The organism is Kitasatospora sp. NPDC023120, assembly GCF_055560835.1.
Genome location: NZ_JBVHHY010000006.1, coordinates 166,281 through 223,050, shown reverse-complemented (window position 1 = coordinate 223,050; position 56,770 = coordinate 166,281). Strand labels below are relative to the sequence as shown.

At 72.5% G+C, this 56,770-nt stretch carries 47 protein-coding genes, 2 tRNA genes and 2 pseudogenes (2 of these 51 only partly in view); 24 read left to right on the top strand and 27 right to left on the bottom strand.

The features are described from left to right. Positions 1–1,180, top strand: partial view of a M64 family metallopeptidase gene (locus ACZ3TI_RS11490; RefSeq protein ID WP_465725863.1) — the 3' portion only. The gene continues 53 nt to the left of window position 1, outside the view; only the last 1,180 of its 1,233 coding nucleotides appear in the window; the start codon falls outside the window, past its left edge; it ends in the stop codon at positions 1,178–1,180. A 212-nt stretch (positions 1,181–1,392) separates the two neighbouring features. After that, the gene (locus tag ACZ3TI_RS11485; RefSeq protein WP_465726052.1) at positions 1,393–2,706 is read left to right on the top strand and encodes an MFS transporter; all 1,314 of its coding nucleotides are present in this window, start codon (positions 1,393–1,395) and stop codon (positions 2,704–2,706) included. A 60-nt stretch (positions 2,707–2,766) separates the two neighbouring features. Here the strand turns inward: ACZ3TI_RS11485 and ACZ3TI_RS11480 are convergent, their stop codons facing one another. Continuing rightward, positions 2,767–3,588, bottom strand: coding sequence for a BRO-N domain-containing protein (locus ACZ3TI_RS11480; RefSeq protein ID WP_465725861.1), 822 nt, complete (start codon positions 3,586–3,588; stop codon positions 2,767–2,769). Between the two features lie 159 nt (positions 3,589–3,747). After that, on the bottom strand, positions 3,748–4,569 hold the full coding sequence (locus ACZ3TI_RS11475) for a maleylpyruvate isomerase family mycothiol-dependent enzyme (protein WP_465725859.1): 822 nt from the start codon (positions 4,567–4,569) through the stop codon (positions 3,748–3,750). A gap of 173 nt (positions 4,570–4,742) precedes the next feature. On the opposite strand from ACZ3TI_RS11475, the gene ACZ3TI_RS11470 reads away from it, so the two are divergent. From ACZ3TI_RS11470 to ACZ3TI_RS11460, 3 genes are all read left to right on the top strand, one after another. Then, entirely contained in the window at positions 4,743–5,540 is a 798-nt protein-coding gene (locus ACZ3TI_RS11470; protein ID WP_465725857.1) for a carbon-nitrogen family hydrolase, read from the top strand. Between the two features lie 137 nt (positions 5,541–5,677). Beyond that, the gene (locus ACZ3TI_RS11465; RefSeq protein WP_465725856.1) at positions 5,678–6,751 is read left to right on the top strand and encodes a GntR family transcriptional regulator; all 1,074 of its coding nucleotides are present in this window, start codon (positions 5,678–5,680) and stop codon (positions 6,749–6,751) included. A 115-nt stretch (positions 6,752–6,866) separates the two neighbouring features. Next, positions 6,867–7,514, top strand: coding sequence for a hypothetical protein (locus tag ACZ3TI_RS11460; protein ID WP_465725854.1), 648 nt, complete (start codon positions 6,867–6,869; stop codon positions 7,512–7,514). Positions 7,515–7,565: 51 nt separating this feature from the next. On the opposite strand, the gene ACZ3TI_RS11455 is transcribed toward ACZ3TI_RS11460, so the two are convergent. Continuing rightward, positions 7,566–8,351 carry an SLATT domain-containing protein gene (locus ACZ3TI_RS11455; protein ID WP_465725852.1) on the bottom strand — a complete coding sequence of 262 codons (786 nt, stop codon included), beginning with the start codon at positions 8,349–8,351 and terminating at the stop codon, positions 7,566–7,568. 368 nt (positions 8,352–8,719) lie between these two features. Between ACZ3TI_RS11455 and purD the strand changes: the two genes are divergently transcribed. The 4 genes from purD to ACZ3TI_RS11435 all read left to right on the top strand — a co-directional run bounded on the left by purD (position 8,720) and on the right by ACZ3TI_RS11435 (position 14,891). Beyond that, positions 8,720–9,967, top strand: coding sequence for a phosphoribosylamine--glycine ligase (purD, locus tag ACZ3TI_RS11450; RefSeq protein WP_465725850.1), 1,248 nt, complete (start codon positions 8,720–8,722; stop codon positions 9,965–9,967). A gap of 546 nt (positions 9,968–10,513) precedes the next feature. Further along, positions 10,514–12,112: a hypothetical protein gene (locus ACZ3TI_RS11445; RefSeq protein ID WP_465725848.1), complete on the top strand. Its 1,599-nt coding sequence runs from the start codon at positions 10,514–10,516 to the stop codon at positions 12,110–12,112. Between the two features lie 217 nt (positions 12,113–12,329). Further along, positions 12,330–13,868, top strand: a complete 1,539-nt coding sequence (locus ACZ3TI_RS11440; RefSeq protein WP_465725846.1) for a N,N-dimethylformamidase beta subunit family domain-containing protein — start codon at positions 12,330–12,332, stop codon at positions 13,866–13,868. A gap of 123 nt (positions 13,869–13,991) precedes the next feature. Further along, on the top strand, positions 13,992–14,891 hold the full coding sequence (locus ACZ3TI_RS11435; RefSeq protein WP_465725844.1) for a phosphoribosylaminoimidazolesuccinocarboxamide synthase: 900 nt from the start codon (positions 13,992–13,994) through the stop codon (positions 14,889–14,891). Between the two features lie 45 nt (positions 14,892–14,936). Here ACZ3TI_RS11435 and ACZ3TI_RS11430 read toward each other — a convergent pair. The 7 genes and pseudogenes from ACZ3TI_RS11430 to ACZ3TI_RS11400 all read right to left on the bottom strand — a co-directional run bounded on the left by ACZ3TI_RS11430 (position 14,937) and on the right by ACZ3TI_RS11400 (position 19,574). Next, a pseudogene (locus ACZ3TI_RS11430) lies at positions 14,937–15,559 on the bottom strand (response regulator). Continuing rightward, positions 15,556–16,803, bottom strand: a complete 1,248-nt coding sequence (locus tag ACZ3TI_RS11425) for a sensor histidine kinase (protein WP_465725842.1) — start codon at positions 16,801–16,803, stop codon at positions 15,556–15,558. Before ACZ3TI_RS11425 ends, ACZ3TI_RS11430 begins: the two are co-directional and overlap by 4 nt. 87 nt (positions 16,804–16,890) lie before the next feature. After that, on the bottom strand, positions 16,891–17,733 hold the full coding sequence (locus ACZ3TI_RS11420) for an ABC transporter permease (protein ID WP_465725841.1): 843 nt from the start codon (positions 17,731–17,733) through the stop codon (positions 16,891–16,893). Next, positions 17,730–18,746, bottom strand: a complete 1,017-nt coding sequence (locus ACZ3TI_RS11415) for an ABC transporter ATP-binding protein (RefSeq protein WP_465725839.1) — start codon at positions 18,744–18,746, stop codon at positions 17,730–17,732. Before ACZ3TI_RS11415 ends, ACZ3TI_RS11420 begins: the two co-directional genes overlap by 4 nt. A gap of 175 nt (positions 18,747–18,921) precedes the next feature. After that, a tRNA-Gly gene (locus ACZ3TI_RS11410) sits at positions 18,922–18,994 on the bottom strand. Between the two features lie 39 nt (positions 18,995–19,033). Continuing rightward, a tRNA-Gly gene (locus tag ACZ3TI_RS11405) sits at positions 19,034–19,106 on the bottom strand. Between the two features lie 150 nt (positions 19,107–19,256). Next, entirely contained in the window at positions 19,257–19,574 is a 318-nt protein-coding gene (locus ACZ3TI_RS11400) for a histone-like nucleoid-structuring protein Lsr2 (RefSeq protein WP_030056585.1), read from the bottom strand. A gap of 468 nt (positions 19,575–20,042) precedes the next feature. Here ACZ3TI_RS11400 and purS point away from each other — a divergent pair, with 468 nt between their 5' ends. From purS to ACZ3TI_RS11380, 4 genes are all read left to right on the top strand, one after another. After that, positions 20,043–20,297, top strand: coding sequence for a phosphoribosylformylglycinamidine synthase subunit PurS (gene purS, locus ACZ3TI_RS11395; RefSeq protein ID WP_030056586.1), 255 nt, complete (start codon positions 20,043–20,045; stop codon positions 20,295–20,297). Next, positions 20,294–20,971 carry a phosphoribosylformylglycinamidine synthase subunit PurQ gene (purQ, locus tag ACZ3TI_RS11390; protein WP_393023521.1) on the top strand — a complete coding sequence of 226 codons (678 nt, stop codon included), beginning with the start codon at positions 20,294–20,296 and terminating at the stop codon, positions 20,969–20,971. Before purS ends, purQ begins: the two co-directional genes overlap by 4 nt. Then, the gene (gene purL, locus ACZ3TI_RS11385) at positions 20,971–23,226 is read left to right on the top strand and encodes a phosphoribosylformylglycinamidine synthase subunit PurL (RefSeq protein WP_465725836.1); all 2,256 of its coding nucleotides are present in this window, start codon (positions 20,971–20,973) and stop codon (positions 23,224–23,226) included. Before purQ ends, purL begins: the two co-directional genes overlap by 1 nt. A gap of 94 nt (positions 23,227–23,320) precedes the next feature. After that, a complete protein-coding gene (locus ACZ3TI_RS11380) occupies positions 23,321–24,133 on the top strand; it encodes a maleylpyruvate isomerase family mycothiol-dependent enzyme (RefSeq protein ID WP_465725834.1) in 813 nt (270 codons plus the stop codon). A gap of 25 nt (positions 24,134–24,158) precedes the next feature. Here ACZ3TI_RS11380 and ACZ3TI_RS11375 read toward each other — a convergent pair whose 3' ends face one another. Both ACZ3TI_RS11375 and ACZ3TI_RS11370 read right to left on the bottom strand, forming a co-directional pair. Then, a complete protein-coding gene (locus ACZ3TI_RS11375) occupies positions 24,159–24,953 on the bottom strand; it encodes a DUF3152 domain-containing protein (RefSeq protein WP_465725832.1) in 795 nt (264 codons plus the stop codon). A gap of 182 nt (positions 24,954–25,135) precedes the next feature. Next, complete coding sequence (locus tag ACZ3TI_RS11370) at positions 25,136–25,855, bottom strand: TetR/AcrR family transcriptional regulator (protein WP_465725830.1); 720 nt, start codon at positions 25,853–25,855, stop codon at positions 25,136–25,138. Positions 25,856–25,938: 83 nt separating this feature from the next. On the opposite strand from ACZ3TI_RS11370, the gene ACZ3TI_RS11365 reads away from it, so the two are divergent. After that, positions 25,939–26,943 carry a zinc-dependent alcohol dehydrogenase family protein gene (locus tag ACZ3TI_RS11365; protein WP_465725828.1) on the top strand — a complete coding sequence of 335 codons (1,005 nt, stop codon included), beginning with the start codon at positions 25,939–25,941 and terminating at the stop codon, positions 26,941–26,943. Positions 26,944–26,992: 49 nt separating this feature from the next. Beyond that, complete coding sequence (locus ACZ3TI_RS11360; RefSeq protein WP_224284780.1) at positions 26,993–27,412, top strand: DUF3151 domain-containing protein; 420 nt, start codon at positions 26,993–26,995, stop codon at positions 27,410–27,412. 97 nt (positions 27,413–27,509) lie between these two features. Here ACZ3TI_RS11360 and fbaA read toward each other — a convergent pair whose 3' ends face one another. Next, positions 27,510–28,532: a class II fructose-bisphosphate aldolase gene (gene fbaA, locus ACZ3TI_RS11355; RefSeq protein WP_465725825.1), complete on the bottom strand. Its 1,023-nt coding sequence runs from the start codon at positions 28,530–28,532 to the stop codon at positions 27,510–27,512. 355 nt (positions 28,533–28,887) lie between these two features. Between fbaA and ACZ3TI_RS11350 the strand changes: the two genes are divergently transcribed. Beyond that, complete coding sequence (locus tag ACZ3TI_RS11350) at positions 28,888–29,607, top strand: DedA family protein (RefSeq protein ID WP_465725823.1); 720 nt, start codon at positions 28,888–28,890, stop codon at positions 29,605–29,607. 122 nt (positions 29,608–29,729) lie between these two features. On the opposite strand, the gene pyrE is transcribed toward ACZ3TI_RS11350, so the two are convergent. The 6 genes from pyrE to ACZ3TI_RS11320 form a co-directional block, all read right to left on the bottom strand. Beyond that, complete coding sequence (gene pyrE, locus ACZ3TI_RS11345; RefSeq protein WP_449818963.1) at positions 29,730–30,266, bottom strand: orotate phosphoribosyltransferase; 537 nt, start codon at positions 30,264–30,266, stop codon at positions 29,730–29,732. A gap of 43 nt (positions 30,267–30,309) precedes the next feature. Further along, complete coding sequence (locus tag ACZ3TI_RS11340) at positions 30,310–31,335, bottom strand: SRPBCC family protein (protein ID WP_465725821.1); 1,026 nt, start codon at positions 31,333–31,335, stop codon at positions 30,310–30,312. A gap of 159 nt (positions 31,336–31,494) precedes the next feature. Then, positions 31,495–33,036 carry a spermine/spermidine synthase domain-containing protein gene (locus tag ACZ3TI_RS11335; RefSeq protein ID WP_465726050.1) on the bottom strand — a complete coding sequence of 514 codons (1,542 nt, stop codon included), beginning with the start codon at positions 33,034–33,036 and terminating at the stop codon, positions 31,495–31,497. Positions 33,037–33,343: 307 nt separating this feature from the next. Then, positions 33,344–33,874: a DUF2617 family protein gene (locus ACZ3TI_RS11330; protein ID WP_465725819.1), complete on the bottom strand. Its 531-nt coding sequence runs from the start codon at positions 33,872–33,874 to the stop codon at positions 33,344–33,346. A gap of 500 nt (positions 33,875–34,374) precedes the next feature. Then, positions 34,375–35,535 carry a pyridoxal phosphate-dependent aminotransferase gene (locus ACZ3TI_RS11325; RefSeq protein WP_465725817.1) on the bottom strand — a complete coding sequence of 387 codons (1,161 nt, stop codon included), beginning with the start codon at positions 35,533–35,535 and terminating at the stop codon, positions 34,375–34,377. A gap of 154 nt (positions 35,536–35,689) precedes the next feature. Next, positions 35,690–36,247 carry a type III secretion system chaperone family protein gene (locus tag ACZ3TI_RS11320; protein WP_465725815.1) on the bottom strand — a complete coding sequence of 186 codons (558 nt, stop codon included), beginning with the start codon at positions 36,245–36,247 and terminating at the stop codon, positions 35,690–35,692. 401 nt (positions 36,248–36,648) lie between these two features. On the opposite strand from ACZ3TI_RS11320, the gene ACZ3TI_RS11315 reads away from it, so the two are divergent. Then, on the top strand, positions 36,649–36,933 hold the full coding sequence (locus ACZ3TI_RS11315) for a helix-turn-helix domain-containing protein (protein ID WP_465725813.1): 285 nt from the start codon (positions 36,649–36,651) through the stop codon (positions 36,931–36,933). Between the two features lie 69 nt (positions 36,934–37,002). Here ACZ3TI_RS11315 and clpB read toward each other — a convergent pair whose 3' ends face one another. Both clpB and ACZ3TI_RS11305 read right to left on the bottom strand, forming a co-directional pair. Continuing rightward, positions 37,003–39,609: an ATP-dependent chaperone ClpB gene (gene clpB, locus ACZ3TI_RS11310; RefSeq protein ID WP_465725811.1), complete on the bottom strand. Its 2,607-nt coding sequence runs from the start codon at positions 39,607–39,609 to the stop codon at positions 37,003–37,005. A 69-nt stretch (positions 39,610–39,678) separates the two neighbouring features. After that, positions 39,679–40,677, bottom strand: coding sequence for a LysR family transcriptional regulator (locus ACZ3TI_RS11305; protein WP_465725809.1), 999 nt, complete (start codon positions 40,675–40,677; stop codon positions 39,679–39,681). A gap of 71 nt (positions 40,678–40,748) precedes the next feature. Between ACZ3TI_RS11305 and ACZ3TI_RS11300 the strand changes: the two genes are divergently transcribed. The 3 genes from ACZ3TI_RS11300 to ACZ3TI_RS11290 all read left to right on the top strand — a co-directional run bounded on the left by ACZ3TI_RS11300 (position 40,749) and on the right by ACZ3TI_RS11290 (position 43,586). Next, positions 40,749–41,858 (top strand): TDT family transporter, encoded by a 1,110-nt coding sequence (locus tag ACZ3TI_RS11300; protein ID WP_465725807.1) that lies wholly within the window; start codon positions 40,749–40,751, stop codon positions 41,856–41,858. 452 nt (positions 41,859–42,310) lie between these two features. Further along, a complete protein-coding gene (locus tag ACZ3TI_RS11295) occupies positions 42,311–42,502 on the top strand; it encodes a hypothetical protein (protein ID WP_465725805.1) in 192 nt (63 codons plus the stop codon). A gap of 88 nt (positions 42,503–42,590) precedes the next feature. Then, positions 42,591–43,586, top strand: coding sequence for a LuxR C-terminal-related transcriptional regulator (locus tag ACZ3TI_RS11290; protein WP_465725803.1), 996 nt, complete (start codon positions 42,591–42,593; stop codon positions 43,584–43,586). 517 nt (positions 43,587–44,103) lie between these two features. On the opposite strand, the gene ACZ3TI_RS11285 is transcribed toward ACZ3TI_RS11290, so the two are convergent. The 6 genes from ACZ3TI_RS11285 to dnaK all read right to left on the bottom strand — a co-directional run bounded on the left by ACZ3TI_RS11285 (position 44,104) and on the right by dnaK (position 50,856). Continuing rightward, on the bottom strand, positions 44,104–44,721 hold the full coding sequence (locus ACZ3TI_RS11285) for a TIR domain-containing protein (RefSeq protein ID WP_051709310.1): 618 nt from the start codon (positions 44,719–44,721) through the stop codon (positions 44,104–44,106). 629 nt (positions 44,722–45,350) lie between these two features. Further along, entirely contained in the window at positions 45,351–46,352 is a 1,002-nt protein-coding gene (locus ACZ3TI_RS11280; RefSeq protein WP_465725800.1) for a helix-turn-helix domain-containing protein, read from the bottom strand. A gap of 182 nt (positions 46,353–46,534) precedes the next feature. After that, positions 46,535–47,074 carry a heat shock protein transcriptional repressor HspR gene (locus tag ACZ3TI_RS11275; RefSeq protein ID WP_465725798.1) on the bottom strand — a complete coding sequence of 180 codons (540 nt, stop codon included), beginning with the start codon at positions 47,072–47,074 and terminating at the stop codon, positions 46,535–46,537. Between the two features lie 7 nt (positions 47,075–47,081). Continuing rightward, a complete protein-coding gene (gene dnaJ / locus ACZ3TI_RS11270) occupies positions 47,082–48,242 on the bottom strand; it encodes a molecular chaperone DnaJ (RefSeq protein WP_465725796.1) in 1,161 nt (386 codons plus the stop codon). Positions 48,243–48,388: 146 nt separating this feature from the next. Further along, a complete protein-coding gene (gene grpE / locus ACZ3TI_RS11265) occupies positions 48,389–49,012 on the bottom strand; it encodes a nucleotide exchange factor GrpE (protein WP_465725794.1) in 624 nt (207 codons plus the stop codon). Then, the gene (gene dnaK, locus ACZ3TI_RS11260; protein ID WP_465725792.1) at positions 49,009–50,856 is read right to left on the bottom strand and encodes a molecular chaperone DnaK; all 1,848 of its coding nucleotides are present in this window, start codon (positions 50,854–50,856) and stop codon (positions 49,009–49,011) included. The genes grpE and dnaK overlap by 4 nt, the downstream gene beginning before the upstream one ends. Before the next feature lie 333 nt (positions 50,857–51,189). Here dnaK and ACZ3TI_RS11255 point away from each other — a divergent pair, with 333 nt between their 5' ends. The 4 genes and pseudogenes from ACZ3TI_RS11255 to ACZ3TI_RS11240 all read left to right on the top strand — a co-directional run. Further along, positions 51,190–53,415: a (Fe-S)-binding protein gene (locus ACZ3TI_RS11255; RefSeq protein ID WP_465725790.1), complete on the top strand. Its 2,226-nt coding sequence runs from the start codon at positions 51,190–51,192 to the stop codon at positions 53,413–53,415. A gap of 346 nt (positions 53,416–53,761) precedes the next feature. Next, a pseudogene (gene manB, locus ACZ3TI_RS11250) lies at positions 53,762–54,835 on the top strand (mannose-1-phosphate guanylyltransferase); the annotation flags it as partial. Positions 54,836–55,045: 210 nt separating this feature from the next. After that, a complete protein-coding gene (locus tag ACZ3TI_RS11245) occupies positions 55,046–56,050 on the top strand; it encodes a Yip1 family protein (RefSeq protein ID WP_465725788.1) in 1,005 nt (334 codons plus the stop codon). A gap of 86 nt (positions 56,051–56,136) precedes the next feature. Beyond that, a protein-coding gene (locus ACZ3TI_RS11240; protein WP_465725786.1) for an alanyl-tRNA editing protein crosses the window boundary here: on the top strand, positions 56,137–56,770 show its 5' portion. 257 nt of this gene lie beyond the right edge of the window; 634 of the gene's 891 nt are visible here — the first part of the coding sequence; its start codon is at positions 56,137–56,139; its stop codon lies off the right edge, out of view.

Here is a 56,770-nt window from a genome sequence, read left to right as displayed (position 1 = left end):
GGTGTCCACCGCCCTGCTGCCCGCCGCCCTGGAACTGGCCGGCCCCTCGCCCTTCGGCGTGATCGGTCCGGGTGCCCCGGCCGACCGGGCGGTGCCCCCGCACACCGCGGTCCGCGCCGACCAGCGGATACCCGCCGCCGCCCCGACCGTCGACATACGCCGCACCGGGGACCCGGCCAACCGGATCACCCTGGTCCTGCTCGGCGACGGCTACACCGCCGACGAGCAGGACCAGTTCCGACAGCAGGCCGACAGGGCCTGGCACGCGCTGATGGACATCGAGCCCTTCCGCACCTACCAGGGCTTCTTCAACATAAGACGGGTCGAGGTGGTCTCCCCGGTCTCCGGGATAGCCGAGACCGAGAGCCGCGGCCGCAACCCGGCCACCCCGCTCGGCATGCACTTCTGGTGCGAGGGCACCGCCCGGCTGCTCTGCGCCGACGAGGCCGCCACCGCCCGCTACGCGGGCGACGGTGCCGGGCCGCAGTACCTGATCGCGCTGGCCAACTCCACGGAGTACGGCGGCGCCGGCGGCACCGGGGTGACCACCCTGGCGGGCGGCAGCCAGGACGCCGGGCGGATCATCCAGCACGAGATCGGACACACCGTGGGGGACCTCGGCGACGAGTACGACAGCGCCCCGGACGACGCCGACTACCCGAACCTCTCCACCCTCAACGCCGACGACATGCGCAAGAAGCAGACCAAGTGGTGGCGCTGGCTCGGCGCCGAGTCCCCGGACGGCGCGGGCGTCGTCGGGGCGTACCGCAGCACCAACGGCCTCTACCGGCCGACCCCCGACTCGGTCATGCGCACCCTGGGCAGCACGTACAACCTGCCCTCGCGCGAGGCGATCATCGAGGAGCTGTACCGCAAGGTCCGTCCGACCGACGCCCCGCTGCCGCCGCCCGGCGAGGTGACCGGGCGGCCCCGGCTCGACGTCCGGCCGCTGCCGCTGACCGGGCCGCGGCAGCTGAAGGTGGAGTGGAAGGTGGACGGCGTCCCGGTGGCGCCGCAGTCCGCCGACGGCGCCTGGCTGGACACCGCGCGGCTGGACCTGGCCCCGGGCCGGACGGCCACCGTGACCGCGACCGTCCGCGACACCACCGACTGGGTACGGGACGAGGCCTTCCGGGACCGGTACATGACCCGGTCGGTGTCCTGGACGCTGACCGGCTGAGGGTGTCCCGGGCCGGGTGGGGCCGCTGGGGCGGGCTGGGGCCGACTGGGGCTGCCTGGGGCGAGGGCCCGGGTAGCGCACCGGCGGATCCACCGGGCCGACGGGTCGCGGGTTCGCCCCCCGGAGGACCGAACCCCGCCCTGGGCCTCCCATCATGGGATGACTAACCTGGTCGCACTATGACCGTGGAGCCCGCCCCTTCCGCCGCGCCCCTGTCCGCCTCCGCTCCCGTCCCCGTAGCCGTACCCGCCCCCGGCCCCGCGCCCGGCTCCGCGCCGGTGCCGCCCGGTGGCCGCGCGGCCTGGCTGGCCTGGTCGGTCGGTGCCAGCGTCTACGTCCTGGCGGTCATCCACCGCACCAGCCTCGGTGTCGCCGGGCTGGATGCCGCCGACCGCTTCGGCATCGGCGCCTCGGCCCTCTCCACCTTCTCGATCCTCCAGGTGCTGGTCTACGCGGCCATGCAGATCCCGGTCGGCCTGCTGGTCGACCGGTTCGGGCCGCGCCGGGTACTGCTGCTCGGCATCCTGCTGCTCAGCACCGGCCAGCTGGCCTTCGCGTTCAGCTCCTCCTTCGCCCCCGCGCTCGCCTCCCGGGCGGTGCTCGGCTGCGGCGACGCGATGACCTTCATCAGCGTGCTGCGGATCGCCGCCCGCTGGTTCCCACCGGCCCGGAACCCGTTCGTGGCGCAGCTGACCGGCCTGGCCGGGATGGGCGGCAACCTGATCACCACCGTGGTGCTCGCCCAGGCGCTGCACAGCGAGGGCTGGACGCCCACCTTCGCGGCGACCGCCCTGCTCGGCGTGGCGGTGTTCGCGCTGGTCGCGCTCTTCCTCAAGGAGTCGCCGGCTGTCGAAGCCCCGGTGCGGCCGGTGGAACACCGGGAACGGCCCAAGGTCCGTCGGCAGGTCCTGGACTGCTGGCGGGAACCCGGCACCCGGCTCGGGCTCTGGATCCACTTCACCACCCAGTTCCCCGGCAACGCCTTCGGCCTGCTCTGGGGCCTGCCCTACCTGGTCCAGGCCCAGGGCATGACCCGGGCGGAGGCGGGCGGACTGCTGACCCTGCTGGTGCTCAGCAACATGGGCTTCGGCTTCCTGTTCGGCCGGCTGCTCTCCCGCACCGCGCGGGCCAGGATGCCGATCGTCCTCACCGTCATCGCCACCACCGGGCTCGGCTGGGCCCTGGTGCTCGCCTGGCCCGGCGGGCACCCACCGATGTGGCTGCTGGTCGGGATCATCCTGGTGATGGGCAGCAACGGCCCGGCCTCGCTCGTCGGCCTGGACTACGCGCGCTCACGGAACCCCGCGGAGCGGCTCGGCACCGCCTCCGGCATCGTCAACATGGGCGGCTTCATCGGCACGATGATCACCCTCTTCGGCGTCGGCGTCCTGCTGGACGCCCTCACCCCGGAAGGCGCCGACGGCTACCCGGCCGATGCCTTCCGCTGGGCGTTCTGCTGGCAGTACGTCCCGCTGGCGGTGGGGACGCTGATGATCCTCCGGCTGCGGCGGAGGGTCACCGCCTAGCGTTTCCGACCTGCGGAAACGCGCATACCCTCAGAATGTCTGAGGGTATGCGCAGGGAAATCAGCGGCCGTACTCGTGCATCAGGTCCGAGATCTGCCGGGCTGTCCCGTAGATCCGCGCGCCGTGCAGCTCCACGGTCAGCCGACCGTCACCGACGGGGACCGGGGCGGGCGCCACGACGAGCATGCGGACCAGATCCACGATCTTGACCTTCGAGCACCGCGGGATGGCCGTGCCACCCCTGATGCCGACGCGCTCGACACTCGGACAGGAGTAGTAGCCGCCGAAGGGCGGGCCGCTGTCGTCCTCGCGTGCCGGCACGCCGTAGAGCATCTCCCCGTGCTTGCAGTACACGGCCCCGTCGGAGCGCAGGTAGACCTGAGGCCAACCATCGCGATCGAGTTCGGCGATGATCTCCACCTGCTGCCCGATCGCCTCGGCCAGCGTCTCCGCCATCCGCCGCCGCTGGGCGGGGATGTCGGTGTCCCCTCGGCGGATGGAGGGGAGCAACTCTTCGGTGACCCAGTCCCGGAAAGGTTTGGAGGACGCCTTGTTGGACCGCATCAGCAGGGTGTAGAGACCTCCTTCGTTCATCACGCGCAGGTACGGATTCGCGTGGCTGTACAGTTTCCGACCTGCGGAAACGTCGTGACTATCACTTTTGGTGACAGTTACGGACCGCATGTCGACGGTGCGGTGCTGGTGACCCTCCAGCCCCTTCACGGCCTGCGCCGCGTTGCCGCGCCCCAGCACTCGGCACACATCCGCCGTGACGAACCACGGTTCCCCGTCGATCATCACGACCCTGATCGGCTGCCCCGTGACCGGGAAGCTCGACCGCACCAGCACCATCCGTTCCTGCTGTTCCTGTTCGTCGTCCATCGGGACGCCCCTCCTTCTTCCGGGTGATGGCAGGACTGCCCGGAACAACGAGGCCGAATAGGTGAGGTGGCTGGTGCGGTGTTGACGTATGGATGCGCGAGTGGTGCCGACCCGGCGTGCGTTGGTGCGTGTACGCCGGGTGGTGGGCGCCGGTGAGTCTCAGATGGTGACGGAGAAGTTGGCGAGCACCCGCTCGGCGAGCTCCTTGTCGCCCTCGACCGACACCGGGCCGGGGCGGCCGCGGCCGCAGGCGAGGCGGAGGTAGGTCTCCCAGTCCATGGTGAGCTGGACGTCGGGGGCCAGGCTGATGGACTCGTCCACGGTGCAGTGGCCGGTGGAGTCCACCCGGACGGTGCGCAGGAACTCCACCGGGCCGGTGACGTCCAGCACCAGGGTCGTGCCGGCCGGGGCGCCGGCCTTGTTGGCGACGGCCTTGGGCAGCAGCTCCAGCAGGAGGTCTCGGGCGATCAGCGCGGCCGGGGAGTCCAGGTTGCCGGGGGCGTCCAGGGCTCTGCGCAGGTCCTGCTCGTGGGCCCAGACGTCGAACGCCCGCATCCGCAGCAGCTCGTGGTACGGGACGTCCCTGGCGAGCGGGCCGGCCGGCCAGCGCACCGGCTCGTCGGGCGTCTGCTTGGCGTTCCGCAGCGCCCGGGAGCGGCGGATGATCGTGTACTCCAGCTCGCTGGTCATCTCCAGCGCGGTGTGGCAGCGGCGCTTGTCGACGGGCAGCTCGACGTAGCGGGCGAACTCGGTGGTCACGTGACGGAGGTCACGCGGCAGCGAGTGGATCGGACGGGGGTCGCCGAGCAGCTCGGACTCGACCGCGATGACGTGCGAGACGACGTCCCGGACGGACCAGCCGGGGCACTCGGTGGCCCGGTTCCAGGAGCCCTCGGGAAGGGGTGCGACCAGCTCCGATATGGACTCGATGCTCTGGGTCCACGCCTCGGTGTAAGCCTGCACGGTCTGGTTGTCCGTCACGGGAATCTCCGGCCCTCCGTCAGCTTCCTTGCCGCCTGTGCCCCGCTGTCACCGCCGGCCGGGTTGGTCCGGGTTCCGGGCGCACACGCTAACCGCACGTTACGCTGCCCGGAGACAGCTGGGCAGCGCTTTCGGGTGACGATCGTAGGTCTCTTGTCGTGGACGGTGGTACTGTGCGCGCTTCATTGATCCAACTCGCGGTTTCCGACGCCGAGCCGCCCGCCGAGCGGCGGGCCAGGGCGGCGGCACTGGTACGGGCCCAGCGGGGTGCCGACCTGGTGGTGCTGCCGGAGCTGTGGCCGCTCGGCGGTTTCGCGTACGACCTCTGGTCGGACGGCGCGGAGGGCCTGGACGGTCCCACCTCGGACGCGATGGCGACCGCGGCCCGGGCGGCCGGGGTCTGGCTGCACGCCGGTTCGATCGTCGAACGCGACCCGGACGGGCCGATCTACAACACCTCGCTGCTGTTCGCCCCGGACGGCGAGCTGGTGCACACCTACCGCAAGATCCACCGCTTCGGCTTCGACAGCGGCGAGGCGGTGGTGATGGGCGCCGGTCAGGAGATCGTCACCGCGCCCACCGACTTCGCCACGCTGGGCCTGGCCACCTGCTACGACCTGCGGTTCCCGGAGCTGTTCCGGGCCTTGCTGGACTCGGGCGCGCAGCTGCTGGTGGTCCCGGCGGCCTGGCCGGCCCGGCGGCGCGAGCACTGGACGCTGCTGGCCCGGGCGCGGGCGGTGGAGGAGCAGGCGTTCGTGCTGGCGTGCAACACCGCCGGGACGCACGCCGGGGTGGAGCAGGCCGGGCACAGCATCGTGGTGGACCCGTGGGGCCGGGTGCTGGCCGAGGCGGGGACGGACGAGGAGGTGCTCACGGTCGAGTTCGATCCGGCCGAGGTGGCCAAGGCACGCGAGGAGTTCCCGGTGCTGCGGGACCGCCTGCTGGGGATCCCGGCGCCGGTCCAGCGCTGAGGGGCGGCGGCGGGGCGGCGTCTTCCGGAGGGTTGGTTCGGACCTGGCCCGGGCGGGTTTGAGAAGATGAGCACTCGTCGTGTTCCCGCCGGTCCGTCGAAGGCCGGCACGGTAGGCCGCCCGAGGAGGTCGCGCCCATGGCTGGCAACCGCGCAGGCGACACCCCCCGCCCCGTCATCCACCGAAACAGCCTGCGCGAGCAGATCGCCGGCGCGCTGCGCGAGGAGATGATGGCCGGCCGCCTGGAGGCCGGCCGCAACTTCACCGTCAAGGAGATCGCCGAGCTGTACGGCGTCTCCGCGACCCCGGCCCGCGAGGCGCTGGTCGACCTCGGCGCGCAGGGGCTGCTGCGGGCCGAGCACCACCGCGGCTTCACGGTGCCCGAGCTGTGCTGGGAGGACTTCCTGGAGATCTTCGAGTCCAGGGTCCTGCTCACCGACAGCTTCCACCGCCAGTTCGCCACCCGCCGGGCCCTGCCCGACCTCAGCCGGCTGCCCTCGCTGCACCGCCGGGCCGACGCGGCCATCCGGGCCGCCCGGGCCGGGAACCTGGACGTCATGGTGGGCTGCGACCGCCGGTTCTGGCAGGAGGTCGCCGGGTTGCTCGGCAACCGCCGGATCGCCGAATACCTGGACTGGCTGCGGGTGCAGTCCTGGATGTTCGCCGCCCCCTACCTGCGGGAGCTGCCCAGCCTGGCCGGGCTCTGCTGGGACCGCCACGTGGACCTGGTCGGGGCGATCGAGGCGCACGACCTGGCCGGCGCGCACCGGATCATCTGCGAGTACAACCTGGACACCGCCCGGCTGCTGGCCGAGCTGGCCGGGCAGCCGCTGGAGTCGGTGACGGTCCTCGGGCTGCTCGCCGAGACCACCGGAGCGGAGCCGGCGTCCGCCCCCGTCGCGCGACCGGTCCCGGAGCCCTCGCCCGAGACCGGGCCCGGCACCGGCACCGCGACCGGGATCGCGCCCGCGACCGCGACCGCGCCCGAGACCGCGCCGGGCTCCGCCGCCGAGCCCGGCGCGGCCCGCGGCGGGCGTCCGCCGCGCGGCGACGAGGTCGGCCGGGAACTGGGCCGTGAGCTGGGGCTGGGCCTCGGACTGGTGCCGCAGCCCCGCTCGGTTCCGTACGGCCGGTTCGGCCGGCGGCTGCCCGCGGCGCCCCCCGAGGCCCCGCGGGGACGGCCCGACCCGCACGCCGCCCCGGGCCGGTAGGGTTGGCGGGCGTCGGACCGGGCGCCCGCGAAGGGCCGTCCGGATACCGACTCCGCCCCCGTCGTCGTCCCGCCCCGCGGGCGATCCCCCACCGCCCGGAGAGGAACTGCCGGCCATGGCCTGCGACCTCTGGCTCGTCCCGCTGGTGGACGTGCTGAGCCACAGCCCCGACAACCCCTTCCGGGACGATCTAGCCCTCTACAACGCGGTGTTGACCTCGCGCGGGCTGCCCGAGGTGCCGGTCTACGAGTACGTCCCGGGGATCAGCGGAGCGGTCGAGCCGATAGCCGCCTTCGACTACGACTCGCTGCACTTCCTGCGCCGCGCCTACCTGCTGGGCCTCACCGGACTGGAGATCACCCCGGTCGACGCGCTCGGCGGCGACTACGAGCAGCTGCTGGAGATGTTCGAGAGCAGCGCCGAACAGTCCCACCTGGTCTGGCACTTCGACCACGCGGGCGCGTACGTGCCGATCGACTTCGCGATGCCGCTGGTGGACGACACCCTGCTCGCCTCCGGCGGTCCGCTCGGCTCCAGCCACGGACTGCTGCGCGAACTGCAGGCCGTGGCGCCGGTGCTGGGCATCGACCCGCTCAACCCGCCGGACCCGACCAGGCCGCTCGGCCCGACCGGTCTGGAGCAGCCGTTCGGACCGCCCATCGACGACGTGCACCCCTTCGCCCGGGAGCGGCACGCCTGGTCGGGCCTGTACGCGGCGGCGACCAGGAGCGTCGCCCAGGGGTCGATGATCGTCTTCGCCTAGCCCGTAGCGGCCCCCGGCAGCTCCGGCAGCCCCGGCCGTACCGCCCGGCCGCTACCGCAGCGGACCCTCCGGCGGCCGCTGGCGCGGCATGGTGGGCCGGGTGCCCGGCGGCGGCAGCACCCGCACCTGGGCGCTCATCCCCGGCTCGGAGCGCCCGCCCCAGCTGCCGGGGGCCTGGGTGGGCAGCTGGGTCATCGAGGCGCGGAACTCCAGCATCCACTCCGAGGTCTCGGTGCGGACCATGTCCGAGACGTCCTCGCAGAACCGGCGCAGCACGCCCAGGCAGCGCTCGGCGGCCTCGCCGGCGGTGCCCTCGGTCGGGCCGAGCACCTCGCGCACGCACTCCGACGCCCAGTCGAACTGGAAGGCCTCCAGGCGGCGTTGCAGGGCCTGCCCGGTGGAGACGTCCCGCATCCAGCCGGAGGTGAGGCCGAAGGCCCGGTCGGCGCCGTAGCAGGCCGCGGAGAGCGCCAGGGCGACGTAGCCCCAGCTGGTGCCGTGCGCGAAGCTGCCGGCCAGGTCGACCAGCGGGGCGGTCACCCCGCCCACCGCGAAGCCGGCCGAGCCGAACCGCAGCAGGCGGGCCCAGCGGCGCTTCCAGACCCGGTCCCGGCGGTACCACTCGATCGCCTCGACCGCCCGTTCCTCGGACCAGCGGTAGAGCTCCTCCAGCCGCTCGGCCGGCTCGCCCCAGTCCCCGAGGGGGAACTGGCGGGTGCTCAGATCGGTGTGATGACGGGTGGAGGCCCGCCGGACCACGGCGGCGGCGGGCGGGTCCTCCTCGCCGATCTCCTTGCCCCAGGCACTCTCCTCGGGCTGCATTTCCGGCTGGCTCACCTGTGGGGCTCCCTGTGGCGGGCGGGCGGCTGGGTCTGTCGGCGCATCGGCTGACGTGGCGTCTGCCGGTGGTTGTCCAACAGCACTTCTTACCGCCAAATGGCTGACCGTGGGGGCGCTTCCCGGGTGATCGTTACCGGGTTGGGCCACCGGAACCCGAGGTGAGCGGGTTGCGGGGGGCGGCGGGATTTCACCCGTCCGAGCGAGGGCCCGGTGACCCTTGGTCGTGACCCGGACACCGACCGCCCACCGGCGCCCTCCGGACTTGGAGGATCCTCCGGCATCGTCGGCGTACGGATCTGTTCTCCTGGACGATCCGACGGGACCGGAGAGCGGCCGGAACGGGCCACCGACTACGCTTGCGAGGCGTGAAGGTCCTCGTCATCGGCGGCGGCGCCCGCGAACACGCCCTGTGCCGCTCTCTGTCCCAAGATCCCGCCGTGACCGAGCTGCACTGTGCCCCGGGCAACGCCGGGATCGCACAGGTGGCGACGGTCCACCCGGTCGACCAGCTCGACGGTGCCCAGGTCACCGCGCTGGCCGAGCGGCTCGGTGCCGCCCTGGTGGTGGTCGGCCCGGAGGCCCCGCTGGTCGCCGGCGTGTCCGACGCGGTGCGCGCGGCCGGCATCCCGGTCTTCGGCCCGTCCGGCGCCGCCGCGCAGCTGGAAGGCTCCAAGGCCTTCGCCAAGGACGTGATGGCCGCCGCCGGCGTCCCCACCGCCCGCTCCTACGTCTGCACCACCGCCGCCGAGGCCGCCGAGGCGCTGGACGCCTTCGGCGCCCCGTACGTGGTCAAGGACGACGGGCTGGCCGCCGGCAAGGGCGTCGTGGTCACCTCCGACCGCGAGGCCGCGCTGGCCCACGCCGCCTCCTGCGAGCGCGTGGTCATCGAGGAGTACCTGGACGGCCCCGAGGTCTCGCTCTTCGCGATCACCGACGGCACCACCGTCGTCCCGCTGCAGCCCGCGCAGGACTTCAAGCGCGCCCTGGACGGCGACGAGGGCCCCAACACCGGCGGCATGGGTGCCTACTCGCCGCTGCCGTGGGCACCCGCCGGGCTGGTCGAGGAGGTCCTGGAGACCGTCCTGCAGCCCACCGTGGACGAGCTGCGCCGCCGCGGCACCGAGTTCTCCGGCCTGCTGTACGCGGGCCTGGCGCTCACCTCGCGCGGCACCCGGGTGATCGAGTTCAACGCCCGCTTCGGCGACCCGGAGACCCAGGTCGTGCTGGCCCGGCTGCGTACCCCGCTGGCCGGCCTGCTGCTGGCCTCCGCCACCGGCACCCTGGACCAGCTGGAGCCGCTGCGCTGGGACGAGGGCGCGGCCGTCACCGTGGTCGTCGCCTCCGAGGGCTACCCGGCCGCACCGCGCACCGGCGACCCGATCGAGGGCCTGGCCGAGGCCGAGGCGGACGGCACCGCGTTCGTGCTGCACGCCGGGACGAAGTCGGGCGAGGACGGGCAGGTGCTGAGCGCCGGCGGCCGCGTCCTGTCGGTCACCGCGACCGGCGCCGACCTGGCCGAGGCGCGCGAGCGCGCGTACACCGCGGTGGACCGGATCTCCCTCAAGGGCGGCCAGCACCGCACCGACATCGCCCTGAAGGCGGCCACCGCGTAGGGAAGTTAGGCCGCTACGAGGCCGTACCGAGGCTGCTCCGAGGGCGCTGCGGACCGTGGGAATCAACCCCCATGGGCGCAGCGCCCTCGGCGTTTCACAGCCGGAGTGGCTCCGGGGGAGGACACACCGTTCGGTCGACGGATTCCAGCCCATCGGGTGACAGCACCCGCATCCGGCTGACGTAGCGGTGCGCCCGGCCTTATGGTGCGCTGGATCGCAGCGCGTGGGGCCCGCGCGCCGGGGTCGCCGCCGGGTAGCGGCGGTTCCGCGGGGGGATGCTGGACGGCGTCCGGCCGGGCGGTCACCGGGTGCTTCGCACCGGACCGGTCGCAGGCGTCCGGAATCCGGGCGGCGTCACCGGGACGAGTGGAAACCGGGGCGATCCGGAACGACCACCCGGACCGGGGCGTCGAAAATGTCAGTAGCGCCACGCAGCATGCACTACCGGGATCGGACGCCTCCGCTTCCCGGTCGGAACCGATCGTCTCGAGTCGGCTCAGGGCCCGTACCGGGCGCCCGAGGGCTCCGAAGGGGGTGCCGCACCGTATGGCCGCTGTCGACACCGCGCGCGCTCACGCCCACGCGGTCCTGCGGGTCCGAGGCCTCGCCCTGGCCGCCGGCGTCCTGCCCGCCGCCGTGGCGGTGGTCCTGCTCGCGGGCCGGTTCACCGGCCGGATCGGCGCGCCCGGGGCCGCCGACGCGGCCGGCTGGGACGCCGCCCGCTGGGTGGTCTGCGGCGTCGCCGCGCTGACCCTGCTGGTCGCCGGGCTGACCGCCCGCGCCCTGCGTCGGGCCGAGCCGCCCCGGACTCCCGCCGTCCCGCTGGACCGCGCCGAGGCCCCCGAGCTGTACCGACTGATCGGCGAGCTGGCGGACCGGCTGGACGTCCCCGCGCCCTCCGCGGTCGCCCTCACCCCGGACTGCGACAGCTGGCTGGAGGACGTCCCGCCGCCCCGCAGGACGCACCCGCTGCGCCCGCACCCGCTGCGCCCGCACCCCGAGCTGCCCGCCCCGGTGCTGGTGATCGGCTCGCCCTTCCTCTGGTGGATGCGGGCCGGCGAGCTGCGCGCCCTGCTCGCCCCCGTGGTGGCCGGCACCGCCGCCTCCGCCGATCCGGACATCGCCGCCGCCCGCCGCTTCCTGCGCAGCCTGGACGCCTGCCTGGACTCCGGGCGGGGCGCGGCCCCCGGCCTCGGCGGCGGCACCCTGGCCGCCCCGCCGCGACCGCCCCGGCGCGGCCCGGCCGCACTCGCCGACCGGGTCACCCGCCGGATCACCCGCCGGCTGCTCGGCGCCTGCCGCGGCCACTCCGCCGAACTGGAGCGCTCGGTCGCGAGCTGGGCCTCCGAGCAGGCCAGGACGGTCGACTACGGTCTGCGGATCGCCGCCCAGGAGCAGGTCGGACTCGCCTACGCCGGCTGGGACCGGCTGCTCACCCGGGTCGCGCTGCCCGCCTGGCGGCTCGGCCGCCACCCCGCCCACCTCAACGCCGGCGTGGTCGCCGCCCTCACCGAGCTGTCCCGCCGCGACCGGCTCGCCGAGGGCTACGGCAGCCGGCTCGGCGACCGCCCCGCCTGCGACCTGCTGGAGGAGCCCGGCACCGTCGACCAGGCGGTCTCCCGGCTCGCCGCCGAGCTGTTCTTCGGCCGCCCGGCGGCCGGTGCCTGGCACGAGCTGGAGTGGGCCGACTACCCGGCCGAGGTGGTGGACGCCGGGTGGCGGGCGGGTGCCGCCGCCCTGCAGTCCGCCCTGGACCGGCTCGCCCCGCAGTCCCGTCCCGGCGCCGCGACCCTCACCCGGCTGCTGGTCCGGCTCGCCGAGGGCGACGGCGAGCAGCTGGCCGCCGCGCTCGCCGCCCAGCTGGCCCGCACCACCGCCCCGGCCCCGCTGCTCGAACCCGACCGCACCGGCCGCGACCTGCTGGTCGACCACGTCACCGCGATGGTCTGCTGCGCGGCCGCGGACACCGCGGGCGCCGCCCCCGGCCTGGACTGGCTGGACGGCCCGGTGCTGCTGCTCGGCGGGGTCCGCCGCACCGACCTGGCCGGCCCGGTCGCCCAGGCGGTCGAGCAGGGCCAGGACGGCCCGCTGCGCGCCTGGCTGGACGCCGCCGACGTCCGATTGGAGAAACCCGTCCGGCTGTGACCGGTGGGACGGCGCTCGACACCCCCGCACGCGCCCCCGGACGGATCGGCCGCCGGTCGTCTCCGCAGGCCGGAGCCCCTCCCCGGCCGGGCGGCAAGATTCCCGGCACCAATTGGCACCGGAGGGTGACGGAGTGCCAGCACTCTGTGGTGTATTAGACCGCACGCACATCCGGGGGGCACGTGCCAACCGGGCGGAAGTGCACCTGGAGGGGCGCGTGGGCACCGAACTCAACCGCCGCTGGGAGTCCGGAACGCATGCCTACAGCGTCTCCGACCCCTTCGGCCAGGGCCCGCTGCCCTGGCTGCGCAGCCCGGACCAGTACCTGGCCGGCGCGGAGGGCGCCGTCCCCTGGTACGTCTCGGTGGACGCGCCCGGACAGCAGCCGCTGACCGCCGGCACCCGGCCCAAGCCGCCGGTCGGCACCCCGCAGAGCTCCAACGACGTGGACCAGCAGATCAAGGGCTTCGCCTCGGCGGGGGTGATCCGCCCCGGCGGCTCGGTCGACTTCCGGGTCACCGTCAACCCGCCCCGCGAGTTCACCGTGGACGTCTACCGGATCGGCCACTACGGCGGCGACGGCGCCCGTCACATCACCTCCAGCCCGCCGATCTCCGGCCTCGCCCAACCCGCCCCGCTGGTGGTCGACCGGACGGTCTCCTGCCACCACTGGTGGCACTCCTGGCGGCTGCAGGTCCCGGCGCACTGGAAGCCCGGCGCGTACGTCGCCGTGCTGACCACCGCGGACCTGCTGCACCGCAGCCACATCCCTTTCACCGTGCGGGACTTCGAGGAACAGGAGCGCACCGCCGAGCTGCTCCTGGTGCTCCCGGACGTGACCTGGCAGGCGTACAACCTGTTCCCCGAGGACGGTCGCACCGGCGCCAGCCTGTACCACGCCTGGGACGGCCGGGGCGGGCTGGTCGGCGAGCCGGAGGCGGCCGTCACGGTCTCCTTCGACCGCCCGCACGCCACCGCCGGGCTGCCGCTGCACGTCGGCCACGCGTACGACTTCATCCGCTGGGCCGAGCGCTACGGCTACGACCTCTCCTACGCCACCGCCACCGACCTGCACGCCGGCCTGGTCGACCCGTCCCGGCACCGGGCGCTGGTCTTCCCGGGGCACGACGAGTACTGGTCCGCGCCGATGCGCCGTGCCGCCGAGCGGGCCAGGGACGGCGGCACCTCGCTGGTGTTCCTCTCCGCCAACACCATGTACTGGCGGGTCGAGCTGACCGCCGCCGCCTCCGGGGAGCCCAACCGGCTGCTCAACTGCCGCAAGCGGCAGAAGGTCCCGCCCGGCAGCCCGGCCGCGGGCGTGTCCGGCGTGCCCAGCGCGCTGTGGCGGGACGCGGGGGAGCCCGAGCAGCACCTGCTCGGGGTGCAGTACTCGGGCCGGGTCGCCGCGCCCGTCCCGCTGGTCGCCCGGCACACCGCGCACTGGCTCTGGGACGGCACCGGCCTGCAGGAGGGCGACGAGCTGCCCGGACTGGTCGCGGGCGAGGCCGACCGGTACTACCCCAAGGTGGCGCTGCCCGAGCACGTCGAGCGGGTGCTGCTGGCGCACTCGCCGTACCGGGACCCGGCCGGACGCACCCGCTACCAGGAGACCTCGCTGTACCGGGCGCCGAGCGGCGCGTACGTCTTCGCGGCCGGCACCTTCGCCTGGTCGCCCGCACTGGGCCGCCCCGGACTGACCGACGAACGGATCCAGCGGGCCACCGCCAACCTGCTGGACCGACTCTGCAAGAACTAGGAGGCGCCCCCGGCTCCGGCGGCCGGGGAACCGGCATCCGGCGGTCGTGAAAGACTGCAGGGGCAGTGACCTCCCCTTTCGCGGTGCCCCACGCGCGCGAACGACCCCTGAGGACTGAACACCTTGAGCGGATTTGTCACCAAGCCCGAGCCGGTCCAGGTACCCGGCCTGGTCCACCTGCACACCGGCAAGGTGCGCGACCTCTACCGCACCGAGTCCGGTGAGCTGGTCATGGTCGCCAGCGACCGGACGTCCGCCCACGACTGGGTGCTGCCGAACGAGATCCCCGACAAGGGCCGCATCCTCACCCAGCTGTCGCTGTGGTGGTTCGAGCGGATCGCCGACATCGTCCCCAACCACGTGATCTCCACCGAGGTCCCGGCCGGCGCCCCCGCCGACTGGAAGGGCCGGACGCTGGTCTGCCGCAGCCTGGAGATGATCCCGGTCGAGGCGGTCGCCCGCGGCTACCTGGCGGGCTCCGGCCTGAGCGAGTACGAGGAGAGCCGCACGGTCTGCGGCATCGCCCTGCCGGAGGGCCTGGAGAACAGCTCCGAGCTGCCCGCCCCGATCTACACCCCGGCGCTCAAGGCCGAGGTCGGTGAGCACGACGAGAACGTCCCGTACGAGGAGACCGCCCGCCGGATCGGTGCCGAGCTGGCCTCCCAGCTGCGCCGCACCACCCTGGACGTCTACGCCCGAGCCCGGGACATCGCCCGCGAGCGCGGCATCATCCTGGCGGACACCAAGTTCGAGTTCGGCCTGCTGGACGGCGAGCTGCTGATCGGCGACGAGGTGCTCACCCCGGACTCCTCCCGCTACTGGCCGGCCGACGAGTACCAGCCGGGCCGCTCGCAGTCGTCCTTCGACAAGCAGCTGATCCGCGACTGGCTGACCTCTCCGGCCTCCGGCTGGGACCGCCACAGCGAGCAGCCGCCGCCCGCGCTGCCGACCGAGATCGTCGAGCAGACCAGGGCGAAGTACATCGAGGTCTACGAGCGGCTGACCGGCACCGCCTGGCAGTGACCTGGTGACGCCCGCGGGTGCGGCTCAGGGCGTGCCGGTCACGTCCTAGATCCAGCCGTGCTCGCGGGCCGTCCGCACCGCCGCGTGCCGGTTCTCCGCGCCCAGTTTGGTGGCCGCCGAGGACAGGTAGTTGCGGACGGTGCCCGGGGAGAGCGAGGCCCGCGCGGCGATCTCGGCGATCGAGGTGCCGTCGGCGGCGAGCTCCAGGACGTCCGTCTCGCGCGGGGTCAGCGGGGTCTCGCCCGCGCTGATCGCGTCCGCCGCCAGCTCCGGGTCCACGTACCGGCCGCCGGAGCGGACGGTGCGGATGATGCCCGCCAGATCCGCCGCCGAGACGGTCTTCGGCAGGAAGCCGCGCACCCCGACCTCCAGCGCCCGCTTCAGGTAGCCGGGCGGCCGTGGCCGGTGACGATCATGCAGCGGCAGTCCGGAAGCAGCCGGCGCAGCTCGGCGGCCACCTCGATGCCGTCCTTTCCCGGCATCTGCAGGTCCAGCACCGCGACGTCCGGCCGGTGCGCCTGCGCCATCGCCAGCGCCTCCGGCCCGGAGCCGGCCTGCGCGACCACGTCGAGGTCGTCCTCCAGCGAGAGCAGCGCGGCCAGCGCGCCCCGGATCAGGTGCTCGTCGTCGGCGAGCAGGACGCGGACGGGTGCGGTGGGGTCGGTCATCGCGGGGCCTCTCCGGGGTGCAGCGGGACGGTGGCGAGGAGCCGGAAGACGCCCCCCTGGGCGGGCGTGACGGTCAGCTCGCCGTCGTGGGCGGCGAGCCGCTCGCGCAGCCCGTTCAGCCCGGTGCCGCCGCCCTGGGAGGGGATCGGCACCGCGGGAATTCCGTCATTCTCCAGCTCCAGCACCGCGCGGCCGTCCTCCCGGCTCAGCCGGATCAGACAGCGGCCGGCCTCGCTGTGCCGGAGCACGTTGGTGGTGGCCTCGCGGATCACCCAGCCGAACACCGACTGGACGTGCGGCGGCAGTTCGTCGGCCTGCTCGCCGAGGTCGATCTCGCAGGCGACGTCGGCGGAGCGGAGCACCGCGCGGGCGCCGATCGCCTCGGCGTGCAGGTCGGCGGTGCGGTAACCGCGGATGACGTCGCGGACCTCGCGCTGCGACTCCTGGGCGATCTTCTGCACCTCGGCCATCTGCTCGGCGGCCTCCGGACGCCCGCGGCGGGCGAGCTGGACGGCGAGTTCGCTCTTCAGCGCGATGGTGGTGAGGTTGCGGCCCATCACGTCGTGCAGGTCGCGGGAGAAGCGCAGCCGCTCCTCGGCGACGGCCAGCCGGGACTGCGTCTCGCGGGCGCCGTCCAGCTCCCAGACGATGGCGGTCAGCCAGGCGAAGCTGCGGCAGCTGGCGCTCAGGACGACCGTGCCGATGATCGCGCCCACCAGCCATCCCGCCGTGGTGGCGGGATCGACTCCCGCCAGCAGCAGCGCGGGGGTGGTCAGGAGCAGCAGGCCGGGCCCGGCCGCCCAGACCCACGACAGCGGCAGGCCGACGCTCAGAGGGCCGACCGCGGCCCCTGCCAGGGCGGCGGCGATCACCGCGGTGAACGGCGGACCGTGGGGGTTCGCGGCTCCTCCGGAGGACGGGCCGAGCATCAGGAGGGCCCAGGATCCGCTCACCGTGAGCACCGCGTTGACGATCAGCCAGCGCCGGTGATCGGTGGGCCGCTTCAGGTAGTGGTCGAGCGAGGTGCGGTACGCCCGGAGGGTCACCAGGACCGAGGCCAGGGTGAGCACCAGGGCGACCCGGAGGACGGTCTCCGAACCCGGTTGGCTCGCGGAGGCGGCACTGGCCAGCAGGCTGATCGGCAGTGTGAAGAACGCCATCAGGTAGAGCGACCAGCGGAAGTACAGTTCGGCGCGCTGCGGCTTTCCGTAGCCCTTCCAGCGGCGGATCGGCCCCCGAACCATCGAATTGCCCCCGTTCGATCATGGTCGTGTCGCAGCCTTCATATCAGAGGTGGACAGCGGGGCAACTCCTTCGGATCCATCGGAGCGTCAGCGGCGGGGCTCCCAGCGGAAGTACCGCACCGCGCCCCAGACCGCCAGGCCCAGCCAGACCGCGCCGGTGACCAGGTGCGGGGCGGCGGTGCCCCAGGAGCCGGCGAAGCCGGTCGCGGCGGCGGAGCCGTCGGTGCCGAACCAGCCGACCCGGACCAGCTGGAACGCCGGGGTGGTGGGCAGCAGCCGAAAGGCGTCGGCCAGCCGCGCGGGCATCACCTCCAGCGGGATGAACAGACCGGAGCCGAACTGCATGATCAGCATGACCGGCAGGGTGGTGATGCCGGCGCTCTCCACGGTCTTGGTGAAGGCGCTGGACAGCGCGGCCAGGGCGATCATGGTGGCCAGCACCAGCACCAGGCCGACCAGCATCAGCAGCGGGTTGACCGGCACCGCCAGGTGCAGGCCGACGCTGCCGCCGACCCCGATCACGGCGGCCATCAGCAGCCCGAGCGCGAGCGAGGGGACGGCGGTGCCGAGCATGATCTCGATGTCCCGGGCCTCGCCGGTGCGCAGCCGCTTGAGGACCAGCTCGCCGCGCCGGGCGACGTATGCGGCGGTGAGGTTGTAGTAGACGACGAAGGCCAGGATCATCCCCACCGCGCCGTAGATCAGCAGCGAGTCGACGTCCAGGCCGGGGTTGGACTCGGCCTGCTGGGCGAGGACGCCCCGCAGGGAGAAGACCAGGAGCAGCGGCAGCACCAGCGCGGTGAACAGCGCCGTGCGGTTGCGCAGCAGCAGGGTGGCCTCGGCGCGGCCCAGGGCGAGCAGCCGGCGGGCGGTGGTGCTCTGCGGGCCGGTGGTGGTGCCGGGGGCGGCGGGGGCGGCGGTGGTGGTCATCGGGCGGATCCGATCAGGCGGCGGCGGGCGGGGCGGGCGGTGGGAGCGGCGGGGGTCTCCGCCGGCGGGGCCTGGTGGGCGGCCTCGGAGGCGATGGCGAGGAAGGCCTCCTCCAGCGAGGCGCTGCGGGCGTCCAGGGCACCGAGCGCGATGCCGTGCCGGTGGGCCCAGCCGAGCAGGTCGTAGAGGGTCTGCTGGAGGTCGGTGGTCTGCACGGTGACCTTGCGGCCGTCGGCGGTGACCTCCGCCCCGGCCAGCAGCGGGAGCGAGGCCCCGGTGAACTCGGGCAGCTCGAAGGTGATCCGGGACGGCCGTCCGGCGATCACCTCGGCGACGGTGCCGGTGGTGACGACCTGCCCGCCGTGCATGATCGCCAGCCGGTCGGCCAGCTCCTCGGCCTCCTCCAGGTAGTGCGTGGTGAGCAGCACGGTGGTGCCCTGGGCACGCAGTTCGCGGACCAGCCGCCAGACGGCGGCGCGCGCCTCGGGGTCGAGGCCGGTGCTGGGCTCGTCCAGGAACAGCACCTCGGGGCGGCCGAGAAGGGCCATCGCGAGGTCGAGCCGGCGCCGTTCGCCGCCGGACAGCTGCTTGACCCGGACGTCGCGGCGGTGGGCGAGCCCGACCAGCTCCAGCGCCTCCTCGACCGGGCGGGAGCCGCTGGTCATCCCGGCCCAGGTGCGGCCGGTCTCGGCGGCGGTGAGCTCGCCGGCGAAGCCGCCCTCCTGGAGCATGATGCCGATCCGCGGGCGGACGGCGGCGCGCTCCTGGTGCGGGTCGTGGCCGAGCACCCGGACGCTGCCGCCGCTGGGGGCGGCCAGGCCCTCGATGAGCTCCATGGTGGAGGTCTTGCCGGCCCCGTTGGTGCCGAGCAGGGCGAACAGCTCACCGCGGCCGACGGTCAGGTCGACGCCCCGGACGGCGTGGTAGCCGGTGGCACCGCTGCCGTAGTGGCGCTGCAGGTCGGTGACTTCGATCACGGTGTCGCTGGGGCGGGAGGTCCGGCTCGTTTCCATGCCCCAAGCCTTCCGCCACCCCGGCCGCGCGGGCAGTGCGCGCCGTCATGACCTCGCGGTGGGGATCCACGGGTCGGCGATGACAAATGTCATGGCCGCAGGGCTCCGGCCGAATTGGGAGGGGCCGGGCGGGAATGCCGAAGGGCCCCCTCGATCGAGGGGGCCCTTCGTTCGGAGCGGACGACGAGATTCGAACTCGCGACCCTCACCTTGGCAAGGTGATGCTCTACCAACTGAGCCACGTCCGCAGGTCAAACTATTGAGTTGTGCTGTGCTCGCGCACTGCGAGCGGACGACGAGATTCGAACTCGCGACCCTCACCTTGGCAAGGTGATGCTCTACCAACTGAGCCACGTCCGCATGGTGCCTGGTGGGGCACCCGCCGCCTCTTCGGATCTCTCCGTTGCGGCGACGAGGAATACTCTACAGCATCGTTCGGGGTGGTCGCCCCACCCTTTCGATCCGGGGGGCAGGGCGACCGGGGAGCGGGCGCTCCCGAGGGGTCGAGGGTCAGTTCGCCTCGGCGAACGCCTCGTACACGTGCTTGGGGATGCGGCCGCGGGCCGGCAGTTCCATCCCGCGGGACAGGGCCCAGGCGCGGACGGCGGCCGGGTCCGGGGTGAGGGCGGTACGGCGGAAGGACTTTCCGGTGCGGCTCTGGCGGCGGCCGGCGGCGACGAACGGGGCGAGGGCCTCCCGCAGCTTTTCCGCGTTGTCCACGGACAGGTCGATCTCGTACGACTTCCCGTCGACGCCGAAGTGGACGGTTTCCGCGGCGGCGCCGCCGTCCAGGTCGTCGGAGAGCGTGACAACTACACGCTGAGCCATGGGTGTCAATCCTCTCGGGCAATTCGGCCACCGGTCCGCGGGGGTACGCCCGGGGCCTGATGTGCACCAACTCGCGCAAGCGCATACGGGCAGGCCGGATGGCCCGCCTGATACGCAGCACTTGCCGCGACAGGTGGCCCTATTCTGCACCCGAAGGGGGTCGAAATCGAAGAGTCCGGCATTCTTTTCCGGATATTCACGTGTCTTGGCGGGGCTGCCGGATACCGATGTGCGGGACTGCCGGATCTGTCCCCAAGTGCCGTATTCGGGTGTTCTCCGGGGCCGCCCGTTCCGGAGGCCGAATCCACGGAAACCGGTCGGCGCTGACGGGGGGTGAGGCGCTCGGATCCCTTGTGGCGTAAGGGGCCCTGGTCTACGCGCGTTGCTATCCCCGGCCAGCAATCCTGCCCGAAACCACCGGTAGTCTGGAGTTCCCCCGCCTCACCGAAGACACCACCGGGAGTGCCAGTGGCACGCGTCGTAGTCGACGTCATGCTCAAGCCGGAGATCCTCGACCCCCAGGGACAGGCGGTGCAGCGTGCACTGCCCCGTCTCGGATTCACCGGGATCGCCGACGTCCGCCAGGGCAAGCGTTTCGAGCTGGATGTGGAGGGCCCGGTCGACGACGCGGCGCTCGCCCGTATCCGCGAAGCCGCCGAGACCTTTCTCGCCAACACCGTGATCGAGGACTTCACCGTCCGGGTCGAGGAGGAGGCGAAGTGACCACCCGCGTCGGCGTCGTCACTTTCCCCGGCTCCCTCGACGACCGCGACGCGCAGCGGGCGGTCCGCCTCGCCGGCGCCGAGCCGGTCGCCCTCTGGCACCGTGACAAGGATCTCCACCAGGTCGACGCCGTCGTCCTGCCGGGCGGATTCAGTTACGGCGACTATCTGCGCTGCGGCGCGATCTCCCGCTTCTCCCCGGTGATGGAGACCATCATCGAGCAGGCGAAGCTCGGAATGCCGGTCCTCGGTATCTGCAACGGCTTCCAGGTGCTCTGCGAATCCCACCTGCTGCCCGGAGCGCTCACCCGCAACGACTCGCTGCACTTCATCTGCCGCGACCAGAAGCTGCGCATCGAGAACGCGGGCACCGCCTGGACCCGCGATTACTCGGCGGGCCAGGAAATCGTCGTCCCGCTGAAGAACGGCGAGGGCCGCTTCGTCGCCGACGAGCACGTCCTGGACGAACTGGAGGCGGAGGGCCGGGTGGTCGCCCGGTACCTGGACGTCAACCCGAACGGTTCGTACCGCGACATCGCCGGCATCACCAACGCCGCCGGCAATGTCGTCGGCCTGATGCCGCACCCGGAGCACGCCGTGGAGCCGCTCACCGGTCCGACCACCGAGGGCCTGGGCTTCTTCACTTCCGTCCTGAAGCAGCTGGTGAACGCCTGATGAGCCTCGACACCGTCAAGAACGCCGAGCAGACCCCGGACGCCGCCCAGCCCTGGGCCGAACTCGGCCTCAAGGAGGACGAGTACGCGCGCATCCGGGAGATCCTCGGCCGCCGCCCGACCGGCGCCGAGCTCGCCATGTACTCGGTCATGTGGTCGGAGCACTGTTCGTACAAGAGCAGCAAGGTCCACCTGAAGCAGTTCGGCGAGAAGAAGCCGGATTCGGACGCGATGCTCGTCGGCATCGGCGAGAACGCCGGCGTCGTCGACGTCGGCCAGGGCTACGCGGTCACCTTCAAGGTCGAGTCGCACAACCACCCGTCGTACATCGAGCCCTACCAGGGCGCGGCCACCGGCATCGGCGGCATCGTGCGCGACATCCTCGCGATGGGCGCCCGCCCGGTCGCCGTGATGGACCCGCTGCGCTTCGGCGCGGCCGACCACCCGGACACCCGGCGCGTGCTGCCCGGGATCGTCGCGGGCATCGGCGGCTACGGCAACTGCCTGGGCCTGCCGAACATCGGCGGCGAGGTCGTCTTCGACTCCTGCTACCAGGGCAACCCGCTGGTCAACGCGCTGTGCGTGGGCGTCATGAAGCACGAGGACATCCACCTCGCGCAGGCCTCCGGCGCCGGCAACCGGGTCATCCTGTACGGCGCCCGCACCGGCGGCGACGGCATCGGCGGCGTCTCGGTGCTGGCCTCCGAGACCTTCGACGACACCAAGCCGGCCAAGCGCCCGGCGGTCCAGGTCGGCGACCCGTTCCAGGAGAAGCTCCTCATCGAGTGCACCCTGGAGCTGTTCCGCGAGAAGCTCGTCAAGGGCATCCAGGACCTCGGCGGCGCCGGTCTGTCCTGCGCGACCAGCGAGCTGGCCTCGGCCGGCTCCGGCGGCATGCGGATCGAGCTCGACACCGTGCACCTGCGCGACCACACGCTCTCGCCGGAGGAGATCCTCATGAGCGAGTCGCAGGAGCGCATGTGCGCGATCGTGGAGCCCGACAAGGTCGACCGCTTCATGGAGATCTGCGAGAAGTGGGACGTCATCGCCAACGTCATCGGTGAGGTGACCGACGGCGAGCGCCTGGAGATCTACTGGCACGGCGAGCTCGTGGTGGACGTCCCGCCGCGCACCGTCGCCCACGAGGGCCCGACCTACCAGCGTCCGTACGCCCGCCCGAGCTGGCAGGACGCGCTGCAGGCCGACGCCCCGACCGCCGAGCGGCTGGCCCGCCCGACCACCGGCGAGGGCCTCAAGGCCGACCTGCTGAAGGTCGCGAGCCACCCGAACCAGGCCTCCAAGTCCTGGATCACCGACCAGTACGACCGCTACGTGCTCGGCAACACCGTGCTCTCGGTTGGCGAGGACTCGGGCATGATCCGGATCGACGAGGAGACCAACCTCGGCGTCTCGGTCGCCACCGACGGCAACGGCCGCTTCGCCAAGCTGGACCCGTACACCGGTGCCCAGCTCGCCCTGGCCGAGGCGTACCGCAACGTCGCGGCCGGCGGTGCCAAGCCGCTCGCCGTCTCCGACTGCCTCAACTTCGGCTCCCCCGAGGACCCGGACGTCATGTGGCAGTTCGCCGAGGCCACCCGCGGCCTGGCCGACGCCTGCCTGGTGCTCGGCACCCCGGTCACCGGCGGCAACGTCTCGCTGTACAACCAGACCGGCGAGGTCGCCATCCACCCGACCCCGGTGGTCGCGGTGCTCGGCGTCATCGACGACGTCACCCGGCGCACCCCGGTCGCCTTCGCCGAGGAGGGGCAGCTGCTCTACCTGCTCGGCGACACGGCGGACGAGCTCGGCGGCTCGGCCTGGTCGCAGGCGGTCCACGACCACCTCGGCGGCCTGCCGCCCAAGGTGGACCTGGAGCGCGAGCGGCTGCTGGGCGAGATCCTGATCTCCGCCTCGCGCGACGGCATGATCGACGCCGCGCACGACCTGTCCGACGGCGGCCTCGGCCAGGCGCTCGTGGAGAGCTGCCTCAAGGGCGGCCACGGCGCGCGGATCGTCGTGCCCGAGGGCACGGACCCGTTCGTCCTGCTGTTCTCGGAGTCGGCCGGCCGCGCCGTCGTGGCGGTGCCGCGCAGCGAGGAGCTCCGGTTCAACGACATGTGCACCGCGCGTGGCCTGCCGGCCACCCGGATCGGTGTCGTGGACGGCCAGGACCTGGACGTCCAGGGCCAGTTCAGCGTTTCGCTGGCCGAGCTGAAGGACGCCCACACCGGCGTCATCGAGGCCCTGCTGGCCTGATGCCCGCCGCTCCGGTTCGGAGGCGAGTGGGCGAGTGACCGAGGGGCGGACGGTTCGTGGTGAACCGTCCGCCCCTCGGCGTATGTTGGGGCTCATGCCTCCCAAGTCCCGGACGTACCAGCCGCAGAAGGTGAGCGCCGCACTGGCGGCGCAGAACGAGGCGCTGCGTGCCGCCGTGCACCGGCTGACCGCCTCGGACCTGGACCGGCCGACCCGGCTCGGCTCCTGGCGGGTACGGGAGTTGGTGGCCCACCTGAGCCTGGCGCTGAGCCGGCTGCCGGCCGGGCTGGACGCCCCGGTGCCGGACGGGCCGGCGCTCACGCTGGCCGGCTACGCGGAGCTGAGCAGGACGATGGCCGAGGCCGTCGACACCGCGGTGACCGAGCACGCGGCGACCGGGTTCGCGGGCCCGCCCGAGGAGGTCGCCGCCGCGTTCGACCGCTCGCTCGACGCCGTACGGGCCGTGCTCGACCGGTCGGCGGCGGAGCCGGAGCGGGGGGTCGCCCTGCTGGCCGGTCGGTCCATGCCGCTGACGGACTACCTGGTGACCAGGCTGGTCGAGGCCGTGGTGCACGCCGACGACCTGGCCGACGCGCTCGGCCTGGACGCCTTCCCGCACGACCGCCAGGCCCTCGCCGCCGTCACCCGGATGCTGGCCGACGCCTTCGCGGACCGCGCCCCCGGCGGCGCGGTGGAGCTGCGGATCCCGCCGTACGCCGTCGTGCAGGCCGTCGAGGGCCCCAAGCACACCCGCGGCACCCCTCCCAACGTGGTCGAGACCGACCCGCTGACCTGGATCCGGCTGGCCACCGGGCGGACCGACTGGGCGGCGGCGGTGGAGTCGGCCGCGGTGTCGGCCTCCGGGGAGCGCAGTGACCTGCGGGACCACCTGCCGGTGCTCGGGTAGTGCGGCCCCGGAGGCACCGCGGGGATCACGGCACCGACGGGCCGCTCAGGTAGGTGCCGTCGGCGGAGTACGGCCAGGCGTTGGGCACGCAGCCCTTGAGCCCGTAGATCTGCTGCATCATCGCCGGCGCGGGCCTGCCCGGGGCGGGGCAGCTCTCGTGCCCGTGGCCGATCCGGTGGCCGACCTCGTGGTTGACGATCAGCGCCCGGTACTCGTCGATCGGTCCGCTGAACTGCGGTGAACCGGTGTTCCAGCGCTTGGAGTTGACGAGCACCTGGTCGCCGACGTTGCAGTTGACCTCGCCGTGGGTGTCCAGGCCGGAGGCGCCGCAGATCTTGTCCACGGTGGCGGGTGAGGCGATCTTCACGGTGAAGTCGTAGGAGCCGGTCGCGACCAGCTGGAAGCCGTTCTTGTGGTCGTTGGTCCAGCCGCGCGGGTCGCCGAGGATGCCGTGGACCTGGGCGGCGGCGGTCGCGGCGTCGATGCCGATGCCGTCCTCGACCTCGACCCGGTAGCGGCGGACGGTGCCTCGTCCGACCGCCTTGGCGGTGGCCGGGGCGATGCTGAAGGTGCCCGCGCCCTTGGTGGGGCCGGGGTCCGGCCCGGTGGGGGTGGGCGGCGGAGGGGGCGGCGTGGGCGTCGGGGTGACGACCGGGGCCGGTGTCGGCGTCGGCGTCGGGGTCGCCGGGGTGGTCTCCTCGGCGGGCGGGACGACCCGGGCCTGGGCGGTGGGGGCGGCATCCGGCGTGCCGGAGGAGTGGTTCAGCACGAACGCCGTGGCGCCCAGCACCAGGGCGGCCGCCACTATTGCCGTGAGCATGGCAGGGCTGATTCTTCGACGTGGCCGGCGGCGTCTTCGGCCCCGGGTTCCGTGCGGGGCGGTTCGCCTGCCGGCTGGTCGGACTGCGGACATGATCGTCACCCTGACATGGCGAACGGGTGAATGTCCATGTACCCGGTATGCAGATCGCGGAGGTCCTGTGCGCCCGGCCGCCGCGGGCCTCAGCTGTCGGGCAGTCCCAGGGAGCGGACCAGGTCCAGCAGCTCGCGCCGGTACAGCCGGTCCGGGTGGAGGGCCTGCGGGCCCAGGTGCCCGTGCATCTCCAGCGCGACCAGGCCGTGCATCCGCCCCCAGGTCCGCAGTGCCAGGGCGACGGCGGCGGGCGGAAGCTCCGGATCGCGCTCGCGGACCTTGGCGACGAAGTCGTCGGAGAAATCGCTCCACTGCACCGAAGGGTCGTCCTGGAGCGCCCGGGCGGTCGGCCAGGCCGCCGCGATCAGACCGACGAGTCCGAGGCAGGCGCGCTTGGCGGCCTCCGGGGCCGGACCGGCGGCGGGCGGCCGGTAGCCGGACACCGGATCGCCGTAGATCAGCCGGAAGCCCTGCGGGTTGGCCAGCGACCAGGTGCGGAGCGCCTCGCCCCAGGCGGTGATCCGGCCGCCGGGGTCGTCGGCGGGCACGGCGTCCCGGGCGGCCTCCGCGGCGTCCACCAGGGAGGTGTAGACGTCGCCGATCAGTGTGGAGATCAGGTCGTCGCGGGTGTCGAAGTAGCTGTAGATCGCGCTGCCGCTCATGTCCATCTCGCGGGCGATGGCGCGCAGCGAGATCGCGTCCGCGCCCTGCTCGGCCATGTGCTCCAGGGCGATCCGCTTGATCTCCGCGGTGGTCTGCGCCCGCAGTCGGGCGCGTCGGCCGGGTTTCCGATCTTCCACGCTTGACATCGTACAGAGCTGAATTAGAGTTCGGTGCGCGAAAACAGAACGGTGCACGGAAATCGTGCGCCGCCTAGGGAGGGGTGACGGCCATGGAGAGCACGGCGGTACTGTTCGACGAGATCGGCGGGCCCGAGGTCCTGCGCCTGGAGAAGGTCACGCTGGCGGACCCGGGACCGGGGGAGGCGCTGGTCCGGATCGACGCGATCGGGCTGAACCGCGCGGAAGCGCTCTTCCGCTCCGGCGGCTACTGGTACGACGCGACCCTCCCGGGCTCCCGGCTCGGCGGCGAGGCGGCCGGCGAAGTGCTCGCGGTCGGGCCCGGAGTGACCGGCGTCGCGCCCGGGGACGCGGTCAGCGTGCTGGCCGTCGGCACCGGGATGTCCGGCTCCGGCGTGTACGGCGACCACGCGGTGGTGCCCGCGACGACGCTGCTGCCCCGGCCCGCGGACATGGACGCGGTCACCGGCGCGGCCGTCTGGCTGTCCTACCTGACCGCCTACGGCGCACTGGTCGAGGCCGGCAGGGTCGCGCCCGGCGACCTGGTGGTCGTCACCGCCGCGTCCAGCAGCGTCGGCGTGGCCGCGATCCAGATCGTCGCCGCCCTCGGCGGCGTCCCCGTCGCGGTGACCCGCACGGCGGCCAAGGAGGCCCAGCTGCGGGCGGCCGGCGCGGCGCACGTGGTGGTCGCGGACGGCGGCGCCGACGCGGCGGCGAAGGTCCGGGCGGTGACCGGTGACGCGGGCGCGCGGATCGTCCTCGACTCCGTGGCCGGTCCGGGCCTGTCCGACCTCGCCACGCTGGTCGCCCCGGGCGGAACCCTGGTCGTCTACGGCTGGCTCGACCCCCGGCCCGCGCCGCTGCCGAGGAACTGGCCGCTCAACGTCTGGGGCTACGCGGTGTCCGGGCTCGTCGGCGACCCGGAGGCGCTGAGCCGCGGCCGGGCCTTTGTCCACGCCGGACTGCGCAACGGCACCCTGAGGCCGCTGATCGACCGCACCTTCGATCTGGAGGAGATCGTCGACGCGCACCGGCACATGGAGGCCAACGGACAGGTCGGCAAGATCGTGGTGACCGTCCGGCACGGAGCGCACTGACCACGGTGCGGCGGTTGACCCTGGCGTCTCGGGTGGCAGACTTCAGGGCATGGCGATTCACAGGAATCTTCTCGACGGTCCCGAACCGACCCTCCTGCCCGAGGAGGAGCGGCCCTACCGGATGCTGGCGGAGGAGTCGGCCTCACCGACCCAGGTGGCGGCCGAGTTCCCGGCCTTCTGCCTCGCCTGGGCCATGCTCGCCGACGACGCCTACGCGGCCGGCCGGTACGTCGAGTCGTACGCCTACGCCCGCACCGGCTACCACCGGGGCCTGGACGCGCTGCGGCGCAACGGCTGGAAGGGCCACGGCCCGGTGCCGTGGGAGCACCGCGGCAACCGCGGCTTCCTGCGCTGCCTGGCGGCGCTCGCGCGGGCGGCAGGCGCGATCAAGGAGACCGAGGAGGAGGCCCGCTGCTGGCAGTTCCTGAAGGACAGCAGCGCGGAGGCGTACGCGGAGCTCAAGCAGTAGGAAGACGACCCCGATGCGCGGGTGCCCCCGGCGGAGGACCGCCGGGGGCACCCGTGTCTCACGTGGCTACCGCGCTCGCGTCACGCGGTCACCGGGCTCACTTCAGGCGCTTGCCGGCCGAGCGCAGCTGCTCGGCGGCCTCGACCACGCGGGCGGCCATGCCGGCCTCGGCCAGCTTGCCCCAGGTGCGGGGGTCGTAGGTGTTCTTCTTGCCGACCTCGCCGTCGACCTTCAGCACGCCGTCGTAGTTGGCGAACATGTGGCCGGCGACCGGGCGGGTGAAGGCGTACTGGGTGTCGGTGTCCAGGTTCATCTTCACGACGCCGTTCTCCAGCGCGGTGGCGATCTCCTCGGCGGTGGAACCCGAGCCGCCGTGGAAGACGAAGTCGAACGGGTCGGTCTTGCCGTACTGCTTGCCGATCGCGTCCTGCAGCTCGCGCAGCAGCTCCGGCTTCAGCACGACGTTGCCCGGCTTGTACACGCCGTGCACGTTGCCGAACGAGGCGGCCAGCAGGTAGCGGCCCTTCTCGCCCAGGCCCAGCGCCTCGGCGGTGCGCACGGCGTCGTTGACCGTGGTGTACAGCTCGTCGTTGATCTCGTGCGTGACACCGTCCTCCTCGCCACCGGTCGGGGTGATCTCGACCTCGAGGATGATCTTGGCGGCGGCGGCCTGGGCCAGCAGCTCCTGGGCGATCTCCAGGTTGTCGGCCAGGGTCTCGGCGGAGCCGTCCCACATGTGCGACTGGAACAGCGGGTTCAGGCCCTTGGCCACGCGCTCGGCGGAGATCGCCAGCAGCGGGCGGACGTAGCCGTCCAGCTTGTCCTTCGGGCAGTGGTCGGTGTGCAGCGCGACGGTGACGTCGTACTTGGCGGCCACGATGTGGGCGAACTCGGCGAGCGCGACCGCGCCGGTCACCATGTCCTTGTTGTGCTGGCCGCCCAGGAACTCCGCGCCACCGGTCGAGATCTGGATGATGCCGTCGCTCTCGGCCTCGGCGAAACCGCGCAGCGCGGCGTGCAGGGTCTGCGACGAGGTGACGTTGATGGCCGGGTAGGCGAACTTGCCCGCCTTGGCCCGGTCGAGCATCTCGTTGTAGACCTCGGGAGTTGCGATGGGCATGCGATCCGCTCCTGTCGGGTTGCGGCGTACGGACGGTGCTGTCCGACGCTGTGTACGCCTTCGTGACGACTCCGTGCCGGCCCGCCGACGCGCGGCGTTGCGGTGTGGCTCTCCGGCACCAAGGTTCGAGGCGACCTCCGCGGTACGGCCATGAGGGTGGTGGGCCGCCGCGGACCGGACGCCTCGGCCATCTTCCCAGACTCGTGCCCGCAGGTCAGCAGGAGCCCGCCAGTCGAAACGCCGCACCGTGGGGCCGGTGGGACGGGTGGGGCACGCCCTCCGACCGGGCCCGCTCGGGAGCCCCCGGGCCCGGTACGCCCGCTCGTCGGAAAGGCACGCCCGCTATCCTGCGCCCGTGGACTACAACCAGCTGGCCGTCAACCTGCTCGACGCCAAATCCCTGATCTCGTCCCTCGGCGCCATCGGGCTGATCGCGATCATCTTCGCGGAGACCGGCCTGCTGGTCGGCTTCTTCTTCCCGGGCGACTCGCTGCTGATCCTCGCGGGCGTCGCCGCCTCGAACGCCGCCTCGTCGGTGCTCGGCGAAGGCAGCAAGCTGCCGATCGCGGTGCTGCTCATCGGCTGCCCGATCGCGGCGATCGCCGGCGCCCAGCTGGGGCACCTGATCGGTGCCAAGGTCGGGCCGAAGATGTTCGACAAGCCCGATTCGAAGATCTTCCGCCGCGAGTACGTGGTGAAGGCGGAGGAGTACTTCAACAAGTTCGGCGCGGGCAAGGCCGTGGTGCTGGCGCGCTTCATGCCGATCATCCGCACCTTCCTGAACCCGGTCGCGGGCACCCTGGAGATGCCCGCCAAGACGTTCTTCCTGTGGAACGTCATCGGCGGTGTGCTCTGGACCGAGTCCATGCTGCTGATCGGCTACTTCTTCGGGGACGCGCTCGCCCCGGTGATCGACAAGTACCTGATCCCGGCGGTGCTGCTGATCGTGCTGCTGTCGATCTCGCCGATCCTGATCGAGGTCCTGCGCGAGCGGAAGAAGAAGAAGGCCGGCGGGTCCGAGCACGTCGACGACAACTCGGCGCAGGCCGGCGGCGGTCGGCACCGGCGCGGCTGAGCGCCGGACGCACGGACGCCGGACGCACGGCGCCGGGCACGTACGGCCGAGGGCCGGGTCCGTTCCACGTGTTTCACGTGAAACGGACCCGGCCCTCTGTGGTTCGTGGGGACTGCGCGGGATCAGAGGCCCAGGTCGTCCAGGGTGTACGCGGTCACGTACTCCAGGCCCTGCTCCTCGACGGCGCCCGCGCCACCGCGCTCCACGATCACCGCGACGCCGACCACCTCGGCACCCGCCTCGCGCAGCGCCTCGACGGCGGTCAGCACCGAGCCGCCGGTGGTGGAGGTGTCCTCGACCGCCAGCACTCGGCGGCCCTTCACCTCCGGGCCCTCGATCCGGCGCTGCAGGCCGTGCGCCTTGCCGGTCTTGCGGACCACGAAGGCGTCCAGCTTCTGCCCGCGCGCGGCGGCCGCGTGCAGCATCGAGGTCGCCACCGGGTCGGCGCCCAGGGTCAGACCGCCGACGGCGTCGTACTCCAGGTGCGAGGTCGCGTCCAGCATCACCCGGCCGACCAGCGGGGCGGCCTCGCCGTCCAGCGTGATCCGGCGCAGGTCGACGTAGTAGTCGGCCTCCTTGCCGGAGGAGAGGGTGACCTTGCCGTGCACGACGGCCTTGTCCTTGATCTGTGCCAGCAGGGCGTCGCGGTCGTTGCTCATGAGCGTTCAGTCTAGGGCCTGGCGCCGTGGGCGGCGCTCCCGGCTAGCGCCGACGCAGCGCCCTGACCAGCACCACGGCACCGCCCAGCAGCGCCACCGAGCCGCCGATCACCCACGGCACCGCGCTGCGGCCGCCGGTGCCCGGCACCACGATCCCGCCCACCTCGCCACCCCAGCGGGACGCCGCCCGGGCCCGCGCGCTGCGGGCCGGCAGCGCCGGGGCGTACGGGCCGCGCGGCGGGGCGTGGTCCACCTCCTCGGCCGACCGGCCGACGATGCTGCGGCGCACCGGGCCGGTCAGCGCCGGCTCCTCCTCGTACGCGAAGAGCGGCTCGACGGGGATCTCCTCGGCGACGCCGTCCTGCCCGGCGGAGCCGGCCTCGACGTCGTCCGCGTCCTCGTCCTCCTCGCCCTCCTCGTTCTCGTCCTCGTCCTCGTCCTCGGCGGAGCCGGTGGGGAGGCCGAAGCGCTCGGCGTCGGCGTCGGAGAAGGCGATCAGGTCGGAGAGGTCGTCCTCGAGGTCGTCGCCGGGCTGGTCCTGGCGGTCCTCGATGTAGACCACCCCGGCGGCCTGGCCCTCGCCCGCGTCAGTCTCCTCGGAATCCTCGTCCTGCTCCTGCTCGCCCTCCGGAGTGACCAGGGCGGCGGCGAACCTGTCGAGCAGGCGGCGGCCGGTGGCGTCGAGGGACTCCTCGTCGAACTCGGTGAGCCGGCCGGTGGCGCTCAGGTCGCCGGTGAAGCGGATGACGGCGGTGCCGTCCTGGGCACCGTCCACGACGCTGACCCGGACGGTGGCGGTCGCCTCCCCGCTGCCCCGGGCTTCCTGGCCCTCGGCGAGCACGGTGAGCACGCCCTCCCGGCCCTCGATCAGCGACAGCACGCCCTTGTACGTGATCGTGGAGCCGCCGATCCGCAGCTTCAGCCGCCCACCGATCTCCTCGGCCGGCCCGGCCCCGACCGCAGCCGGCTCGGTGCTCAGCCCCGGCACGCTCCGCGCCAGCAGCGCGGGATCCTGCAAGGCCTGCCGCACCAACTCGGCGGGCATCGGGACGACAACCTCATGCTCCATGCCACGGAGCCTACCGACCCGACCCCGCCCGGTCCCTACCCACCACCACCCGACTTTCCCCATCCCACCCACCCCACCCCGGCCGCACCGTCGGACCCGCCCCCCACCGGGGCCGACAGCCCCGCCCGGCTCGCCCCGGCCGCTTGCCGCGGTTCCTCCTCAGCGGGGGCCGAGGAGGGTGAGGGCGGCCGGGGGGCGGGCGGGGCGGGTGGAGGTGAGGCGGGCGGTGGAGGTGCGGAGGGTGTCCGGGGTGAGGGCACGGGGTGGCGGGGCGTCGGGGGCGAGGGTGAGCGGGGGGCGGGTGGCGGCGGCGAGGAGGTAGTTCTGGGCGCTGTCCGGCTGTTCGGGGCGGCAGGAGGCGGTGGGGCTGCCCGGGACGGCGTACGGGGTGGTCTGTAGTCCGGCTGTCCGCAGGCCGGAGTCGATCTGCCAGAGGCCGTCCTGGTCGCTCCCGGCCCGGACGGCGATCCGGCCGCCGGGGGAGAGCAGCCGGGCGGCGAGGCTGTAGAACTCCTGGGAGTGGAACTTGACCGGTCCGCCGTCGGCCGGTGCGGGCAGGTCGGCGAGCACCACGTCGTACGGTCCGTCCCCGCCGGAAACACCGTCGGAGGCACCGCCGGAAACACCGTCGGAGGCTCCGCCCGCACCTGTGCCCGCGTCGCGCAGCCAGGCGATCGGGTCGGCGGCGGTCGTGCGGACCCGGGGGTCGTCCAGCGAGTGCTCGCCGAGGGCGGCGAGGGCGGGGTCGGTGCGGGCGAGCCGGGGGAGGGCGGGGTCGGCGTCGACGAGCCGGACGGAGCGCACACCGCGGTGCCGCAGCACCTCCCGCAGGGCGAGCCCGTCGCCGCCGCCGAGCAGCAGCACCCGGGCGTCCGGGCCGGCGGCCATGGCGGGGTGGACGAGTCCTTCACCGGCCCGGTACTCGTCGGGCCCGCAGACCGCGAGCCGCCCGTCCAGGTAGAGCCGGAGCGGGCCTTCGGCGGGGCCGGTGAGCACGATCTCCTGGTGGCGGCTGCGGGCGGCGTAGCGGACCTGGTCGCCGTAGAGGGCGTGCCGGGCGGCGCGTTCGACGGCGTCGGAGCCGGCCGCGGCGGCCGCGAGGGCGCCGAGGACGAGCAGGCAGCCGCCCCAGAGCAGCCGTCGTAACCGCGGGGTGGGTTCCTCCTGGAAGAGCCAGAGCACCACGGCGGCGCCGGCGACGGCGTTGACGGCACCGGTGAGGAGCGCGCCGGCGCCGGGGCCGAGCGTGGGCAGGATCAGGAAGGGGAAGGCGAGGCCGCCGATCAGCGCGCCCACGTAGTCGGCGGCGAACAGGTCGGCCGCGGCGCGTCCGGCGTCCTCGCGGCGGATCCGCTGGATGAGGGTCATCAGCAGGGGGATCTCGGCGCCGATCAGGGTGCCGATGAGGCAGGTGAGGGCGACCATCGCGGCCTGGTAGCGGCCGAGCCAGGCCCAGCAGCAGTAGAGGGCGAGGACGGAGAGTCCGCCGGTGAGGGCGAGCGCGCACTCGACCAGGGCGAAGGCGGTGGCGGGCCGGCGGGTGAGCCGCTTGGCGAGCAGTGAGCCGAGGCCCATCGCGAACACCATGACGGACAGCACGACCGAGGTCTGGGTGACCGTGTCCCCGAGCAGGTAGTCGCCGAGCGCGACGAGTTCGAGTTCGTAGACCAGTCCGCAGGCCGCGCAGACGAACGCGGCCATCAGGACGGTCAGGCGGGCGAGCCGGGGGTGGGAGCGCAGCCGGGATCGACGGCGGGCGGGCAGTGGGGCGAGGCCGTGTCCGGGCCGGGGTGGGGTGCCGTCGCCGAGATCCACTCGCGGGCCTGCGGGCGGACTGGCCGGATGGTTGATCACGAACAAACGCTAGGGGACGTGCAGGACGGATAGCTGCGCCCATCCGACGGACAGTGTGCGACGTCGGATTGACGAACCGTTCCTGCGTGCGATTCGTAGGTTTGCGCTTTGCAGCGTATGTCCGGATCGGGGGTTCCGTCCTGGCTTTCGGCGGTCACGGCCCCGACACCACGAGCGAGGAGCGGGTGCACACCAGCTGCCCCTCCTGCGGGTAGGCGTGCCAGGTCCGCCAGAGCAGGCGGTCCGTGCCGCCCTGGGTGACCAGTGCGGTGAAGGCGCTCGGGTCGCCGGGGAAGACCCCGGCGAGGCCCCGCGGGTGGCCCTCGACCAGGGCCAGCAGCTCCTGGGCGCGGGCCGCGAAGTCGTGCGGCGGCAGCGCCTCGATCCGGGCGGCGAACTCGTACTCCCAGCCGCCGACCTGCTTGGCCACCCGGGCCGGCAGCGGGGTGCGGCGGCCGGGCAGGCAGGCGACGGTCTCCAGGCACCGGCCGGGACCGGCTTCGATCACCACCTGGTGCGAGGCGCCCAGCAGCCGCAGCTGGAGGGTGCCGGTCGTGCCCGGGCGGCCGCCTCCGTCGAGTCTCAGGTCGCGGACCGCGAGAGCGGGCAGCGGGTCGCCGCCGAGGCACCAGGCGAGGTCACCGGCGCGGGTGTCCGTGTAGGAGGTCTGCAGTGTGGTGAGCATGCTCGGCTCCGCGTTTCAGCTCCGTGCGCGCCCGCCGAGCAGCAGCGAGTAGGCCTAGGCGATGGCGAGGCTGTTCGTGGCTGTGCGGCCCTGGGCGCGGCCGACCGTGGAAGGAAGGATTCCGGCTGGAGATTCAGCAGCAGAGAAGCACGAATACGCCGGGTCCGCCGGTGATTTACCCATCTTTGTCAAGCATTCACCGTTTCGAGCACACCTGCTTCCCGGCTCTGATCGACCCAGTGTGCGACTCTGCACAGCGCGCGCCCCTACCACCGGGTCGCGCGCCGTGCGCGCCGGTTGTGCGCCGTCAGCGTGCATCGCGCGCCGCCACCCTCCCAGCACGGGGCGGGGAGGGCGGCGGAGGATGCCGAATCTGCCGTCGAATGTGCCTCGACAGCGGCAAACAGGCAAGCTGATCAAGCGAATTGATGGTGCATCAGAACAGGTGTCGGGGTGTGGACGTCCCTGTTCGAAGGGCGTGAGAGGGGGCGCGCGGACCCTCAGAGGCGCTGCAGGCGGGCCACGGCCTCCCGGAGGACCTCGTCCTTTTTGCAGAAAGTGAACCGGACCAGGCTACGGCCGGCGTCCGCGTCGTCGTAGAACACCGCGTTGGGGATGGCGACGACCCCGCAGCGCTCGGGCAGGGCGCGGCAGAACTCGATGCCGTCCTTCTCACCGAGCGGGGTGATGTCGGTGGTGACGAAGTACGTGCCCGCGGGGGTGAAGACCCGGAAACCGGCCGCCGCCAGGCCGTCGACCAGCAGGTCGCGCTTGCGCAGCAGGTCGGCGCGGAGGGTGTCGAAGTACGCGTCGGGCAGCCGCAGCGCCTCGGCGACGGCGTACTGGAACGGGCCGGCGCTGACGTAGGTCAGGTACTGCTTGGCGGTGCGCACGGCGGTGACCAGGGCCGGGCTCGCGGTGACCCAGCCGACCTTCCAGCCGGTGAAGGAGAAGGTCTTGCCCGCGGAGGAGATGGTGACGGTGCGCTCGCGCATGCCGGGCAGGGCGGCGAGGGGGTGGTGGGTGGCGCCGAAGACCAGGTGCTCGTAGACCTCGTCGGTGACCACCAGCAGGTCGTGCTCGAGGGCGAGTTCGGCGATCACGGCGAGCTCCTCGGCGGTGAGGACGGTGCCGGTGGGGTTGTGCGGGGTGTTGATCAGCAGCAGCCGGGTGCGCGGGGTGATCAGGGTGCGCAGTTCGTCCAGGTCAGGGCGGAAGTCCGGGGTCCGCAGGGTGAGCGGGACGCGGGTGGCGCCGGCCATGGCGATGCAGGCGGCGTAGGAGTCGTAGAAGGGCTCGAAGGCGATGACCTCGTCGCCGGGCTCCAGCAGCGCGAGCAGGGTGGCGGCGATGGCCTCGGTGGCGCCGGCGGTGACTAGCACCTCGGTGTCCGGGTCGTAGCTCAGGCCGTGGAAGCGCTGCTGGTGCTCGGCGATCGCGGTGCGCAGCTCGGGGATGCCGGGGCCGGGCGGGTACTGGTTGCCCCGGCCCTCTCGCAGGGCCCGTACGGCCGCTTCGCGGACCTCCTCGGGCCCGTCGGTGTCCGGGAAACCCTGGCCGAGGTTGATCGATCCGGTGGCCGTGGCCAGGGCGGACATCTCGGCGAAGATCGTCGTTCCCATGTCCGCCAGTCGGCGGTTCAACAGCGGCCTGGTACCCATCGGAGGCTCCTCACGCGTGGTCGTCGCGCCCATCCTGGGGGGAGCCGGGGGCCCGGGACAAGGACGGCCCGCCACCGGCGCGAACGCGGTGGCGGGCCGTCCTGGAGGTCGCCGGGGCGTGCCGGGCGGTGCCGGGCGGGGTGCCGGGGCGGGATCAGGCCTCGTCGGTGCCCTCGGGGGTCTCGCCGTCCTGGCCTTCGATCTCGTCCTGCAGGCCCAGGCGCTCGACGATCCACTGCTCGAAGCCGACCGCGGCCTGGGTCCAGTTGGCGGTCGTGGTCACGAAGTAGTCCAGGTTGACGCCGGTGCCGACGATCATCTGGGCCTCGCCGATCAGGCGGACCACGCCGTCCTCGTGGGTGTGGGTGTAGACCTTGGGCCAGAGGGTCTCGCGGTTCCACTCGTCGATCAGGTCGAGGATCTCGCCCTTCTTCTCGAGCGGGTACGCGCGGTCGTAGAAGGCACGGACCGCGAAGAGCTCCTTCTGGTCACCGCGGAACATGTAGTAGACGCGGAAGCCCTCCCAGGGGGCGGTGAGGTCGCCCTCCTCGTCCACGACGTGCTTGAGCTGCATCTGGTCGAGCAGCTGGGCGACCAGGTTCTGGTCCGGAACGATGATCGGCGGCGGGCCGGCCGGCTGCCCGCCCTGGCCGCCGGGCTGACCGCCCTGCGGCACGCCGAAGGACGGGATGGACGACGGGTCGATGCTCATGGGGGTCCTCTTCCTCAGTGCACGTGGTGGCCGGCAATGAGAGGCCGCCCTTTCCACCTCCCATCCTGCCTCATCCGGGGCCTCGCTCACAGGGGCACCCGGGGCGGGCCGATCTTCGTTCCGGCGCTGTTCCGGGGGCCCGGCGGGGTCGGGAGCCGTCCTCGAACCCCTGTGCGCGCGGGCCCGCGGGGCGGACTCTGGTCACGGAGAGTGACCGGGGAGGGGTGCGAGCCGCGCCGGGCCGGATCGAGCGGGCGCCGAGTGAGCCACGTCACGCGCCCGGCGCGCGGGTTCGCCTGCCGTGCGGGCCGGATGCGGTTAGCGTGCGACGGAACTCACTTCACGCAAAGCCCGTCCCGCACGGGCAAGTTGAGCTGTTCTGAGTTGAGGGGGGAACAGGCATGGACGGAACGGTGACGGAGGAGGGTGCATCGCTCGGAGCGCTGCTGCGGACCATCCGGCTGGATCAGGGGATGACGCAGGAGCAGCTGGGTGACGCATCGGGGTTGAGTGTGCGGTCGATCCGCGACCTGGAACGGGGGGTGTCCTGCCCGCGGGTGTCGACGCTGCGGCTGCTGACCCAGACCTGGAACCTGCCGGAGGCGCAGGTGGCCGAGCTGCACCGGCTGGCGCGCAGCCGGCGGGACCGGGTGAGGCGGCGGCAGCGGCGGGGCGCGGCCGACTGACCGCTGCCGACCGACCGCGGCGGGGGCGCCCCTTCATGGGGGAAGGGGTGCCCCCGCGTGCGGCTCCGCCTACTTCTCCAGCGGCCCCCGGCCGCGGACGGTGAGGCGGTCGCCCTTCTCGTCCAGCTCGACCAGGACGGTGTCCCCGTCGTGCACCGCGCCGGACAGGATCGCCCGGGCCAGCTGGTCGCCGATCGCGGACTGCACCAGCCGGCGCAGCGGGCGGGCGCCGTACGCCGGGTCGTAGCCGGTGAGCGCCAGCCAGTCGCGTGCGACCTCGGAGACCTCCAGGGTGAGCCGCCGCTCGTTCAGCCGCTCGCCGAGCCGGGCCACCTGCAGGTCGACGATCCGGCTGAGCTCGCCGGTGCCCAGCGCGTCGAAGACCACGATGTCGTCCAGCCGGTTGAGGAACTCCGGCTTGAACGCGGCCCGGACGGCGCTCAGCACCAGCTCCCGCTTCTCCGTCTCCGGGGTGGCCGGGTCCACCAGGAACTGGCTGCCCAGGTTGGAGGTGAGGATCAGGATGGCGTTGCGGAAGTCCACCGTGCGGCCCTGGCCGTCGGTGAGCCGTCCGTCGTCCAGCACCTGGAGCAGGACGTCGAAGACCTCCGGGTGGGCCTTCTCCACCTCGTCCAGCAGGACGACGCTGTACGGGCGGCGGCGGACCGCCTCGGTGAGCTGGCCGCCCTCCTCGTAGCCGACGTACCCGGGCGGGGCGCCGACCAGGCGGGAGACCGAGTGCTTCTCGCCGTACTCGCTCATGTCGATCCGGACCATGGCCCGCTCGTCGTCGAACAGGAAGTCGGCCAGGGCCTTGGCGAGTTCGGTCTTGCCGACACCGGTCGGGCCGAGGAAGAGGAAGGAGCCGGTCGGTCGGTCCGGGTCGGCGATGCCGGAGCGGGTGCGGCGCACCGCGTCCGAGACGGCCTGCACCGCCTCCGCCTGGCCGATCAGGCGCTTGCCCAACTCCTCCTCCATGCGCAGGAGTTTGGCGCTCTCGCCCTCCAGTAGACGGCCGGCCGGGATGCCCGTCCAGGAGGCGACCACGTCGGCCACGTCGTCCGGGCCGACCTCCTCCTTGACCATCGAGGCCGAGGCGTCCTCGTCGGCGGCGCGCTCCTGGGCGTCGGAGAGCTCCTTCTCGGCGGCCGGGATCTCGGCGTACATCAGCTTGGACGCCCGCTCGAAGTCCCCGTCGCGCTGGGCGCGTTCGAGCGCGCCGTGCAGGTCGTCCAGCCGCTCCTTGAGCTCGCCGACCCGGTTGAGGCTCTTCTTCTCCTGCTCCCAGCGTGCCGTCAGAACGCTCAACTGCTCGTTCTTGTCAGCGAGATCGCGGCGCAGTCGGGCCAGCCGGTCGACCGATGCCGGGTCCGACTCCTTCTCCAGGGCCAGCTCCTCCATCCGCAACCGGTCCACGGCGCGCTGGAGTTCGTCGATCTCGACCGGGGAGGAATCGATCTCCATCCGCAGCCGGGAGGCCGCCTCGTCGACCAGGTCGATCGCCTTGTCGGGCAGGAAGCGGGAGGTGATGTAGCGGTTGGACAGGGTGGCGGCGGCGACCAGGGCGGCATCCGAGATCTGCACCTTGTGGTGCGCCTCGTACCGGCCCTTGAGGCCGCGCAGGATGGCGATCGAGTCCTCCACGCTGGGCTCGCCGACCAGCACCTGCTGGAAGCGGCGCTCCAGGGCCGGGTCCTTCTCGATCCGCTCGCGGTACTCGTCCAGCGTGGTGGCGCCGACCATCCGCAGCTCGCCGCGGGCCAGCATCGGCTTGAGCATGTTGCCCGCGTCCATCGCGGAGTCGCCGCCGGCGCCCGCGCCGACCACGGTGTGCAGCTCGTCGATGAAGGTGACGACCCGGCCGTCGGAGGACTTGATGTCGTTCAGGACGGCCTTCAGCCGCTCCTCGAACTCGCCGCGGTACTTGGCGCCGGCGACCATCGCGCCGAGGTCCAGCGCGACCAGCCGCTTGCCGCGCAGCGACTCCGGCACGTCGCCGGCCACGATGCGCTGGGCCAGGCCCTCGACCACGGCGGTCTTGCCGACGCCCGGCTCGCCGATCAGCACCGGGTTGTTCTTGGTCCGGCGGGAGAGCACCTGGACCACCCGGCGGATCTCGTGGTCCCGGCCGATCACCGGGTCGAGCTTGCCGTCCCGGGCGGCCTGGGTGAGGTCGGTGCCGTACTTCTCCAGCGCCTTGTAGGTGCCCTCCGGATCCGGCGAGGTGACCCGGCCGCTGCCGCGGACGTCCTTGAACGCTGCGAGCAGCGCCTTCGGCGCCGCGCCCTGGTGCACCAGCAGCTCGGCGACCGTGCCGCCCTCGGCGGCCAGGCCGACCATCAGGTGCTCGGTGGAGACGTACTGGTCGTCCAGGTCGTCCGCGCGCTTGCCGGCCTCGGTGAGCACCGCCAGGGTGTCCCGGGCGAGCTGCGGCGCGGCGACCGTCGAGCCCATCGCGCTGGGCAGCGCGGCCGCCTGGCGGCGCGCCTCGGCGTCGACCCGGGCGACGTCCGCCCCGACCGCCTCCAGCAGGGGCCGGGCGATGCCCTCGGGCTGCTCCAGCAGGGCGATCAGGATGTGCACCGGCTTGACGTCCGGGTTTCCGGCCGCGCCCGCCTGCCGGATCGCGGCGGACAGGGCGTCCTGCGTCTTGGTGGTGAACTTGCTGGCGTCCACTGCTGGGGGATCCTCCTCGTCGTCCTTCTGCTGCTACCTACAGCATGCACTAAGTTGAGTCTACTGCGCTCAACCTTTTTCGGGGTCCGAGTCTTCCGCTCCTCTTCCCGCTCGATCCCGCGTGGTCGACCCCTCGCGCTCAACCCCCGTCGAGCGCCTGGGGAAGCTCCGCCGGGTCAGCACCAGCAGCTCCCGCGCCGGGCCGCCCGGCCGCTGCCCGGCCGGCCACACCGCGCGCAGCGGGCGCCGCAGGTCCAGCCCCTCCGCCAGCGGCACCTCGACCAGCCGCCGGGTCGCCAGTTCCTCCACCACCGCCAGCTCGCTCAGGCAGACCGGTCCCGCTCCGGTCATCGCCGCCGCCTTCAGCGCGGTGGACGAGGCCAGCTCCATCCGGGGCTGCGCCGCGCCCCCGTACGGCCGCAGCGCCGTCTCCAGCACCTCCCGGGTGCCCGAGCCGGGCTCGCGCAGCACCAGTGGGGTGGCCGCCAGCTCCGGCCCGGTCAGCGGGGTGCGGCGGCGCGCCCACGGGTGGCCGGGCGCCACCACGACGACCAGCCGGTCCGCCGCGACCACCGCGCCGGCCAGCCCGGGCGGGGTGGCCGGGCCCTCGACGAAGCCGAGGTCGGCGTCCCCGGCCAGGACGTGACCGGCGACCTCCGCCGAGTTCGCCGTCCGCAGCGTCACCGCGGTGCCCGGACTCGCCTCGGCGAGTCCCAGCAGCCAGCCCGGCATCAGGTACTCGGCGACGGTCAGGCTGGCCACCACCCGCAGCTTGGCGTCCCGGCGCTCGCGCAGCGCGTCGATCCCGGCGTCCAGCGCCTGCGCCGCCTCCACCACCTGCCGGGCCCACTCCACCACCAGCCGACCCGCCTCGGTGGGCTTGCTGCCCCGGGGCGAACGGTCCAGCAGCGGGACGCCGACCTGCCGTTCCATGCCCTTGATCCGGGCGCTGGCGGTCGGCTGGCTGACGCCCAGCTCGGCCGCCGCCCGGCCGACGCTGCCCAGCCGGGCCACCGCGAGCAGCAGTTCCAGGGCGCCGAGTTCGGGGACGCGCGGAGAGAGAGCCATAGGTCCAGGCTATGCCCCCATAGGATCGTCGGCGCTACCGGCGCACGACCTTCGGACCGATGGTGGGGAGCATGTCCACCTTGGCCGAACTCCGCCCCCTCGCCCGCCCTGCCGTCCGCTCCCGGTTCGACCTCTCCCAGCTCGGCCCCAATTGGTACGCCGTCGTGATGGGCACCGCGATCCTCGGCAGCGGCGCCGCCGCCCTGCCGGTACGGCTGCCGGGGCTGATCGGCTTCGGCGAGGTGATGTGGGCGCTCGGCCTGGCCGCCCTGCTGGTCCTGGGCTCGGCCCGGCTGGTCCACCTCACCCGGCACCGCGAGACCGCCCGCGCCCACCTGCTGGACCAGCCCGCCACCGCCGTCTTCTACGGCTGCCCGCCGATGGCCCTGCTCGCGGTCGGGCTCGGGACGGTGCTGGTCGGCTCCCGGGTCATCGGCACCGGCCCGGCGGTCGCCGTGGACGCCGTGCTGTGGGGCGTCGGCACTCTGTACGCGCTGGCCGTCGCGGGCGGCATCCCGTACCTGATGATCACCCGGCACCCGGTCTCCGCCCTGGAGGCCAACCCGACCTGGCTGCTGCCGGTGGTCGCCCCGCTGGTCGCCTCCGCCTGCGGCCCGGCCCTGATCCCGCACCTGCCGGCCGGGACACCGCAACAGGCCATGCTGTACGCCTGCTGCGCGCTGTTCGGGATCGGGCTGCTCGCCACCCTGGTACTGCTGCCGGTGGTGTTCACCGGGCTGTTCCACAGCAAGCTGCCCACCCTGGTGCTCACCCCCTCGCTGTTCCTGGTGCTCGGCCCGCTCGGCCAGTCCGTCACCGCCGTCCACCAGATCGCCGACGCCGCCCGGCCGGTGCTGCCCGCGCTGGCGCCCGCCATGCGCGACCTCGCCGAGCTGTACGGCGTCGCGGTGATCGGGGTCGCCGTGCTCTGGCTCGCCGTAGCGCTCGCCGCCAACCTGCGCGCCCGCCGGGCCGGGATGCCCTTCGCGATGACCTGGTGGGCCTACACCTTCCCGATCGGCACCTGCGTCACCGGAGCCTCCGCGCTCGCCCGGCACACCGGCTTCGGCGGCTTCACCGCGCTGGCCGCCGGGCTGTACCTGCTGCTGGCGCTCGCCTGGGTGCTCGCGGCGGGCGGTACGGCGGCCGGGCTGGCACGCGGGCGGCTGCTGGCGCGCTGAGGATCCGCCGTCCGGGAGCCGTGCTCCTGAGGATCTTCCTCCGGCCGAGGCCCTCCTCCGGCGCGGTCGATTGACACCGCGCGTAGACATGCAGCTCAGGAGCATGAGGACGGTGCAGGAACGCGCACCCGCAGGGCTGCCCGTGCACCCCGACCGGCGGTACCGCCGGGCGCCGCCCGTCCTCCCGCTGGCCTCGGGCTTTACCGGAATCCCCGCCGCCGCCTGAGCCAACCGCGCCCGTTCCCCGGTGCAGGTAGCTGCAATTGCGTGAACATGCACTCGGGCGGCACTTGTTCACCGGCCGTCACACTGTGAGGGTGGAGTCACGCCAAGTCGCCCGGGCAATCGCAGCCCGCTGGTGGCGACTCGCTCTTCGATACTGACCGCAGGCGCGCCATTCCTGCGCCCGTGGAACGGGGGGGAAGAGCACCGGCCGGGGACCATGTGTGGTGATGGCCTCCGGAACCGGAGCCGGCGAGGCGTTGCTGCTCCGCCTCGACGGAATCGCCGTGGCATTGGCGTGCCGACGGCGGGCCCCGGACCTCCCGGTGTGCGACGGCACCCGGGCCCGGGCGCCCGCCGTCCCACCCGGTACCGTGACCGCCGACCGCATGATCACGCCGTACCGGCACTCGGTACCGTGAGCCCGCCCGGCAATCGGTACCCGCGGCTCGCGCGGCGGGGGAGCGCGGGCAGCACCAGGGGAGAGGCATCCGGCAGGGAGAGTGCGACGTGACGGCGAAACCGGCGGTCGCGCCGCACCAGACGGCGCCCGTGGGCGAACAACCCGACGAGGCCGCCCGGCAGTTGTACCTGGCGATCATCGACGAGGGCGGCCGCATCCCCTGCGCAGCCGTCGCCGACGCCGACCGGGACGCCCTCCAGCGGCTCATCGACATCGGGCTGTTGATGGTCAACCCCGTGGACCGCTGCTACACCGCCGTCAGCCCGCGCTCGGTCAGCGACCGCCTCGGCGCCGAACTCCGCAGCGAGGCAACCCGGTTGCTGGTCCGTGCGGAGAGCCTCCCCGGCGCCCTGGACAGCCTCACCCGCGCCTACGACACCATGCCCCGCCCCTCCGGCCGGGCCGGCGGCGCCGTCTACGTCGAGGGGCACGTCCACATCCGCCAGCGGATCTCCCAGCTGGTCTCCGACTGCCGCTCCGAGGTCCTCACCGCCCAGCCCGGCCACCGCCCCGCCGACACCCTGCAGGTCGCCCTCCGCCAGGACGTCCAACTCCTCCAGCGCGGCTGCTCCCTGCGCACCATCTACCAGCCCGTCGCCCTCGCCGACCCGCCCGCCCTCGCCTACGCCGAGGAGGTCACCCGGCACGGCTCGCTCATCCGCGTCCTCGACGAACCCTTCCAGCGGATCATCGTCTTCGACCGGACCGTCGCCGTGATCTCCGCCAACGAGGACAACAGCACCGCCGCCTTCATCAGCGACCCCGCCACCATCACCTTCCTGGTCGGCACCTTCGAACGCGACTGGGCCCGCGCCGACACCACCGAGGCCGCCGCCACCCTCGGCCAGGGCCCCACCCGCACCATCCCCGACCGGGTCGCCCGCCTGCTCGCCCGCGGCCTCACCCAACGCGCCGTCGCCACCCGCCTGGGCCTCAGCGAACGCACCGTCGCCGCCCACATCTCCCGCCTGCGCGACCGCTACGGCGCCCAGACCCTCTTCCAGCTCGGCTGGCTGATGCGAGGCTCCCGCGATGACCGATGAACCCCTGCTGTCCGCCGCCCTCCCGGACCGGGCTCGGTGGGCACGATCTACCAGCCGCAGGCCCGGCTGGACCGGGACCAGGTCGAGTTCGCGGCGGAGGCCGCGAAGGTGGGCTCGCGGATCCGCATCCTCGACGTCCCCTTCAGCCGGACGCTTCGATCGCGTTGTCGCCGTGATCTCGGCGGCCCCCGACAACACCGCCGTCGCCGTGGTGGACGACACCGCACCGGTGGCGTACCTGGTCGGGGCCTTCGAACAGCAGTGGGCGCAGGCCCAGGTCGTGGACTGGGAGGCGTTGGCATCCGGTTCGATCGAGCCGACTGTCCACGAGCAGGTGGGCCGCCTCCTCGCCCGTGGGCTCACGCAGCGGGCGATCGCGAGCCGGATGGGGCTGGCGAGCGGACGGTCGCCGGTCACATCGCCCGGCTGCGTGAGCAGTACGACGCGGAGACGCTGTTCCAGCTGGGTTGGCAGATGCGGGGAGCCCGGACGGGGGAGTCCGGTGGGTGAGCGCTGCTCAGCCGGTGGCGGCACCGGTCGGCCAGTAGCCGGGGACCGGGGGCTGCTGCCGGGGGACGTTGAACTGCTCGCCGGGGGCGGTCCAGAAGCCCTCGCGCAGGGAGAGCGCCATGCCGGCCCAGTCGAGAGCGGTCTCCACCGTGTGGTTGAGGGCCTCCTGCGACCAGGTGTCGTCGAAGACCAGCGGCAGGACGGGGGCGACCTGCTCGATGGTGGCGATCAGCGGGTTGTGGGTGATGGCCTCGTCGACGAGGAGGACGATCGGCTTCCGCAGCGCCGACGCCCACCCGAGCTCCAGGCTCACGCCGGCCGAGAGCGGCGCTCCCACGTAGGCGAACACGAGGTCCGCGGACTGCAGGGCGCGGAAGTCGGACGGAACGCGGGGCTCCGGTGCGCGGCCGGAGATGGTCCAGGCGTCACTGTGGTGCGCGCTGTACACGGCGGCACCGCTGCGGAGCAGGGTGGTGCGGAGCGTCGTCAGCCGCGTCCGGCTGGCGAGCGTCACCACGCTGTCGGCCGGGCCGGTCAGCCGCATCAGCGGCGCGGCCAGGAACACACGTGCACGCCGACCCTCAGGGGCCTGGCTGTCGTGGTGACGCAGGTAGGGCTCGGTCATGTCGACTCCGGGGAAAGGCCGACCGGTTTAGAAAGTGGCGCCGGCAGGCGTTGAGAGTGGTTGCTGCTTCAAGTTGTCCGGTGCCCTGCTGTGGTGAAATTGACAGTACAGCAACAGAATTGGTGACTGGTGCTGGACTATCGGGGGCGAACTGATCGTCCATCGATGGCCCCTGCCGCGTCCAGGGTTTCCCGGTGTCATGTGGATGCCTGGCAGTGAGATGACGCATCCATCGGGGTGCGGGTGTTGGCAGGGCTCCATGCTCTACGGCAACATGTGCTCGATAAGTTTGTCTTGACCCTGCGTTCGAAGCAGATGACAGAAGGGGCGGGTATGTCTAACTTGTGCCGTTTTGTCCGTAAGGCGGTTCTGCCTCTGGTTGTCGGTGCGGCTGCTTTGCTGGGCGGGTGCCTTGTGACCGACCACGTGTACACCACGGCTGATTCGTCGGCCGCTGCCGCTGTCTCTCTCCAGGACGACATCAGCTGGGGCTAGCCGCCGCGCCAGGCGGCTTTGATCCGGTCCGCCCTTTGAATGGGCCCGGCCGCGATCAATGGATTTGCACGCGTATGACTTTCGTGAATTGCGGACGAGCGCCGGTCTGACGCGCTGTTGGCGCGGGCGCGGCTCTACCGCTGCGCCCCGCCTGCGGCTTCGGCGCGCGCGAGCGCATACCCGAGTTGGAACAGCGAGTCCACATTGTGCTCTTCGCGCATCTCGGCGATGTGGCGCGCAAGGGTGCGTTCGCTGATCCCCAGGCGTCGTGCGATGACTCTGTGGTTGGTTCCTGCCAGCAACAGGTCGATGATTGTCTGGCGAAGTCGCGAGACCACTTGCTGGGGGACGGTGCGATCTCCGTCGAAGTCGAGGGCGCGACTCCAGCTCGGTTCGAAGACCTGTTCGGCAAGAAAGCTTGCCACTGCGGGTTCGTGAATGAAGGCCGCCATGTTCAAGTCGTGCGTGACGGGGATGACGGCAATTTTCCGGTCTATGACGATGAGTCGGGTGTAGGGCTCGTCGAGAGTTCTGTACTGCCCGCCCGCCTTGGCCAGTCGTGCTACGTAGTCTCGAGTGGGCTGGTGGTAGCGAGTGCTGGCGTGGTAGATCGTCCGTATCTCCGTGCCGTTGCTCAGCATGGCGAGGTCCCGGTCGATGACTGATGCCAGGAGCTCAGGAGGCCTCGGGCCGCCGGGCTGAAGCGCCAGGGCTTCTTCTGCGCCCGCATCGGCGTACTGCTGCATCTTCTGATTTATCAGCACCTTCCCATGCACATACTCAATGGAGCCGCCGCCCTGTTCGGGCGTGTGAAACTCCTGGGCGAGTTCACTCAATTCAGCGGGTAGGGAGACGGATCGCGAAAGAAGGTCGAGTGCCTGCCGCTGCCATGCGCTGCTGAGGCTCTCCGAGAGCCGGGTCGGGTCGATGGCGACCAGGACGCCCGGCGTATCGGCGTCCGGGACCAGAAGCCCTATTCTGATCAGCTCTTCCAGCGGATCGGACTCGTCCGATCCGGCGGCGTCCTGCGGTGTACAGCCACCGGCCCTGATGATTCGCAAGAAGAGCGCACGAGCTTCTGCCGAGAGTATGGGTGCCCCATTCGTGATGGGGCCGAGTTGAGCTCGTCCACTCATGTCGGCTCCTTGTCGTCCACCCGAACCAGCCGGGACCTGTTCCCCAGATCCTAGGACGCGAGTCCATTACTGACGATGCGATCGCCGGCCTCCCCCCGCGCCAGGTCGACACTCTCTCACCAACACCGAGCCGCCGGCACCCCCCGGACAGGAGGGGGCCGGCGGCGGGCCGGGTGGGTGGGTCAGCGCTTGGGGCGCCAGACGACGAGGGCGCTGGACTGGGGTGTGGGGGGCTGGTAGGGGACGAGGTCGCGGCGGTAGGAGGCGTGGACGGCGGCCTCGCGCTGCTGGAGGGCGGTGGCGGCGCCTTCCAGGGAGTCGACCAGTTCGGCGATCCGGGACTGGAGGGCGGTGACCTGGTTCTCCAGCTCGATGATCCGCTTGATGCCCGCCAGGTTGATGCCCTCGTCCTGGGAGAGCCGCTGGACGTCGCGCAGCTGCTGGATGTCGCGGGCGGAGTAGCGGCGGCCGCGGCCGGCGGTGCGGTCGGGGCAGACCAGGCCGAGACGGTCGTACTGGCGGAGGGTCTGCGGGTGCAGGCCGGAGAGTTCGGCGGCCACGGAGATGACGTACACCGGAGTGTCCTCGGTGAGGACGTACGCCGGCGGGGCCGTGGGGGCCCGGCGGGTGCGGCGGGTGCCGTCGCCGGGCAGGCCCTCGCCGATGCCGGGGCCGATCGGGCTGTCGGGATCGACCGGGTTCATCGGGTTCATCGGGGACATCTGGTCGTCACGCTCCCTTCGCCGCCCGGAAGAGGGCTGCTCGCGGATCGTCGGAGACGGTGGCCTCGCGGTACTGCTCGAGGGCGTTCAGCGCGTCGCCGGTGACGTGCTGGGGGACGACGACCTCGACGGTGACGAGGAGGTCGCCGCGGGTGCCGTCCTTGCGGGTGGCGCCCTTGCCGCGGGCACGCATGGTGAGACCGTTGGCGCTGCCCGGGGGCAGCTTGAGCTTGACGGCGGGGCCGCCGAGGGTGGGTACCTCGATGGTGGCGCCGAGCGCCGCCTCGGGGAAGGTGACCGGGACGGTGACGGTGAGGTTGTCGCCCTTGCGGCCGAACACCGGGTGCGGGTCGACGTGCACCGTGACGTAGAGGTCGCCGGGCTGGCCGCCGCGTTCGCCCTGGGCGCCCTTGCCCTTGAGCCGGATGCGCTGGTCGGCCTGGACGCCGGCCGGGATGCGGACCTGCATGGTGCGGGCCGAGCTGGCGCGGCCGCTGCCGTGGCAGTCGGTGCACGGGTCGTCGACGATCATGCCCCGGCCGCGGCAGTCCTTGCACGGCTCGGAGAGCGCGAAGGCGCCCTGGCCGCGGCTGACGGTGCCCGCGCCGACGCAGGTGGGACAGACCCGGGGGGTGGTGCCGGACTTGGCGCCGGTGCCGTTGCAGCTGCGGCAGGGGGCCTGGCTGGTCATCCGCAGCGGGACGGTCGCACCGTCGACGGCCTCCTCGAAGGAGAGCGTCACCTCGGTCTCGACGTCGGCGCCGCGCCGGGGCTGGGCCTGCCGGGTGCCGCCGCGGTTGAAGAGGCCGCCGAAGACGTCGCCGAGCCCTCCGCTGCCGCCACCGCCCTGGTTGCCGCTGAAGAGGTCACCGAAGTCGAAGCTGTAGCTGCCGGTGCCGCCGGGACCGCCACCGGCCCGGAAGCCGCCGTTGGCGAAGAGGCTGCGGGCCTCGTCGTACTCCTTGCGGCGCTTCTCGTCGGAGAGGACGTCGTACGCCTCGGAGATGTCCTTGAACCGCTCCTCGGCCTTGGCGTCACCCTTGTTGGCGTCGGGGTGGAACTCGCGCGCGAGCTTGCGGTACGTCTTCTTGATCTCGGTGGCGGTGGCGTCCTTGGGCACGCCGAGGACCTTGTAGTAGTCCTTCTCCACGTAGTCCTTGCCACTCACGGCTCGCGCCACCTCCCGATGTCCATCGTCACTGTGCTGTCAACAGCAGCCGAAAGAAGAGCCGTTGACAGCGCGCTGCGGAGCCGGCCGCCGTACTGGCCGGCGTACGACTCCGCAGCGCACTGGGTGTCAGCTGTCACAGGTTGTCAGCTGTCCGAGCCACCGTCGGACTTGTCCGCGTCGCCGGACTCGGCGTCGGCGTCCGGGGCGGCGACCGTCTGGGTGCCCGGCTGGGGCTCCGCGACGGCGACCATCGCCGGGCGGATGATCCGCTCGCCGATGCGGTAGCCGGGCTGCAGGATCTGCACGCAGGTGTCCTCGGTGACGTCCGAGGAGTAGCTGTGCATCAGCGCCTCGTGCATGGTCGGGTCGAAGGGCTCGCCCTCCTTGCCGAACTGCTGCAGGCCCAGCTTGGCGACGACCGTCTCCAGCGACTCGGCGACGGACTTGAAGCCGCCCGTGACCTCGCCGTGCTCGCGGGCGCGGCCGATGTCGTCCAGGACGGGGATCAGGGACTCCAGGATGTTGGAGACCGCGATCTCGCGGACGGTCAGCCGGTCGCGCTCGACCCGCTTGCGGTAGTTCTGGTACTCGGCCTGCAGGCGCTGCAGGTCCGCGGTGCGCTCGGCCAGCTCGCGCTTGGCGCCGGCGAGCTCCTCCGAGGAGCCCTCGGCGGCACCGGCCGCCGCGGCCTCCTCGGCGGCCTTGATCACGGCCTCCTCGGCGGCGGAGTCGTCGCCGGGCTTGCCGCCCTGCGGCTTGTCCGTCATGCCGACGCACCACCCTTGGGCTTCTCGTCGTCCACGATCTCGGCGTCGACGACGTCGTCGTCCTTGGCCTGGGTGGACTCGCCGGCCGCGGCGGCACCGGCACCGGCGGCGTCGGCGTTGGCGTACAGCGCCTGGCCGAGCTTCTGGGCGGTGGTGGAGACCTTCTCCGAGGCCTCGCGGATCTTCGCGATGTCCTCGCCCTTCAGGGCCTCCTTGAGCTCGCCGATGGCGGTCTCGACCTCGGTCTTGACGTCGGCCGGGAGCTTGTCCGCGTTGTCGGCGATGAACTTCTCGGTCGAGTAGACGAGCTGCTCGGCGGAGTTGCGGGTCTCGACGGCCTCGCGGCGCTTGTGGTCGTCCTCGGCGTACTGCTCGGCCTCGCGGCGCATGCGGTCGACCTCGTCCTTCGGCAGCGAGGAGCCGCCGGTGACGGTCATCTTCTGCTCCTTGCCGGTGCCGAGGTCCTTCGCGCCGACGTGCATGATGCCGTTGGCGTCGATGTCGAAGGTGACCTCGATCTGGGGCAGGCCGCGCGGCGCCGGCGGGAGGCCGGTCAGCTCGAACATGCCGAGCTTCTTGTTGTACGCGGCGATCTCGCGCTCACCCTGGTAGACCTGGATCTGCACGGACGGCTGGTTGTCCTCGGCCGTGGTGAAGATCTCGGAGCGCTTGGTCGGGATCGTGGTGTTGCGCTCGATCAGCTTGGTCATGATGCCGCCCTTGGTCTCGATGCCGAGGGACAGCGGGGTGACGTCCAGCAGCAGGACGTCCTTGACCTCACCCTTGAGGACACCGGCCTGGAGCGCGGCGCCGATGGCGACGACCTCGTCCGGGTTGACGCCCTTGTTGGCGTCCTGGCCGCCGGTCAGCTCCTTGACGAGCTCGGCGACGGCCGGCATGCGGGTGGAGCCACCGACCAGGACGACGTGGTCGATCTCGGAGAGCGAGATGCCGGCGTCCTTGATCACGTTGTGGAACGGGACCTTGCAGCGCTCGAGCAGGTCGGCGGTGAGCTGCTGGAACTGGGCGCGGGTGAGCTTCTCGTCCAGGTGCAGCGGGCCCTCGGCGGAGGCCGTGATGTACGGCAGGTTGATCGAGGTCTCGGAGGACGAGGACAGCTCGATCTTGGCCTTCTCGGCGGCCTCACGCAGACGCTGGAGGGCCATCTTGTCCTTGGACAGGTCGACGCCGTGGCCGGACTGGAAGACCTTGACCAGGTGGTCGACGACGCGCTGGTCCCAGTCGTCACCACCGAGGTGGTTGTCACCGTTGGTGGCCTTCACCTCGACGACCCCGTCGCCGATCTCCAGCAGGGAGACGTCGAAGGTGCCGCCGCCGAGGTCGAAGACCAGGATGGTCTGGTCGTCCTTGTCGAGGCCGTACGCGAGCGCGGCCGCGGTGGGCTCGTTGACGATGCGCAGGACGTTGAGGCCCGCGATCTCACCGGCCTCCTTGGTGGCCTGGCGCTCGGAGTCGTTGAAGTACGCCGGGACGGTGATGACGGCGTCGGTGACGGTCTCGCCCAGGTACGCCTCGGCGTCGCGCTTCAGCTTCTGCAGCACGAAGGCCGAGATCTGCTGGGGGTTGAAGTCCTTGCCGTCGATGTTGATCTTCCACCCGGTGCCCATGTGGCGCTTGACCGAGCGGATGGTGCGGTCGACGTTGGTGACCGCCTGGCGCTTGGCCACCTCGCCGACCAGGACCTCGCCGTTCTTCGCGAAGGCGACGACGGACGGCGTGGTCCGCGCGCCCTCGGCGTTCGTGATGACGGTGGGCTCGCCACCCTCGAGAACGCTGACGACCGAGTTCGTCGTGCCGAGGTCGATGCCGACCGCGCGTGCCATCGTAGATACCTCCACGGAAGAGTTGAGCTTTACGGGCTCAAGGATGCATGACCCGATGGGCGGCGTCAACAGCCCTGAGTGTGAGGCGCTCAACTTTGCTGAGCCGTTCGCCTGGACCCCCGGGAAGCCCTTGGCCGAACCGGGTGTCGTGGCGGCCCGTGGCGGGGGTGGGGTCACGTGACTGCCGCCATAGCTTGGGAAGCTTCTGGAGGACTGTTGCGGACCGGTAATGTCCGGGCCGTCGGCCCGGCAAGTTACCGACCAGTACACTCAAGTCGACAACCGTAGAACCGCAGAGACTGCTCAACCGCAAGCCGCAGGAGACGGAGAGCGATGCAACTAGCAGCGATCGTCATCTCGCTGGTCACCTTCGTGATCGGCACCGCGCTCGCCCTCCGTGCGGCGTGGCACATCTTCAGGGTGGTGCTGGCCGGCGCGCCGGACTCCACCCGCTTCGGGAAGCCCGCCCAGCGGGTGAAGACCGTCGCGGTCGAGTTCATCGGCCACACCAGGATGAACCGCTGGGGGATCGTGGGCATCGCCCACTGGTTCGTCGCGGTCGGCTTCTTCAGCCTGGTGCTGACCATCGTCAACGCGATGGGTCAGCTCTTCGACGCCGAGTGGGAACTGCCGATCATCGGCCACTGGATGATCTGGCAGCTCTTCGTCGAGCTCGTCGGCACCCTCACCACGCTGGGCATCGCGACCCTCATCGTGATCCGGCTGATGAGCCTGCCGTCGCGCTCCGGCCGCAAGTCCCGCTTCGCCGGCTCGATCGCCTGGCAGGCCTTCTACGTCGAGTACACGATCCTCGGCATCGGCCTGTGCATCCTGATGCTGCGCGCGCTGGAGGGCGCCCTGAAGGGCGTCGACTCGTACGGTCCGGAGCACCTGGTCTCGTACCCGATCGTCTCCGCGCTCAGCGGGCTGTCGCACGGCACGCTGGTGAACCTGGTCTACCTGTTCGCGATGCTGAAGATCTGCATCTCGTTCGCCTGGGCGATCACCATCGGCATCAACCCCTCGATGGGTGTGGCCTGGCACCGGTTCCTCGGCTTCTTCAACATCTACTTCAAGCGCGAGGAGGACGGCGGCACCGCGCTCGGCGGGCTCCGTCCGATGACCAGCAAGGGTCAGCCGATCGACTTCGAGGACCCGGCCGACGACGCCGTCTTCGGCGTCTCCCAGGTCGAGCACTTCTCCTGGAAGGGCATCCTCGACTTCTCCACCTGCACCGAGTGCGGTCGCTGCCAGTCGCAGTGCCCGGCCTGGAACACCGGCAAGCCGCTCTCGCCGAAGCTGCTGATCATGAGCCTGCGCGAGCACGCCTACGGCAAGGCGCCGTACCTGCTGGCCGGCGGCGGCAAGGACATGGAGGGCAACGAGCAGGCCACCTCCGAGCAGCTCGCGGACGTCCCGGCGGCCGCGCTGGCCGAGGCCGAGCGCCCGCTGATCGGCACCGCCGAGGAGAACGGCGTCATCGACCCGGACGTGCTGTGGTCCTGCACCACCTGCGGCGCCTGCGTCGAGCAGTGCCCGGTGGACATCGAGCACATCGACCACATCGTCGACATGCGCCGCTACCAGGTGATGATCGAGAGCAACTTCCCGACCGAGGCCGGGACGATGCTCAAGAACCTGGAGAACAAGGGCAACCCGTGGGGCCTGGCCACCAAGGCGCGCCTGGACTGGGTCAAGGAGCTCAAGAAGGAGACCGGCATCGAGGTGCCGGTGATCGGTGAGGACATCGACCCCGCCGAGGTCGAGTACCTCTACTGGGTCGGCTGCGCCGGCGCCCTCGAGGACCGCGCCAAGAAGACCACCAAGGCCTTCGCCGAGCTGCTGCACACCGCGGGCGTGAAGTTCGCGATCCTCGGCAAGGAGGAGACCTGCACCGGTGACTCCCCGCGCCGCCTGGGCAACGAGTTCCTGTTCCAGATGCTCGGCGCGCAGAACGTCGAGACGCTGAACGCCGCGCTGGAGGACGCCCCGACCAAGCGGATCGTGGCCACCTGCCCGCACTGCTTCAACACCATCGCCAACGAGTACCCGCAGCTCGGCGGGCACTTCGAGGTGATCCACCACACCCAGCTGCTGCAGCACCTGATCGACGAGGGCAAGCTCGTCCCGGTCAACCCGGTCGAGGGCCTGATCACCTACCACGACCCCTGCTACCTGGGCCGCCACAACAAGGTCTACAGCCCGCCGCGCGAGATCATGGACAAGGTCCCCGGTCTGCGCCAGCAGGAGATGCACCGCCACAAGGAGCGCGGCTTCTGCTGCGGCGCCGGCGGCGCCCGGATGTGGATGGAGGAGCGCATCGGCAAGCGGATCAACACCGAGCGCGTGGACGAGGCGCTGTCGCTCAACCCGGACATCGTCTCCACCGCCTGCCCGTTCTGCCTGGTGATGCTCTCCGACTCGGTCAACGGCAAGAAGAACGAGGGCGCGGCCAAGGAGAACCTGAAGGTGGTCGACGTGGCCCAGCTGCTGCTGGACTCGGTCAAGGCCACCCCGCCGGCCGAGGCCGAGGAGCAGCCGGCGACGGTGGACGCGTAGCCGTCCGCTGCCCGACAGCCCCGCTGTTCGACAGTTCTGCTACAACTGCCCGGCCCGGTGGACGCCGTCAACGCGCCCACCGGGCCGGGCTTTTGGGCCGATGAGATGGCACGCGGCGGCGGTGCCGGCGGAACCGGAGTGACGTCCGTCGCACAGGGGCCGGACGGGCATTCGGTTGGAAGGAAATACAGTAGGCGCCGACCGGCTCCGAGCCGGTCGGCCCGTTCCGGACGGAAGACCGGACGGGTGCCGACCCGCGCCGGCCGGACGGACGGGGCGGAACACCGACGGAAGGATCGGCCCGCCGGGCCGGGCCGCAGAGACCACAAGGGGAACAGCGCAGACCATGACCGAGGCGATCATGCTGGTCGGTGGTAAGGGCACGCGACTGCGTCCGCTGACCACCCACACCCCCAAGCCCATGCTGCCGGTGGCAGGCGTCCCGTTCATCGCGCACCAGCTGGCCCGCGCGGCCGCCGCCGGTGTCACCCGCGTCGTGCTGGCCACCTCGTACCTCGCCGAGGTGTTCGAGGACCACTTCCAGGACGGCACCCCGTACGGCATCGAGCTGGTCTACCTGACCGAGCGCGAGCCGCTGGGCACCGGCGGGGCGATCCGCAACGCCGCCTCCGGGCTGACCTGCGGCCCCGACGAGCCGGTCCTGGTCTTCAACGGCGACATCCTCTCCGGCGTCGACATCGCCGGCCTGCGCGACGGCCACGTGGCCGCCGGGGCCGACGTCACCCTGCACCTCACCCGGGTCGAGGACCCGCGCGCCTTCGGCCTCGTCCCGACCGACGAGAACGGGCGGGTGCTGGAGTTCCTGGAGAAGCCGGAGACCCCGGAGCAGATCGTCACCGACCAGATCAACGCCGGCTGCTACGTCTTCACCCGGTCCGTGATCGACCGCATCCCGGCCGGCCGCGAGGTCTCCGTCGAGCGCGAGACCTTCCCCGAGCTGCTGGCCACCGGCGCCCTGCTGCGCGGCGTGGTCGACACCTCGTACTGGCTGGACCTCGGCACCCCGGCCGCCTTCGTCCGCGGCTCGGCCGACCTGGTGCTCGGCAAGGTCGACTCCCCGGCCGTCCCCGGCCCGACCGGCGAGGCCCTGCTGCTGCCCGGCGCCACCGTCCACCCGGACGCGGTGCTCAGCGGCGGCACCGTGGTCGCCGAGGACGCGGTGGTCGAGGCCGGCGCGATCGTCGAGGGCAGCGTGATCCTGCCGGGCGCGGTGATCGGCCCGGACGCCCTGGTCAAGGACTCGATCGTGGGCGCCTACGGGAGCGTCGGCGACCGCTCGGCGCTGGACGGCGCGGTGATCGGCGACGGCGCGATCGTGGAGTCGGACAACGAGCTGCCGAACGGCATCCGGATCGCCTGCGGCACGCTGCTGCCGGTCGGCGCCGTCCGCACCTCGGCCGGCCCGGGCGGCTGCCCGGCCGGCACCAGCGCGGCGGCGGCCGTGCACGGTCCTTCGGTCACCGCGCAGCGGTAGCGCCGGCCCGGGTCTCCGGTCCGTCCGCCGAGCCGCCGGGCGGCTTTCGGCCCCGTTCGTCTCAGCCTGGCTGCAAACCGGCCCCGGCTTCGTTCGGGGCCGACGCGGGTTGGGCCGGACGGGTACCTTCAGAGCGTGGCTGGTAATCGATACGACAGCGGTCAGGGCGCCGACCGCCCGCACGGCGGGTGGTCGGCCCCTCCACCGCCGCCGGCGCCCGAGGGGTACGGGCAGACGGACGGGCCGGAGTACTTCACGGCCCCGCACCCGCGCGCCGCGGGCGGGCCCGGGGGGACGGCCGGCGACGGGCACGACCCGTACGCCGCCGACCGGCCGGGGAACACCCGCGCGTTCCCGACGGGCGACCCGTACGCGGGCGGCGGCCGACAGGGGTACTACGACCAGGGGCAGCACCCGGACCAGGGCCAGTACGGGCAGTACCCGCCGTACGGGCAGCAGCAGCCGTACGAGCAGCCGCAGTACGAGCAGCCGCAGTACGAGCACCAGCCGTACGAGCAGCCGCCGCAGGCGCCGTACGGGCAGGACAACGTCGCCGTCTACCGGGCCGGTGGCCAGTCCTCCCCGCACGTGGCCGGCCCCCGGCCGCACTGGCGCGAGCTGTTCGTCGGCCTCTTCCGCAGCCCGACCGCGATGTTCGACCGCACCCGCGACCACCAGGTCTGGCTGCCCGCCCTCACCGTCTCGCTGCTGTACGGCGCGCTCGCGGTGCTCGGCATCGGGCTGACCCACGACGACATCGTCAACTCCACCTTCACCGTGGCGCTGACCGGCATCCTCGCCGCCGCCCTCGGCTTCACCGTGGCCGGCGCGCTGTTCGGCGCGGTCACCTACGGGCTCGCCCGCCAGCTGGGCGGCGACGGCCCGTGGAAGTCGACCGTCGGCCTGGCCGCGCTGATCGGCTGGCTGACCGACGCGCCCCGGCTGCTGCTCGACCTGGTGCTGCCCTCCGGCAGCGCCGTCGTCCAGGTCGTCGGCTGGGCGACCTGGGCGCTCTGCGCGTTCCTGCTGACCAGCATGGTCCGGCGGCTGCACGACCTGCCCTGGGGCAAGGCCGCCGCCGCCGCGGCGCTGCAACTGCTCGCGCTGCTGGTGCTGATCAAGCTGCCGACGCTGGGCTGACGGGCGAAGGGCAGAATGGGGGACGGGCCGCGGCCGAGCGCCGGGGCCCGTCCACCCTCTTCGTCCCACGTCCACCGGAGCCAGGCATGACCCTCCCCACCACCCACGTCAGCTTCCCGGCCGGGGCGGTGACCGGCGAGTCCCCGGTGCTCGCGGTGCACCCGCTGGCCGACGGCCGGTACGCCGTCGTGACCGAGGCGACCCCGTTCCACCCGCTCGACCACACCTGGCCCGACCAGCCGGCCGACCACGGCACCCTGACCGTGGACGGCGCCGAGCTGGCCGTGGTCGACTGCCTGACCGGTGCCGTCGGCCCGGAGGGCGACGCGCTGCTGGTCGGCGCCGACATCCCGGTCCGGCGCGGCGACGAGGAGTGGTCCTGGCTGGTCCTGCACGTCCTCGCCACCGACCCCGGCGACATCGTCGGCCGCACCGCCGCGCTCGCCGTCGACGCCGAGCGCCGGGGCGCCCTCAGCGCCTCGCACAGCGGCTGCCACCTGCTCGCCCTCGCCCTGAACGCCGCGCTCGCCCCGCGCTGGCGCAAGGACCCCGGCCGCTCGGACGCGTTCGGCAACCCGGACTTCGACAGCCTTGCCATGGCGAGCTCGGTGATGGACACCGAGGCCAGCACCGACACCTACCGTCTCGGCAAGTCGCTCAAGAAGAAGGGCTTCACGGCGGACGCCACCGAGGAGTTCCCCGCCCTGGCCGACGCCCTGC

Coding starts and splice junctions, on each gene's coding strand:
- ACZ3TI_RS11365 (WP_465725828.1), top strand. CDS start 25,939: ATGGAGAGCACGGCGGTACTGTTCGACGAGATCGGCGGGCCCGAGGTC.
- ACZ3TI_RS11465 (WP_465725856.1), top strand. CDS start 5,678: ATGGCTGGCAACCGCGCAGGCGACACCCCCCGCCCCGTCATCCACCGA.
- ACZ3TI_RS11415 (WP_465725839.1), bottom strand. CDS start 18,746: ATGGAAACGAGCCGGACCTCCCGCCCCAGCGACACCGTGATCGAAGTC.
- grpE (WP_465725794.1), bottom strand. CDS start 49,012: ATGACGGACAAGCCGCAGGGCGGCAAGCCCGGCGACGACTCCGCCGCC.
- ACZ3TI_RS11335 (WP_465726050.1), bottom strand. CDS start 33,036: ATGGCCGCGTTCGTCTGCGCGGCCTGCGGACTGGTCTACGAACTCGAA.
- ACZ3TI_RS11445 (WP_465725848.1), top strand. CDS start 10,514: ATGGCCGCTGTCGACACCGCGCGCGCTCACGCCCACGCGGTCCTGCGG.
- ACZ3TI_RS11360 (WP_224284780.1), top strand. CDS start 26,993: ATGGCGATTCACAGGAATCTTCTCGACGGTCCCGAACCGACCCTCCTG.
- purL (WP_465725836.1), top strand. CDS start 20,971: ATGAGCCTCGACACCGTCAAGAACGCCGAGCAGACCCCGGACGCCGCC.
- ACZ3TI_RS11480 (WP_465725861.1), bottom strand. CDS start 3,588: ATGGACGACGAACAGGAACAGCAGGAACGGATGGTGCTGGTGCGGTCG.
- ACZ3TI_RS11305 (WP_465725809.1), bottom strand. CDS start 40,677: ATGGCTCTCTCTCCGCGCGTCCCCGAACTCGGCGCCCTGGAACTGCTG.
- ACZ3TI_RS11295 (WP_465725805.1), top strand. CDS start 42,311: ATGGCCTCCGGAACCGGAGCCGGCGAGGCGTTGCTGCTCCGCCTCGAC.
- ACZ3TI_RS11370 (WP_465725830.1), bottom strand. CDS start 25,855: ATGTCAAGCGTGGAAGATCGGAAACCCGGCCGACGCGCCCGACTGCGG.
- ACZ3TI_RS11315 (WP_465725813.1), top strand. CDS start 36,649: ATGGACGGAACGGTGACGGAGGAGGGTGCATCGCTCGGAGCGCTGCTG.
- ACZ3TI_RS11425 (WP_465725842.1), bottom strand. CDS start 16,803: ATGGTTCGGGGGCCGATCCGCCGCTGGAAGGGCTACGGAAAGCCGCAG.
- ACZ3TI_RS11275 (WP_465725798.1), bottom strand. CDS start 47,074: ATGTCCCCGATGAACCCGATGAACCCGGTCGATCCCGACAGCCCGATC.
- ACZ3TI_RS11380 (WP_465725834.1), top strand. CDS start 23,321: ATGCCTCCCAAGTCCCGGACGTACCAGCCGCAGAAGGTGAGCGCCGCA.
- fbaA (WP_465725825.1), bottom strand. CDS start 28,532: ATGCCCATCGCAACTCCCGAGGTCTACAACGAGATGCTCGACCGGGCC.
- ACZ3TI_RS11320 (WP_465725815.1), bottom strand. CDS start 36,247: ATGAGCATCGACCCGTCGTCCATCCCGTCCTTCGGCGTGCCGCAGGGC.
- ACZ3TI_RS11325 (WP_465725817.1), bottom strand. CDS start 35,535: ATGGGTACCAGGCCGCTGTTGAACCGCCGACTGGCGGACATGGGAACG.
- ACZ3TI_RS11340 (WP_465725821.1), bottom strand. CDS start 31,335: ATGGAGCATGAGGTTGTCGTCCCGATGCCCGCCGAGTTGGTGCGGCAG.
- dnaK (WP_465725792.1), bottom strand. CDS start 50,856: ATGGCACGCGCGGTCGGCATCGACCTCGGCACGACGAACTCGGTCGTC.
- ACZ3TI_RS11280 (WP_465725800.1), bottom strand. CDS start 46,352: ATGAGTGGACGAGCTCAACTCGGCCCCATCACGAATGGGGCACCCATA.
- ACZ3TI_RS11285 (WP_051709310.1), bottom strand. CDS start 44,721: ATGACCGAGCCCTACCTGCGTCACCACGACAGCCAGGCCCCTGAGGGT.
- ACZ3TI_RS11400 (WP_030056585.1), bottom strand. CDS start 19,574: ATGGCTCAGCGTGTAGTTGTCACGCTCTCCGACGACCTGGACGGCGGC.
- ACZ3TI_RS11420 (WP_465725841.1), bottom strand. CDS start 17,733: ATGACCACCACCGCCGCCCCCGCCGCCCCCGGCACCACCACCGGCCCG.
- pyrE (WP_449818963.1), bottom strand. CDS start 30,266: ATGAGCAACGACCGCGACGCCCTGCTGGCACAGATCAAGGACAAGGCC.
- ACZ3TI_RS11300 (WP_465725807.1), top strand. CDS start 40,749: ATGTCCACCTTGGCCGAACTCCGCCCCCTCGCCCGCCCTGCCGTCCGC.
- ACZ3TI_RS11255 (WP_465725790.1), top strand. CDS start 51,190: ATGCAACTAGCAGCGATCGTCATCTCGCTGGTCACCTTCGTGATCGGC.
- ACZ3TI_RS11375 (WP_465725832.1), bottom strand. CDS start 24,953: ATGCTCACGGCAATAGTGGCGGCCGCCCTGGTGCTGGGCGCCACGGCG.
- ACZ3TI_RS11330 (WP_465725819.1), bottom strand. CDS start 33,874: ATGCTCACCACACTGCAGACCTCCTACACGGACACCCGCGCCGGTGAC.
- ACZ3TI_RS11460 (WP_465725854.1), top strand. CDS start 6,867: ATGGCCTGCGACCTCTGGCTCGTCCCGCTGGTGGACGTGCTGAGCCAC.